The organism is Streptomyces macrosporus, from assembly GCF_039533145.1.
GTDB classification, from domain to species: domain Bacteria; phylum Actinomycetota; class Actinomycetes; order Streptomycetales; family Streptomycetaceae; genus Streptomyces; species Streptomyces macrosporus.
This window is the reverse complement of record NZ_BAAASZ010000028.1, coordinates 751-56087: the sequence shown is the minus strand read 5'-3', so window position 1 is coordinate 56087 and position 55337 is coordinate 751. Positions and strand designations below refer to the sequence as shown.

General features: G+C 71.7%; 38 protein-coding genes, 1 tRNA gene and 1 pseudogene. 20 read left to right on the top strand and 20 right to left on the bottom strand.

Annotated features, from left to right (window positions below; all coding sequences use genetic code 11):
• From ABD335_RS21030 to ABD335_RS20995, 8 genes and pseudogenes are all read left to right on the top strand, one after another.
• Positions 1 to 1144 (top strand): annotated as a pseudogene (locus tag ABD335_RS21030) (AAA family ATPase); the annotation flags it as partial.
• Positions 1144 to 4002: an RNA repair domain-containing protein gene (locus ABD335_RS21025; protein ID WP_344325845.1), complete on the top strand. Its 2859-nt coding sequence runs from the start codon at positions 1144 to 1146 to the stop codon at positions 4000 to 4002. The pseudogene ABD335_RS21030 and the gene ABD335_RS21025, both read left to right, overlap by 1 nt.
• Before the next feature lie 78 nt (positions 4003 to 4080).
• Positions 4081 to 4743 (top strand): hypothetical protein, encoded by a 663-nt coding sequence (locus tag ABD335_RS21020; RefSeq protein WP_344325842.1) that lies wholly within the window; start codon positions 4081 to 4083, stop codon positions 4741 to 4743.
• 398 nt (positions 4744 to 5141) lie between these two features.
• Entirely contained in the window at positions 5142 to 6440 is a 1299-nt protein-coding gene (locus ABD335_RS21015; RefSeq protein ID WP_344325839.1) for a helix-turn-helix domain-containing protein, read from the top strand.
• 19 nt (positions 6441 to 6459) lie between these two features.
• A complete protein-coding gene (locus ABD335_RS21010; RefSeq protein WP_344325836.1) occupies positions 6460 to 7221 on the top strand; it encodes a toll/interleukin-1 receptor domain-containing protein in 762 nt (253 codons plus the stop codon).
• Positions 7222 to 7223: 2 nt separating this feature from the next.
• Positions 7224 to 9218 carry a hypothetical protein gene (locus ABD335_RS21005; RefSeq protein WP_344325833.1) on the top strand — a complete coding sequence of 665 codons (1995 nt, stop codon included), beginning with the start codon at positions 7224 to 7226 and terminating at the stop codon, positions 9216 to 9218.
• Entirely contained in the window at positions 9215 to 10318 is a 1104-nt protein-coding gene (locus tag ABD335_RS21000) for a hypothetical protein (protein ID WP_344325830.1), read from the top strand. The genes ABD335_RS21005 and ABD335_RS21000 overlap by 4 nt, the downstream gene beginning before the upstream one ends.
• Before the next feature lie 44 nt (positions 10319 to 10362).
• Positions 10363 to 10842 (top strand): hypothetical protein, encoded by a 480-nt coding sequence (locus ABD335_RS20995; protein ID WP_344325828.1) that lies wholly within the window; start codon positions 10363 to 10365, stop codon positions 10840 to 10842.
• A gap of 138 nt (positions 10843 to 10980) precedes the next feature.
• Here ABD335_RS20995 and ABD335_RS20990 read toward each other — a convergent pair whose 3' ends face one another.
• Positions 10981 to 13119, bottom strand: a complete 2139-nt coding sequence (locus tag ABD335_RS20990) for a serine/threonine-protein kinase (RefSeq protein WP_344325825.1) — start codon at positions 13117 to 13119, stop codon at positions 10981 to 10983.
• Between the two features lie 565 nt (positions 13120 to 13684).
• On the opposite strand from ABD335_RS20990, the gene pnuC reads away from it, so the two are divergent.
• Together pnuC and ABD335_RS20980 are read left to right on the top strand one after the other, a co-directional pair.
• A complete protein-coding gene (pnuC, locus tag ABD335_RS20985; protein WP_344325822.1) occupies positions 13685 to 14350 on the top strand; it encodes a nicotinamide riboside transporter PnuC in 666 nt (221 codons plus the stop codon).
• Positions 14347 to 15444, top strand: coding sequence for an AAA family ATPase (locus ABD335_RS20980; RefSeq protein WP_344325819.1), 1098 nt, complete (start codon positions 14347 to 14349; stop codon positions 15442 to 15444). Before pnuC ends, ABD335_RS20980 begins: the two co-directional genes overlap by 4 nt.
• Before the next feature lie 100 nt (positions 15445 to 15544).
• Here the strand turns inward: ABD335_RS20980 and ABD335_RS20975 are convergent, their stop codons facing one another.
• Positions 15545 to 16270, bottom strand: a complete 726-nt coding sequence (locus tag ABD335_RS20975) for an excalibur calcium-binding domain-containing protein (protein ID WP_344325816.1) — start codon at positions 16268 to 16270, stop codon at positions 15545 to 15547.
• Positions 16271 to 16839: 569 nt separating this feature from the next.
• On the opposite strand from ABD335_RS20975, the gene ABD335_RS20970 reads away from it, so the two are divergent.
• The 4 genes from ABD335_RS20970 (at position 16840) to ABD335_RS20955 (ending at position 20828) form a co-directional block, all read left to right on the top strand.
• Complete coding sequence (locus tag ABD335_RS20970; RefSeq protein ID WP_344325813.1) at positions 16840 to 17265, top strand: hypothetical protein; 426 nt, start codon at positions 16840 to 16842, stop codon at positions 17263 to 17265.
• Positions 17266 to 17338: 73 nt separating this feature from the next.
• The gene (locus tag ABD335_RS20965; protein WP_344325810.1) at positions 17339 to 17845 is read left to right on the top strand and encodes a DUF2199 domain-containing protein; all 507 of its coding nucleotides are present in this window, start codon (positions 17339 to 17341) and stop codon (positions 17843 to 17845) included.
• 419 nt (positions 17846 to 18264) lie between these two features.
• Positions 18265 to 20289, top strand: a complete 2025-nt coding sequence (locus tag ABD335_RS20960) for an N-6 DNA methylase (RefSeq protein WP_344325807.1) — start codon at positions 18265 to 18267, stop codon at positions 20287 to 20289.
• A gap of 95 nt (positions 20290 to 20384) precedes the next feature.
• Positions 20385 to 20828: an NUDIX hydrolase gene (locus ABD335_RS20955; RefSeq protein WP_344325804.1), complete on the top strand. Its 444-nt coding sequence runs from the start codon at positions 20385 to 20387 to the stop codon at positions 20826 to 20828.
• Positions 20829 to 20875: 47 nt separating this feature from the next.
• On the opposite strand, the gene ABD335_RS20950 is transcribed toward ABD335_RS20955, so the two are convergent.
• From ABD335_RS20950 to ABD335_RS20935, 4 genes are all read right to left on the bottom strand, one after another.
• Positions 20876 to 21526 carry a class I SAM-dependent DNA methyltransferase gene (locus ABD335_RS20950; RefSeq protein WP_344325801.1) on the bottom strand — a complete coding sequence of 217 codons (651 nt, stop codon included), beginning with the start codon at positions 21524 to 21526 and terminating at the stop codon, positions 20876 to 20878.
• 76 nt (positions 21527 to 21602) lie between these two features.
• A complete protein-coding gene (locus tag ABD335_RS20945; RefSeq protein ID WP_344325798.1) occupies positions 21603 to 22430 on the bottom strand; it encodes an AAC(3) family N-acetyltransferase in 828 nt (275 codons plus the stop codon).
• A gap of 206 nt (positions 22431 to 22636) precedes the next feature.
• On the bottom strand, positions 22637 to 23626 hold the full coding sequence (gene mgrA / locus ABD335_RS20940) for an L-glyceraldehyde 3-phosphate reductase (RefSeq protein ID WP_344325795.1): 990 nt from the start codon (positions 23624 to 23626) through the stop codon (positions 22637 to 22639).
• Positions 23627 to 23801: 175 nt separating this feature from the next.
• Positions 23802 to 24830 (bottom strand): S66 family peptidase, encoded by a 1029-nt coding sequence (locus ABD335_RS20935; protein ID WP_344325792.1) that lies wholly within the window; start codon positions 24828 to 24830, stop codon positions 23802 to 23804.
• A gap of 664 nt (positions 24831 to 25494) precedes the next feature.
• On the opposite strand from ABD335_RS20935, the gene ABD335_RS20930 reads away from it, so the two are divergent.
• Entirely contained in the window at positions 25495 to 26652 is a 1158-nt protein-coding gene (locus ABD335_RS20930; protein WP_344325789.1) for a cellulase family glycosylhydrolase, read from the top strand.
• 137 nt (positions 26653 to 26789) lie between these two features.
• On the opposite strand, the gene ABD335_RS20925 is transcribed toward ABD335_RS20930, so the two are convergent.
• The gene (locus ABD335_RS20925; RefSeq protein ID WP_344325786.1) at positions 26790 to 28010 is read right to left on the bottom strand and encodes a right-handed parallel beta-helix repeat-containing protein; all 1221 of its coding nucleotides are present in this window, start codon (positions 28008 to 28010) and stop codon (positions 26790 to 26792) included.
• A 374-nt stretch (positions 28011 to 28384) separates the two neighbouring features.
• Positions 28385 to 29161, bottom strand: coding sequence for a type I 3-dehydroquinate dehydratase (gene aroD, locus ABD335_RS20920; RefSeq protein WP_344325783.1), 777 nt, complete (start codon positions 29159 to 29161; stop codon positions 28385 to 28387).
• 178 nt (positions 29162 to 29339) lie between these two features.
• Between aroD and ABD335_RS20915 the strand changes: the two genes are divergently transcribed.
• Positions 29340 to 30386 carry a glucose 1-dehydrogenase gene (locus ABD335_RS20915; RefSeq protein WP_344325780.1) on the top strand — a complete coding sequence of 349 codons (1047 nt, stop codon included), beginning with the start codon at positions 29340 to 29342 and terminating at the stop codon, positions 30384 to 30386.
• A gap of 129 nt (positions 30387 to 30515) precedes the next feature.
• Here ABD335_RS20915 and htpG read toward each other — a convergent pair whose 3' ends face one another.
• The 6 genes from htpG to ABD335_RS20885 form a co-directional block, all read right to left on the bottom strand.
• Entirely contained in the window at positions 30516 to 32444 is a 1929-nt protein-coding gene (gene htpG, locus ABD335_RS20910) for a molecular chaperone HtpG (protein WP_344325777.1), read from the bottom strand.
• A gap of 247 nt (positions 32445 to 32691) precedes the next feature.
• Entirely contained in the window at positions 32692 to 34527 is a 1836-nt protein-coding gene (locus ABD335_RS20905) for a DUF262 domain-containing protein (protein WP_344325774.1), read from the bottom strand.
• 411 nt (positions 34528 to 34938) lie between these two features.
• A complete protein-coding gene (locus ABD335_RS20900; RefSeq protein WP_344325960.1) occupies positions 34939 to 36057 on the bottom strand; it encodes a methyltransferase domain-containing protein in 1119 nt (372 codons plus the stop codon).
• A 53-nt stretch (positions 36058 to 36110) separates the two neighbouring features.
• Entirely contained in the window at positions 36111 to 36245 is a 135-nt protein-coding gene (locus ABD335_RS20895) for a hypothetical protein (protein WP_344325771.1), read from the bottom strand.
• Between the two features lie 98 nt (positions 36246 to 36343).
• On the bottom strand, positions 36344 to 36538 hold the full coding sequence (locus tag ABD335_RS20890) for a hypothetical protein (protein ID WP_344325768.1): 195 nt from the start codon (positions 36536 to 36538) through the stop codon (positions 36344 to 36346).
• Positions 36535 to 36738, bottom strand: a complete 204-nt coding sequence (locus ABD335_RS20885) for a hypothetical protein (protein ID WP_344325765.1) — start codon at positions 36736 to 36738, stop codon at positions 36535 to 36537. Before ABD335_RS20885 ends, ABD335_RS20890 begins: the two co-directional genes overlap by 4 nt.
• 124 nt (positions 36739 to 36862) lie before the next feature.
• Between ABD335_RS20885 and ABD335_RS20880 the strand changes: the two genes are divergently transcribed.
• Positions 36863 to 37690, top strand: coding sequence for a helix-turn-helix domain-containing protein (locus ABD335_RS20880; RefSeq protein WP_344325957.1), 828 nt, complete (start codon positions 36863 to 36865; stop codon positions 37688 to 37690).
• Positions 37687 to 37884 carry a DUF397 domain-containing protein gene (locus ABD335_RS20875; protein WP_344325762.1) on the top strand — a complete coding sequence of 66 codons (198 nt, stop codon included), beginning with the start codon at positions 37687 to 37689 and terminating at the stop codon, positions 37882 to 37884. Before ABD335_RS20880 ends, ABD335_RS20875 begins: the two co-directional genes overlap by 4 nt.
• Positions 37885 to 37965: 81 nt before the next feature.
• Here ABD335_RS20875 and ABD335_RS20870 read toward each other — a convergent pair whose 3' ends face one another.
• The 3 genes from ABD335_RS20870 to ABD335_RS20860 all read right to left on the bottom strand — a co-directional run bounded on the left by ABD335_RS20870 (position 37966) and on the right by ABD335_RS20860 (position 50423).
• On the bottom strand, positions 37966 to 42111 hold the full coding sequence (locus ABD335_RS20870; RefSeq protein ID WP_344325759.1) for an Eco57I restriction-modification methylase domain-containing protein: 4146 nt from the start codon (positions 42109 to 42111) through the stop codon (positions 37966 to 37968).
• A complete protein-coding gene (locus tag ABD335_RS20865; protein ID WP_344325756.1) occupies positions 42108 to 45056 on the bottom strand; it encodes a helicase-related protein in 2949 nt (982 codons plus the stop codon). The genes ABD335_RS20870 and ABD335_RS20865 overlap by 4 nt, the downstream gene beginning before the upstream one ends.
• 87 nt (positions 45057 to 45143) lie before the next feature.
• Positions 45144 to 50423: a DEAD/DEAH box helicase gene (locus tag ABD335_RS20860; RefSeq protein ID WP_344325753.1), complete on the bottom strand. Its 5280-nt coding sequence runs from the start codon at positions 50421 to 50423 to the stop codon at positions 45144 to 45146.
• A 228-nt stretch (positions 50424 to 50651) separates the two neighbouring features.
• On the opposite strand from ABD335_RS20860, the gene ABD335_RS20855 reads away from it, so the two are divergent.
• Positions 50652 to 51617 carry a serine/threonine-protein kinase gene (locus ABD335_RS20855; protein WP_344325750.1) on the top strand — a complete coding sequence of 322 codons (966 nt, stop codon included), beginning with the start codon at positions 50652 to 50654 and terminating at the stop codon, positions 51615 to 51617.
• 264 nt (positions 51618 to 51881) lie between these two features.
• Here ABD335_RS20855 and ABD335_RS20850 read toward each other — a convergent pair.
• Positions 51882 to 51969, bottom strand: a tRNA-Leu gene (locus ABD335_RS20850).
• A 249-nt stretch (positions 51970 to 52218) separates the two neighbouring features.
• On the opposite strand from ABD335_RS20850, the gene fdhD reads away from it, so the two are divergent.
• The gene (gene fdhD, locus ABD335_RS20845) at positions 52219 to 53097 is read left to right on the top strand and encodes a formate dehydrogenase accessory sulfurtransferase FdhD (protein ID WP_344325747.1); all 879 of its coding nucleotides are present in this window, start codon (positions 52219 to 52221) and stop codon (positions 53095 to 53097) included.
• A 104-nt stretch (positions 53098 to 53201) separates the two neighbouring features.
• Here the strand turns inward: fdhD and ABD335_RS20840 are convergent, their stop codons facing one another.
• Positions 53202 to 54602: a right-handed parallel beta-helix repeat-containing protein gene (locus ABD335_RS20840; protein ID WP_344325744.1), complete on the bottom strand. Its 1401-nt coding sequence runs from the start codon at positions 54600 to 54602 to the stop codon at positions 53202 to 53204.
• A gap of 65 nt (positions 54603 to 54667) precedes the next feature.
• Positions 54668 to 55337: hypothetical protein (locus ABD335_RS20835; protein ID WP_344325741.1), on the bottom strand; the 670-nt coding region annotated here is incomplete at its 5' end.

Genomic DNA, 55337 nt, shown 5'->3' with positions numbered 1-55337 from the left:
GCCGCTCGGGCGCGGCGCGACGGGCACCGTCTGGCGCGCGCGTCAGAGGGAGACGGCGGGCGCCGAGGCGGCCGTGGCCGAGGTGTCCGCCCGACTCGACGTGCCGGCGCGGACGGGGGACGCGCGGCTGGCCGGCGTGCTCGCCGCGCTGCTGCACGGCGAACCGCGGGCGCGGGTGGCGTCCCGGCTGGTCGCGCCGCTGGGGATGCCCCTGGCGCGGCGCGTCGCCGACCTCGTCGGACTGGCTCCGCTCCTGCACCGCCCCCACCCCGACGAGGAGCGCCGGGCCGGGCTGGCGCGGATGTCGTTCGCCGCCGACCCGGCGGTGCTGCACGCGGTCGCCGCCGCGATCCTGGCCGGGCGCGACGACGCGGAGGCGGCCGAGGCGCGCGAGCAGGTCGACTGGTCCGCGCTGTACGCCGAGGACGCCGGGCTGCTGGACGAGGCTCCCCTGCGCCGACTGCGGGCGGACCTGCGGCGGGCGCTCTCCGAGGCGGGGGTGGACGCCGAGGCGGCCGACCGGTGCTGGGCGGAGGCGCGCCAGGCGTACGCGCTGGGTCGGATCGCGGGCGTGACGGAGGCCGTGGCGGCGACCTGGCGCCGGCGGTCCGGGGAGTTCCCGCGGCTGGTCCACCTGGTCGGGCCGTCGGGCAGCGGGAAGAGCACCTTCGCCGAGCGCCTCCCCGGCGTCGCCGCGTACGTCTGCCTGGACGACCTGCGCCAGGCCCGCGGCTCCCGCACCGACCAGCGCGCCAACGACGACGTCCTGCGGGAGGGCCTGGCCCGGCTCGACGCCGCCCTCGCCGCGGACCGGACGGCGACGGTGGTGTGGGACGCCACCTCCCTCACCCCGCAACAGCGCGCCAAGGTGCACGCGGTCGCGCGCCGTCGGGACGCGCTGGTCACGCACGTCGTCGCGCTGGTGGACGAGGACGAGTTGGCGCGGCGCAACACCGTCCGGCCACACCCGGTGCCGTCGTCGGTGCTCGCCGCGCAACTGCGCCGTTTCGTCCCGCCGTACCCGGGTCAGGCGCACCGCACGTGGTACGTCGGGGGCGACGGGACGGTGGCGGACACCGACGGGCATCTGGGCGCCGCCCGGGACGGCATTCCGGGCGGCGCCCACGACGGGGAGGAGTGGTGATGCGCACCAGCGAGGAGATCTACCACCAGGTCCGCTGGGACCCGCGCCTCGACCCGGCCCGGTTCGTGCTGGGCATCCGCCGGCGCGGGGCCGAGCCCCAGCGGATTCCGCTGCCCGCCTTCACGCCCGGCGGCGACATCCCCTGGCACCGGGTGCTGTTCGTGGAGGCGGACGGCGAGGTGGTCTGGGACCGCGCCACCGGCGTGGACCGCGTCGGCTCCTCCGCCGCCGGGCGCGTACGCGACCCGCGCCGCCTGCGCGCGCCGTTCTTCACCGCCCGCACACCCCACGTCTGGGACCCGTCCGCCGGGTGGCGGCCCGCGCGGAACACGTCCACGGAGCCCGCCGCGACCCCGCCCACCGCGTCGAGCGTGCGCGTGCTGACCTGGAACACCCTGTGGGACCGGTACGACGGCGACCGCATCGACACCGCCCGCCGCCGCCCCCTGCTCCTCGCGTCCCTGGCGGAGGCCGACGCGGACGTCATCGCGCTCCAAGAGGTCGAGGCCGGGCTGCTGGCCATGCTGCTGGACGCCCCCTGGGTCCGCGCCGCCTACGCCCTGGGCACCGACCCGCGCGGCGGGGACGTCGACGAGCACGGGCTGCTGCTGCTCAGCCGGCTGCCCGTGCGGGAGGCGGGCCTGCACTCCCTCGGCCCACACAAGGCCGTCGCCGCCGTCACCGTCGAGACCGCCGCCGGGCCGCTCACCGTGGCGACCACCCACCTCACCAGCGACCACTCCGCGAACGGCCCGGCCCGCCGGGAGGCCGAACTGGAGCGGCTCGCCGAGGGGCTGGCCGGGGTGGACGGCGATCTGGCCCTGCTGGGCGACTTCAACGACGGCCGGGACGGCGAGGACGGCCCGGCCGCCGCGCTCGGCCTGCGCGACGCCTGGACGGAGGTCCACGGCGCCGACGACCGCACCCCCACCTTCGACCCGGGCGTCAACCCGCTGGCCGCCGTCTCCTCCCTGACCGGCCGGGCCTCCCGCCTGGACCGGATCCTGCTGCGCGGCGCCCCGCGCGTCACCGGGGCGGCGCTGCGGGGCGACACGCCCGCCGAGCGGGGGCTGTACGTGTCGGACCACTACGGCGTGGAGGCGGAGCTGCGTCTGGACGAGGGCGGCCCCGACGGCTCCCCCGGCGTCCTCGACGCGCGGCCGACGGTCCGCACGGCGCTGGCCTGGCTGCCGCCCGAGGAGCTGTGGCCGCCGATCCAGGAGCTCCGCCGGGAGCACGACCGGCAGATCCGCCGCTGGCCGCCGCACGTCAACGTCCTCTTCGGGTTCGTGCCGGAGTCCGAGTTCGAGCGGGCCGCCCCGCCGCTGGCCGCCGCGGCGGCCGAGGTGGCGCCGTTCACCGCCCGCCTGGAGGGCGTCCACACCTTCGGGCACCGGGAGGACGCGACCGTCTGGCTCGACCCGGCGGCCGACGGCGGCGAGGAGCCGTGGACGGAGCTGTACCGCGCGCTGGTGCGGCGGTTCCCGCGCTGCCGCGGACGCCACAAGGGCTTCACCCCGCACCTGTCGCTGGGCCGCACCACCGACCCCCAGCGGGTCGCGGCCGAGTGCGCGGCCCGGCTGACGGGCGTCTCGGCGCGGGTCGGGGAGTTGGTGCTGCTCTCCCGCCGGGGCCACGAGCCGATGCGGCCCCGGGCCACGGTCGCCCTGGGGACGGGCGAGGTGCGGTGGCTTCCCGAGGACGGCACCGGCACGCCCCCGGCCGAGCCCCGGGACGGCGAGCGGGCCGAGCGGATCGCCCGGCGCGTCGCCGAGGCCCTGCCCGAGGGGGTCGTCCACACCGTCGGATCGCGGCGCATGGGCTGCGCCCTGGACGGCGCGGACCTGGACCTGGTGGCCGCGCTGCCGGGCGGTGTGGACGTCGCCGAGGTCCGGGCGCGGGTGACGGCGGCGCTCCCCGAGGCCGTGTCCGTGCGGCAGGTGACCGGCGCCCGGGTGCCGGGGCTGAAGTTCGCCGTCGGCGGCCTGGGCGTGGACCTGACCGTGGTCGCCACCGGTCCGCTCGACCCCGCCGAGGCCGTGGACCGCCGCGCCGAGTCGGGCGAGGCGGCGGCGATCGCGCTCGGCGCGGTGGCCGACGCGGACGCCGTGCGGAAGACGGTCGGCGACCGGCACGCCGCCTTCGCCCGGCTGGCCCGGGAGGTGAAGGCGTGGGCGAGGGCGCGCGGCCTGGACTCGGCGCCGTTCGGCGGACTGCCGGGCCTGGCCTGGTCCGTGCTGGCGGCGGTGGTGGTGCGCGAGGCCGGGGACCTGCCCGAGGACGACCTCCTCCGGCACTTCCACGGCACCTGGGCCGCCTGGGACTGGCGGCGACCGGTCTCCCTCACCGGTGCCGCCCGGGACTCCGGGGCGGCGGTGACGGTCCTGACGCCCGCCGCACCGGTCCGCTCCTGCACCGCGCAGGTGGGCGCCGGCGGCCGGGACCTGCTGGTCCGGGAGTTCTACCGGGCCTGGGAGATCCTGGAGTCGGCCGCCGGGGCCGGCACCGACCCCCGGCCCGAACTGCTCTCCCCGCCGCCCCTCCACCGCCGCCACGCGGCGTGGGCGGTACTGACCGTGCGCCCGCCCCGGAGCGAGGAGTTCGAGGAGGTCCTGGGCGCCGCCCGGGGCCGGCTGCGGGCGCTGCTCACCGCCCTGGAGGACGCCGGGGCGGTGGACGTCCACGCCTGGCCCCGTCCCTTCGACACCGGCCCGGCCCTGGCCCGGTACGCCATCGGCCTCGGCCGCACCCCGCCCGACCGGGGCACGGTCGCCGGGATCGCCGAGCGGTGGGGCAGGGGCCTGCCGGGGGTCGAGGTCGAGGTGGTGGAGGGCGGCGCGGTGCCGACCCTGCGCTGAGCCGGTACGCGGACGGTTGTCGGTCGACTGCCTGTCGACTGCCGGTCGACTGTCGGTGGCGTGCGCTTGGATGAGCGCGTGACCGTCCACGACATCGCCCGCCGACTGCCCGACATCGGCACCCTCCGCGACCACTGCCGTGCCATGGCCATGGCGGAGGCCGTCCTGAACCCGGAGGCGGCCCACCGCCGTCACCACTTCGACGCCCGCTGGTCCGACACGGAGGAACTCGCCTCGATGGACACCGGCTCCGGGGACGACCACTCGATCGTCTTCTCCGCGGCCGGCGCGTACCTGCGCGGGTTCGACCACGAGTCGCCCATGAGCCCCTACGTGGACGACCGCCCGTGGCCGGGCGTCCTGGACGACGTTCCGGAGGTCTTCCGTCCGTACGTCACCGAGCCGGCGTTCTCGGACGAGGACGGGCTGCCTTGCGTCACCGCGTGCCTGTGGCGGGAGTCGGGGGACGATGCCTGGCGCGCGGGAACGATCGAGTTCCCCGAGGGCACGGACGACCCGGACGGCGCCGGGTACCTGTTCGAGCTGCTGGTGGACCGCTCGCCGGAGGCGTTCCGGGAGTTCGCCCGGGACTACTACGAGACGCCGGTCGACCTGGCGGCCGTCCGCCACGTCCTCGCCCTGCGTCCGCTGACCGACGAGGTGGTCGCCGCGCTGAACCCCGAGGTCACCCTGGCCGAACTCGCCGACGACATCACCGGGATCGGCTACCCACGGGGCTGACGGACACCGGCCGCCCTGTCCCGGCCCCGACCCGCAGGGGTCGGGGCCGTCTGGCTTCCCGGCGTCCGACAGGGCCCGACCTCACCCCGAAGTCGCTCGGGAACCGCGCCTGGTCGGCGGCCGGGACGGCCCTTCGACGGTCGGCCCCGCCACGCCGGAACGTCCCCCCGTACCGCTCCGCCCCGCCCCTGGGCCGGTACACGGCGTGGAAGTCGGCGGCCCGCTGCCGGCACGCGCCGCAGTCGACCGATGCCTTCTCGACAGGCGGTTCCACACCCGGTTGCCTTCGGAACGGGAAACGGGAAACAGCGACATTCGCCTTGTTCGTCCGGCGCGGCCTGCCGCAGTCTGTCGTGCGGCCCCCGCGTCCACCCGGACGGACGGTGACGGAGGTTCATGTGGAAGCGGTCCAGCCATCCGTCCGGTTCGGACAGGAACTCCGGAGGAGACGGCTCGCGGCCGGCCTCACCCTCACGGAACTGGCCGGGGCGGTGCACTACAGCAAGGGCCAGTTGAGCAAGGTCGAGCGCGGGCTCAAGGCACCCAGCCGTGACCTCGCACGCCTCTGTGACGCCGCGCTCGGCGCCGGGGGCGCGCTCATGACCCTGCTCCCCGATCGGCCCGCCGGGGAGCGGGCGCCGGAACCGGAAGGGGGCGACGAGGAGGTGTGGGTGATGCAGTTGTCCGCGGACGGCCCGAGTTGGTTCCAGCCCGTGGGGCGACGGCAGATGGTGGCCGCCGGGGCCGCCTCGGTGGTCCGGCTGGGCACGTCCGGTGTGCCCGGCTCGCCGTCCGGTACCGAGGGCGGGAAGCTTCTGGAGGCATCCCGTTCCCTGTTCGACCACTACCGGCGGCTCGGCCAGACGGTCGGCCCGGAGTTCCTGCTTCCGGTGCTCATCGCGCAGACGCACACGCTGCGGGAGCTGTCCAACCGCGTCGGCTCGCGCACCCGGCGGGAGTTGTTGGCGCTCGGTTCCCGGTACGCCGAGTACGTCGGCTGGCTGGTGCAGGAGACGGGGAACGAACAGGCCTCCCTGTGGTGGACACAGCGCGCCGTCGACCTGGCCGCAGCCGGCGGCGACCGCGACCTGGGCGGGTATGCCCTGGTACGCCGTGCGCTGGTCACACTCTACCGCGAGGACGCCGAGCAAACCGTGATCTTGGCGCAACGCGCCCAGGACGGGAGGCTCCCGCCCCGCATCCGCGGCCTGGCCGCCCAGCGCGAGGCCCAAGGCCACGCGATCGCGGGCGACCACAGTGCCTGCATGCGCAGCCTCGACCGGGCCCGCGCACTGCTGGCACGCCACGTCCCGGACTCCGACGCGCCCGTCATCGGCACCATGCACCTCCCCGACCCGGTCGCCATGATCACCGGTTGGTGCCTGTACGACCTGGGTCGGCCGCGGGAAGCCGCCGCGGCCCTGGACGAGCAGTTGGCGCGGGTTCCCTCCCATGCCCTGCGCACCCGAGTCCGCTACGGAGTGCGCCGCGCGCTCGCCCACGCGGCGGCGGGCGAGATCGACCACGCGTGCGAGCTGGTTGCCCCGCTGCTCGACGGTGCCACGGCCGTCGGCTCCGCGACCATCGCCGCCGACCTTCGCCGCCTCGCCCGCGTCCTGGGCCGCCATCCGCGCAATCCCTCGGTGCGCGCGCTGGCTCCGGAACTCGGCACGGCCTTACAGATCGTGAACCACTGACAGAGAGGAAGCCGTTCCCATGCCCGAGGTGTTCGTCAACTACCGCACCGGAGACGGAGAGATGGCCGCCGCGACGATCGACCAGGAGCTGTCGCGCCGCTTCGGCGAGGAGAGTTCCTTCCGGGCCTCCCGGTCCATCAAACCCGGCGCGGCCTACCCCGAAGAACTGCTTCGCAACGTACGGCGCAGTTCCCTGCTGTTGGCGGTCATGGGCCCGGAGTGGACGCGTTTCCCCGAACTCCACGACGGTGACGACTGGGTCCGCAAGGAGATCCTCGAAGCCCTCGAATGGGGGATTCCGGTCGTCCCCGTCCTCGTGGGACGGGACACGAAGCGGCTTGCCCAAGCCGACCTCCCCGCCGAGCTGGCGCGGCTCGCCGACCTGCAGTCCCTGCGTCTGGACGCCCGGAACGCCCCGGCGGATCTCGCGCGCATCGGCGACCTGGCCGCCGACATGGTGCCGTCCCTGAGGGCGGCCGACCGTGCGGCTCGCCCTTCCCCCGAGACCGACACCGCTCCCGGTTCCGTGCGCAACTCGACGGGCGACGTGCACGGCACCGCGGTCCAGAGCCGGGACATCATCGGGGACGTGGGCACCGTCGTCAAGAACAGCTCGGGGCCCGTCCACACCGGCCAGGGGGACATCTACCACAATTCCCGTCACGTCTCGGGCGGCCGACACTTCCACGGGGACGGGACGACGTACTTCGAGGGGGACAACCAGGGCGGCATCCACCAGCACTTCGGGCAGTCCCGTCGGAGCGGGGACGGCGAACGGTGACCGTGCCGCCCGACACACGGATCTTCGACCCGCACGGTCCGGTCCATGCGGGCGTCGGAGCCCAGATCAACCTCACCGTCATCGGCGGACTGGCGAAGGACACGCGAGACAGAAGCCCCCGGGACGTCGCCGAAGACCAACTGCTCTGGTTATGGCGGCGATTCGTCCACCCCGGCGGGTTCGGCGAGGCACGACGGCTCCTCCGCGCGACCGGCACCGTCCTGCTGGACGGCGCTCCGGGAAGCGGAAGGACCTCCGCGGCCCGCGTCCTCCTGTACGAGTTGCGCCGTGACGCCGATACCTTCCACGAGTTGCTGCCGAACGAGGAGAAGCCCTTCCTGAGCCCCGCTCTGGTCGGGAACGGCGACCGGATGCTGCTGGACCTCTCGGAGGTCGAGGAAGCCCTGTGGGCGGGGGTGCGGGAGGAACTCCCCTCGTTCACCGGGACTGTGCGCAAGAAGCAGGCCCACCTCGTGGTCGTCCTGCCGCACCACAGGGACCAGAGGCCCTTGGAGGACCTCTGGCGGCACCGGGCGGAGATCGAACGGCCGCGAGAACACGAGGTGCTCCTGAGGCACCTGACCCTGGATGACGTTCCCAGGAACGCCTGCTCCCCCTCGCTCCCCGTCCTCTCCGACTTCCTGGGGTCCGGGCGGCCGATGCGCGAGATCGCGGACTTCGCCGCCCGGATCGTTCGGGCACGGAAAGCGGCCCCGCCCGACAAGGGATTCGCCCACTGGTGTGCGCGTGCGCTCGCCGACCTGAGCGGCCCGCGCACGCAGGTGGCGAAACGGCTCGCCGAAGCGGGCACGGGGCCCCAACGGGCTCTGTTGTTGAGCACTGCCATGCTGCACGAGGCCCACTCCGACGTCGTTCATCACGGCGCCGAGTCCCTGCTGCGCATCGCGGGGTCCCCGAAGGACGATCGGCCGCTGCTGGAGCACGAGGACCTGGCCCGGCGGTTCGAGGACATCTCCGCCGTCCGTGACGCGAACGGCCGGGTCCGCTTCGAGGAGTTCGACCACGACGCCGCGGTCCGCGACCACTTCTGGGACCACAGACCCGACCTCCGGGGGCACCTGCGCACCTGGGTGGGCCACACCGTGGGGTTCACGGACCCGTCCTTCTCCCTGGAGGACCGCGACCGGTTGGTGGTACGCCTCGCCGCGCAGTACCTGCGTACGAAGCGCCCGGAGGAGTTGGCGTCCCTCGCGGAGGAGTGGACGGCACCACCCGTGACGGCCGACCGTCTGAGAGCGGCCGCGCAGGTCCTGAAGCACGGCCTGAACGACGAGGAGCACGGCCGCTCGTTCCGGAGGAGGGTCTACGACTGGTCCAGGAGCGGCCAGGTGAGCGAGGGGCTCTCGCACGTCCTGGTCGACCTGTGCGTCGAGGTGATCGCCGTGCACCGCCCGGACGAGGCGGTGGTCCGCCTCCACCACCTGGCCAGGCACGAGCGCCGCACCGACCGGGCGTGCGCGGCCCTGCTGCTGTTGACGGGGGCGGACCACCGTCTGCTGCGGCTCATGCTGTTCCGTCTCGCCCGTGACCTCGGCCGCGGTTCCCACCCCGCCGACCCGGGCCTGTTCCTGCGGATCGCCGATCCCCTGCCGTTGACCTCCCCCGGCACGCGCCCCCGTGCCCTCTTCGCCGAAGCGGCCGTACGGGAGTGGCTGGCCACCGCCTGGACCGCCGTGTTCGAACAGTGCCCACGGCAGACGTGGGAGCCGTACGTACGGCGCTGGCTCCACACGGCCTGTGCGGACGAACGGCACGGCGACCCGCTCCTCGACGTGCTCGTCGCGGGTGCCCGGGAACGCGGCGACCTCCTGGGCGCCCTGTACGCCACCGCCCGGAGCGGGCAGCGCTCGGCGCCCGGCGGGAGGGAACGCGGCGCCCTGCTCACCGATCGCCTGCTGTCGAAGATCTCCATCGCCCAGGGCCTCAGTCCCTCCCCTTCACAGTCACCACAACCGCCCAGGGGGGCAACGTCATGACTTCCGGTGCCAAGACCGTGACGGTCTTCCTCACCGTCATCTGCGGACTGCTGCTCACCGTCGTCGGCGTGTCGGCGCGCTGGCCGGTATGGGCATGGGCCGCCCTGGCCGTACTGCTCGTCGCTCTCCCCGTCTCGGTCGTGAAGGCCGCGACGCGCCGGGGCGGGCCGGTGCCCGTCGAGATGATCCCCCACATCACCGAGGCGCCCGTGGAGCGCAGGGAGGAGCGGGTGACCGGCGTCGCGCTGCCGAGCCTCTGGGAGGACTACGACTTCCTGTTCTCCGCGACCGTCCGCTGGTGTCCGACCGGGGCACCGTCCGAGGAGCCGGTCCTCAACCCGGCCGGCCTGGCGGTCGACGCGATCCTGGACCGCGCCCGTGACATCACCGAGAAACGGGAGCCCGGAAGGGCCTCGCTCGTCCAGCACGAATTGAACGGTGCGCTGGGCCGGATGCGGCCGGACGCGACGGGTTCCCTGCACGTCATGGCCGAGTCGGTCACCCTCGTCCTCCCCGAGCACGATCGGGAACGGTTGGAGAGGCTGGCGGCGGTGCGGAAGGACAAGGCGGTCTGGGAGCACCAGAGGAAGCACGAGCAGAGCAAACGGGAGTACCTCGGCGAGGACGTGCTGAAGGACACCGGGAGCGCCGTGGTCTGGTGGCTGGCCAAGAACGACGAGCAGGTGGACAAGACGGTGCGGGACATCGGCCTCCTCGCCCAGTTGGCGTCCGCGGCCAACGACACCGACGTGCCCGAACGCCTGCGGCACCTCGTACCGCAGCCCCCGCGTGAAACGACGGGCGCGGAGGCGTCCCACCTCGGCGACTTCGCGTCGGCCGCCCCGTCACAGGACCCCGGGGCGTCCACGGCGGACCGCTATGACGCCTTCCTCCGGGCCATGGGCCTTCCCGAGGAGGACGCACGGCGTTATCTGGTCACCCGCCACGTGGCCGAGGCCGTCAAGGCACAGGGGCTGTACGAGACGGCCGAGGAACTGCTGCGCCGATTCGACGCGCCGGAAGGTCCCGAGGCCTCCGCGCCCGACGACTCCGACCTGCCCGACCCGCCGCCCGGCGGAACAGAGGACCCCACCCTCTGACCATCCGCACCGGCCACACCATCCGAGGGTCCTGGAGGAGAGCAGTGGAAGCGGAATGGGCGGCCTTGGCCGCCTCCGGCGCGACAACGCTGGTCGGGCTCGTGATTTCGGACTCCTGGAGTCACGTACGCGACAGGCTCGGGGAGTTCTTCGCCCGGCACCGCGACGGCGGATTGGAGGAAGCCCTAACGGAACTGGACGGGTCACGGCGGGAGTTGGTGACGGCCCACGAGGACGGAGACGGTCTCACCGCGGCCCGTACGGCGGCCGACGTCACGGCCGCGTGGCTCTCCCGGTTGCACCGTCTGGCGCGGACGGATCCCGTGGCGGCCGAGGAGTTCCTGCGCCTGCTCGACTCGCTGAACGGCCGTCCGCAGGAACCACCGACCACCGTGCACAACGTCATCAGTGGTGGGACGCAGCGCGGTCCGGTGATCCAGAGCGGTCGCATCACCGGGCTGGCCTTCCCCTCCCCCGACATCCCTCCTCCGCACGAGGAGCGGTACACCGCCGACGGGCAGTGAGCGCCCGCCGGACGGCGGTCGTCGCGCCCGATCCACCGGCGCGGCGGCTTGGCGCTCCGCCGGTGGATCTCCGGAGGAGGGACCGGAGCCCGGGCATTTCCCCGGCCCGCCGGCTCGGCCCTCGTCCGCGAGCCGCCCTTACCATTGGTCGGGGACGACCGGATCCTCGACCGCTCCCGGCAGGTCGCACCAGGGCCGCAGTTCCTTGTACATCTCGATCCCCCCGTATGCGAGGTCCGCCCCCGGCCCGCTGTAGGCGTGTGCCAGGGCGACGCACGCGGCCTCGGTCCTGGTGTCGACCGTGCCCGGGTCCAGTTGTTCGGCACCGTCCACGGCGGCGGCACGGCAGTTGAGCAGCGTTCCGTGGTCGTCCGAGGCCTCGCCACCGGCCGCCGCCTTGTCCAGGGCCACGATGGCGTCCGCGCAGTCGCGGGGCATCTCCGTGGCCTTGAAGCCGATCCCCTCCAGGAGCCGGTCGACCTTCCTGTCGGACTGCTTGTCGTGCTTTCCGTAGGTGTAGAGGAGGTATTTGCTGTACGGCAGCCACCACATGCGGTGGCTGTTCTTCCGGGAGCCGTCGTAGTCGGGCAGCACATCGGTGTGGACGGTCCAGCTCAGGGCCTTCTTGCCGCCGATGTCGGTCAGTGGACCCTCCTTGGCGGATATCACCGTCTCGTACCGGCCCGTCTGCGCGGGCGCGCTTTCGCCGTCGAGGGCGGGCCACGTCTCGCCGAGCACGCCCTGCTCGCCCTCGGCCATCCCCTGTCGGAGAGCATCGGTGGTCAGGTCCGGGGAGTAGGCGATCCGCAGCCCGTTGGGGTCCTCACCGGGTACGGCGAAGTCCACCTCGGTCGCGGCCGTGCCGGGAGCGGGTTCGTCCGTGAGGCCGCCGAATCCGTCCTCGGCTTCGGTGCCGTCGTGGACCGTTCCGTCGAACGAGGTGGGGACGGTGACCTCCAGTCCGCCGAACACCGTCACCACCTCCGGCTCCGGCTCCGGTTCGGGGGTGGGTTCCTCGTCCGGGGTGGTGCTCGCGGTGGGGGTCGGCGTTCCGGGCTCGGGGGCGGCCGGCCGTGTGGTGTGCTCCGCGGGCGAGGCGGAGGGTTGCGCACGGTCCTCGACCACCCCGCCGGCCCAGGCCCCGGCGACGATCATGCCGATGGCGGCGGCGACGGCGAGCAGCACGTACGGGGCGTGGCGCCGGAAGGACCGCGGAGGTACCGGAATCGGTGGGACGGGCTGCCTCCACGGACCGCCCGACGGAGCCGACTGGGTGGGCAGCACCGCGACGTCCGGCGGGGAGGACGGAGGAGGGGGCGGAACGACCGTCGGCGTCGGCGGGGCCGAGGAGGACGGCGGGGCGGACTCGCCCTCGGGTGGAAGCGGGATGCTCCAGCGTCCGCTGCCGAGCACGGCTATCCCTCCGGTCTCGGGCGCCTCGCCCTGTACTTGGGTGTAGGCGAGGGTGGGGAAGGCGTCGGTGCCGTCGGGACCGTGCAGGGCCGCCGCCCGTTCGGCCAGGTCCGCCGCGCTCGGCCGCCGCTCGGGGGCCTTGTGGAGCGCTTCGGTGACCAGGGGCAGCAATGCCTCGGGGAGCCCTTCCAGGGAGGGTTCGGCGGTGGTGATGCGGTGGGTGATGCCGGTGGGTGTGCCGAAGGGGTGGACGGCGGCGGCCGCGTAGGCGACGAGCACGCCCCAGACGAAGATGTCACAGGCGGGTGTGGTGGTGCCGTGGGAGAACTGCTCGGGCGCCATCCAGCCGGGGGTGCCGGTGGTCACCGAGGTGGCGGTGACGGCGGTGGCGTCCAAGTGGTGGGCGATGCCGAAGTCCAGGACGCGGGGTCCGTCCGCGGCGAGGATGACGTTGGTGGGCTTCAGGTCGCGGTGGGCGACGTCGGCGGCGTGGATGCAGGCCAGTGCGTGGGCGACGGCCGCGGCGAAGGTCAGCAGGTTGTTCCCGGTCAGCGCCCCGTGCTCCCGGACGTGTTCGTGGAGGGTGTTGCCGTGGACGTAGGCCGTGGCGAGCCACGGTACGGGGGCGTCGGGGTCGGCGGCGACGAACGGGACGAGGTACGGGCCGGTGACCTTGCGGAGGGTGTCGACCTCGCGCCGGAAACGCGCCCGGTGGGCGGTGTCGGCGGCGAACTCGCGGTGAAGTGCCTTGACGGCCACCGGTCGACCGCCGGCGGGGTCGGTCGCGTGGTAGACGGTGCCCATGCCGCCGGCGCCGATACGGCGGGTCGGCCGGTAGGGCCCAATGTGGTCGGGCAGAGTCACGGGGTTTCCTGTTCGGCGAGTACGGATGCGTCGCCCCTTACGCGGGTGCGGGGCCCCGGACGCTCGGTGTCCGGTCGCGGGTGCGTGCGGCGCCCCGCCGGACTCGGCGAGGCGCGGACGAGGTCACATCCGTCGTCCCGGCGAAAGGTGGTTCCCGCGGTGGGAAGCAGTGCCCGGCCACTTCGGGTCTCTGTCGTACTTGCTCATGAACCCCCCTCTGGTTCGCAGCCCCCGGCGGTACGCGAACACCACGGGACGGCCCGTCCGGCGGTCAGGCGGGCCATCGGCTCGGGAACGGACCGTGCGGACGGCCGCACGCCGGGCCGCCGTCGCCTCGCCCCTGAGACGTGCGCGACTTCCGCCCCCACACGATGAAGCTGTGAACTTAGCTTATCTGCGGGGATGGTAGCAGCGCCGCCCGCCACAATGAACGAAGGCGACCCATCCCCCGAAATCGCGCACCGCCATCCCCGGCCGAGCCGACATCCGTTCCGCCGCCCCAATTCCCTTGCCGTCGCGCGACGACCCCCGTTATCGTCAGTCTGACATTTAAGGAGGTCGTCGCGTGACCGACATCGCGGACCTGCTCGCTCCGCTCCAGGAGCCCCTGTTCACCCTGCTGGACACCCCCGTGAGTTGGACGGAGGTGCTGGGCTTCGGCAGCGGGGCGCTGTGCGTGTGGCTCGTCGCCCGTCAGCACATCGCCAACTGGCCGATCGGCATCGCCAACAACCTGTTCTTCATCCTGCTGTTCACCGGCGCCGGCCTGTACGCGGACGCCGGGCTCCAGGTCGTCTACATCGCGCTGGCGGCGTACGGCTGGTGGTCGTGGGTCCGCGGCGGGCCGGAGGCGGCCTCCGGGCGTCTGCCGGTCACCCGCACCGACGCCCGCACCTGGTGGGTGCTGGTGCCGGCGACCGCGGCCGTCACCGTGGGCCTGACCCTGCTGCTGGACCGGGCCACCGACTCCACCGTGCCCTTCTGGGACGCCCTGACCACCGCCCTGTCGCTGGCCGCCACCTACGGCCAGTGCCGCAAGAAGGTCGAGTCCTGGTACCTGTGGATCGCCGCCGACGTCGTCTACGTCCCCCTCTACGCCTACAAGGGCCTCTACCTCACCGCGCTGCTCTACCTGGGCTTCATGGCCCTGTGCGTGGTCGGGCTGGTGGGCTGGCGGCGTGAACTGGTCGGCCGCGCGGGTTCCGACGTCCCGGTGGGAGCGCCGGCGTGAGCGGGACCGCCGGGGAGTTCGGGCACGGGCTGGTGCTGGGCAAGTTCTATCCGCCGCACGCCGGCCACCACCATCTGGTCCGCACCGCCGCCGCGCGCTGCCGCCGGCTCACCGTGCTGGTGTGCGCCTCGTCCGTGGAGTCGATCCCGTTGGAGGACCGGGTCGCGTGGATGCGGGAGGCGCACCCCGAGGAGGGCGTCGACGTCGTCGGCGCGGTGGACGACGTCCCCGTCGACTACTCCGACCCCGACGTCTGGGACGCCCACATGGCCGTCTTCCGGGCCGCCGTCCCCGAGCCGGTCGACGCCGTCTTCACCTCCGAGGCGTACGGCGAGGAGCTCGGCCGCCGCTTCGGGGCGGTGTCGGTCGCCGTCGACGTCGACCGCACCGCGTACCCCGTCTCCGGCACCGCCGTCCGCAAGGACCCCGTCGGCTGCTGGGGATACCTGGCGGCTCCGGTGCGGGCGGCCCTGGCCCGCCGGGTGGTCGTGGTGGGCGCGGAGTCCACCGGAACCACCACCCTGGCCCGCGCCCTGGCCGAGCACTACCGTTCCCGCGGGGGCGTGTGGGCCGACACCCGCTGGGTGCCCGAGTACGGGCGGCGGCACAGCGAGGAGAAGTACGCGCGGCTGCGGGCGGAGAAGCCCGACGCGCGGTTGGAGGAACTCGTCTGGGAGTCGGGCGAGTTCGAGCTGATCGCCGAGCGGCAGCTCGCCGACGAGGACGCCGCCGCGCGCGTCGGGTCGCCCGTGCTGTTCTGCGACACCGACGCCCTGGCCACCACCGTCTGGCACGAGCGCTACGTCGGCGGCCGCAGCCGCGCGGTGGAGGCGATCGCCGCCCGCGGCGGCCACCACCTGTGGCTGCTCACCGACCACGAGGGCGTGCCCTTCGAGGACGACGGGCTCCGCGACGGGGAGCACCTGCGCGCCTGGATGACCGACCGCTTCCGCACCGAGCTGTCCCGCCGCGGCCTGCCCCACCTGGTCCTCACCGGCCCCCACGAGGAGCGACTGCGCACCGCCGTGGCGGCCGTCGACGGACTCCTCGCCCGCGGTTGGCACTTCGCCGACCCGCTCCCGGTGAACGGCTGACCGCCCGCCCCCGCCGCCGCATCCGGAGACGGCCGGCCACCGCGCCCCCCTGCGCGGTGGCCGGCCCGTAGGTGGGGAGGACGGTCAGGCGGTCACGCGGTCAGGAGTCGCAGCCGATGCCGTCGCCGTCGCGGTCGAGGTGCCTGCCGTAGCCGGGCTCCCCGATGCGGACGGGGGCCGCGCCGGCCGCTCGGGCCGCGGCGCGGTTCTCGTGGTGGACGCCGCTCGAACCGCCGCTCCCGGTGGAGGAGTCGTCGCCGGTGTCGTCCTCCCGCGCGGGCTCCGGGGTCGGGGTGGGCCCGGGCTCCACGGTGATCGTCACCTCGGCGGTGCCGGTCGATTCGTCGCCGCCGTCCCGCACGGTGAGGGTGTAGACGAAGGCGTCCTCGCCGTCGAAGCCGGCGTCCGGCTCGTAGACGACGGTGCCGTCGCGGACCTCCACGGTGCCGTGCGCCGGATCGGTGTCCACGGCGACCTCGAAGTCGTACGCCGCCAGGTCGCCGACGGGCTTCGGGGAGCCGGCGAGTCCGTCGGTCAGGGTGTCGTTGCCGACGACGTCCACCTCGACCGCCGCACCGGCCCGGGTGGTCCCGCTGTCGTCGAGGACGTCGAGGGAACCCCTCGACTCCCGGGACGCCGTGGACGCCTCGGAGGTCGGGGACTGGCTCACGGGAGCCGGCCCGTCCGCCGCCCCGCCGTCCTCGTCGTGGGAACAGTTTCCGAGCAGCCCCAGCAGCAGGACGGCGATCACCAGGCAGCCGCAGCCCAGCTTCACGTCCTTCCCCTCGACCGGGCCGTTGCCGTTCCCCCTGGCGACCGGTGCCATGGACCCTCCCGGACGGATGACGACGCCCTGGCCACAGGGCGGCGCGGTGGTGATTTCCGAGGCGCGGCGCGTGAGACGGGCGCGGCGCGGCGGAGGGCGATGAACGCCCTCGACGCTCCGTCACTCTATACGAGAAACATTGACAGAGTTCACGAATGACGTTATCGGAATGGCTTGTATGACACTTGCCAACTCGTCCGTTATGTGAGTCGAATTGACGGGCAGGCAGGTAGTCGACGCCCTTTCCCGCGCCGGCGGACACGGCGGAGGCCCCGCGGCGGCGGGCCCGCCACGGCTCGGACCAGGACTCGGGCCAGGACTCGTGGGACGCCGCACGCCAACCCCGCGCCGTCGAGCGGCCGTCGGCGCAGGACGGCACGCGTCACCGCCGAGGGCTCCACGCGAGGACGGCGCTCTGGCCGAGGAGTTCCTGTCCGGAAAGTCCCGGGGCGTGGGCCTCGGCGTCGCCCGGCCCCCACCACGGCCACGCTTTCCCCGACGGGGATACGATCCCGTCCCTCCCCGTCGACGCCTCCGGAAAGGCGCCTCCCGAAAGGCAGGGGCAACGCATGGAACAGGACGCGCCGGAGCACGCCGGCGCCCTCCGCGACGCGGCCTCCCCCTCGTGGTCGGTCCGGGCCTCCGCCGGGCGGCGACTGGCGGCGCACGCCGACGCGCCCACGGCGGCCGAGGCGCTGCACCATCTCCTGCTCGACGCGTACGACACCGCCGTGACCCAGGAGACGGCGGAAGCGCTCCTCGGGCGCGGCGACACGACCGGGCTGCGACTGGTGCTCGCCGCCCTCGGACGGGCGGAGGACGCCGAGACCGGAGACCACCTGTACGCGGCGGTCACCGACGTCTGCTGTCAGTCCGCCGAGGACGTCCGCCGCCTCGCCGCCCTGTGTTCGACCCTGGCGGCCTCGGACCCCGATCCCGTGGTCCGGGCGGAGGCGGAAGGGCTCCTGCGGGACTTCGGGCCGGCCGACCGGTAGCCGAACTCCTCCCGCCCCCGACCCACACGCCCGCGCCGCGGGGGATGTCGCACCCGGCCACTACGCTGCGCCCATGACCGACGCACCCGGTTTCACCTGCTCCTGCTGCGGTGAGCACCACGCGGAGCTTCCAAAGGGCTACTCCACGACGGCCCCCGACGTCTGGAACGAGGACTTCGCGAACGATCCCGACAGCATGCTCTCCTCGGACCGGTGCGTCATCAAGGGCGAGCACTTCTTCGTCAAGGGCTTGATCGAGATACCCGTACTCGACGACGGGAGCGTCTTCTCCTGGGGCGCGTGGGTCTCCCTCTCCCGGGAGAACTTCACCCGCGCCGTGGAGTTGTGGGAGACGCCCGGCCGCGAGGCCGAGAGGCCCTACTTCGGTTGGTTGTGCACCGAGTTGGGGCTCTACTCCCCCAGCACCGTCAACTTGAGGACGAACGCCCACACGCGTCCGGTCGGGCAGCGGCCCTTCATCGAACTGGAGCCCACCGACCACCCCCTCGCCGTCGAGCAGCGCACCGGGATCACCCTGAACCGCGTACGGGAGATCGCCGAGACCGTCCTCCACCCGTGAGGAGACGGCGGGGAGACGGCAGGGACACCGGGGAACCATGCCGGACCGGGCCACCGCGGTGACCCGGTCCGGGGCTGCGCCGGGCAGGCGTTCACCGCCTGCCCCACCCCCCAACGGCGCGGCATCAGCGTAACAGATGATGTGATGAGTGAACAGAGTTCACCAATCAGCCCTGCCGGCCAGGACTCCCGTCCCGCGCGAGACGGGCGGGCGACACGCCGTCCGGCGCACCCCCGCTCGTTCCACTTTTCCTCTTCACCGCGTTTTCGCATGTAAGCGCACATCTTCACCTTGTGAACCCAGTCAATGAGCGTAGTAACCTGCCCAGTAACGCGGGTTGTTCGATTCCAGGCCCGACCGCTGTTCTTCGAATTCGAACAGCCGCCCGCGGTGACCCGTCGACGACCTCGGAGATCTCGATGCCTTCCACACGCGCAGTTCCGGTCACTCTCGCGGAGATCGCGCGGATCGCCGGGGTGGGGCGAGCGGCCGTCAGCAACTGGCGCCGCCGCCACGACTCGTTCCCCGAGCGGATCGGCGGCACCGACGCCAGCCCCCTGTTCTCCCTCGCCCAGGTCGAACAGTGGCTGCGGGAGAACGACAAGCTCAAGGACGTCGGGGACCGCGAACTGCTCTGGCCCGGCTTCGAGGCCCTCGGCAGCCGGGACGAGACGGGCCTGGCCATCGCCGAGGCCGGCCGGCGGATGCGCGGCAATCGCGCCAGGGCGTCGGGCCCGGGGCTGTCGGAGGAGGCCCGCGAACTGGTCGGCGAGGCCGTGGCCCTGGGGCGGCGCGAGGGGGCGCGGGAGACCTTCGAGTTCCTGCTGCAACGCTGGCTGGACGCCCACGTCCGCCAGGTCAGCGCCAGCCCCCGCCCCCTGGCGACCCTGATGACCGAGGTCGCCTTCACCGCCCGGCCGCCGCGGTCCGGCGCCCCGCTGACCGTCCTCGACCCGGCCTGCGGCGCCGGCCATCTGCTGGACGCCGCCGCCCACGCCGCCACGGAGGCCGGCGCGGGTCCGGTCGCGCTGCTGGGCTGCGACAACGACCCGGCCCTGGCCGCGCTGGCCGCCGCACGGCTGGCGTTCGTCGCGGACGAGGCCGACGAGGTGACGGCGGACGTGCGCGAGGGCGACTCGCTGCGCGCCGACCCGCACGCGCGGGTCGCCGCGGACGTCGTCCTGTGCAACCCGCCGTTCAACGAGCGCGACTGGGGCTACGAGGAACTCTCCACCGATCCGCGCTGGGTGCACGGCCTGCCGCCGCGCACCGAGTCCGAACTCGCCTGGGTCCAGCACGTTCTGGCCCGGCTGCGGCCCGGCGGCACCGCCGTCCTGCTGCTGCCGCCCGCCGTCGCCTCCCGCAAGGCCGGGCGCAGGATCCGCGGGGCCCTGCTGCGCGCCGGACTGCTGCGCGCCGTGATCGCCCTGCCCCCCGGCTGCGCCCAGCCGCACAGCGTCTCGCTCCACCTGTGGCTGCTGAGCACCCCCGCCGGCGCCGAACCGGCGCGGTCCCCCGGCGTGCTGCTGGCCGACGCGTCCGACTCCCAGCCGGCGGCGGGCCGTGAGGGCGGCGTGGACTGGGAGGCGCTGGGCGACTTCGTGCGGTCCGCGATCGGGGCGTTCGAGCGGGGCGAGGACGACCTGCCGGACGGCGCCCGGCGCATGGCCGTCATCGACCTGCTGGACGAGGAGGTCGACCTCACTCCGGGCCGGCACGTCACCCCCGCCGCGGTCGGCGAGGACCTCCACCTGGAGGACGCCTGGCGGGAGTTCGCCGAGGCCGTCGGCGGACTGCGGACCACCGGCACGGCACTGGCCGCCCTGGAGCCGACCGGCGCGGACGCGGGCAGGCGCCCGACGACGACCGTGGGAGAGCTGGCCCGCGCCGGGGCGCTCACCCTGCGCGGCGGCCAGCAGCCGCCGGAGGGGACGGTCGTGAACGGCGAGCCCGCCGACGACGGCGTGCCCCTGCTGACCGTCGCGGACCTGGTGCAGGACAGCGGCCCGACCGGCTGGCTGCACCGGACCGACGTGGCGGAGCGCAGGATGCTGGTGGCCGAGCCCGGCGACGTCGTGGTGGCCGGGGTGATCCGCGCCTTCACCGCCTGGGTCCACCAGGGTCCGCCCACCGTGCTCGGCGCCCAGCTGTACTCCCTGCGCGTGGACCCGGAGAAGATGGACGCCTGGTTCCTGGCGGGCTGTCTGCGGGCACCGTCCAACGGCCGGCAGGCGGGCACCCACGCCTCCAGCGCCTCGCGGGTGGACGTGCGCCGGCTCCAGGTCCTCCAGCTCCCCCTGGCCGAGCAACTGCCCTACAGCGAGGCGTTCCGACAGCTCACCGCCTTCGAGGAGTTCCGCGCCCGGCTGGACGACCTCTCCTCCCGGCTGGTGCGCGACCTCAGCGACGGCCTGGCGACGGGACGGCTGTCGACGAAGCGCTGACCCGTCCACGGGAGCCGTCCGCGCCCCCGGCCCGTACGGGCGCCGGCGTCCGCCGTCCGCCCGGCCGTCACACGGCGGCCGGCAGAATCGGACGCATGGCACACCAGGACGGGACGGTCCCCGCGCACGACGCCGGCGGACGGGCGCCCATGGCGGTGGTCACCGCCGTGATCGTCCGGGAGGGCCGCCTGCTGGTGGTGAGCAAGCAGGCGGCCCCGGACGTCTTCTACCTGCCCGGCGGCAAGCCCGATCCGGGCGAGAGCCCGCTGGAGACCCTGGCGCGGGAGCTGGACGAGGAACTCGGCGTGGAGCCGCTGGAGCCGCGCTTCCTGACCGATGTGGAGGCCGTGGCCGCCCTGGAGGGCGTGCCCATGCGCCTGACGGTGTTCGAGGCGCGCGTCGACGGGGAACCCCGTCCCGGGGCCGAGCTGGCGGACCTGCGGTGGATCTCCGGCCACGAGGGCGACCTCCGGTTCTCCCCCGCCCTGCGCGACCACGTGCTGCCGCTGCTGCGGCGGCGCGGCACGCTCGCCGCGTAGGCGCGGGAGCGGGACGGCGCGGGAGCGGGACGGCGCGTCCGGAGCGGCTACGGCCTCTGTCGCTTGCGGGCCAGGAGGAAGGCCTGCGGGGTCCTCTCCTCCTCGGGCTCGCGCAGCACCCGGGCCCGCACCTCGAATCCGGCCGCGTCCAGCAGTCCGGCCACGTGGTCGGGCCGCAGGCGGTGGAAGTCCAGCGAGATCTCGTGGCCGAACACCTCGTCGAGGTGCAGGGGTTCGTCGCCGGTCTGGAAGGCGAGCAGCAGGTGGCCGCCCGGCGCCAGCACCCGGTGGAACTCGCCGAACGCGTCCGGCAGCAGCTTCGGCGGGAGGTGGATGACGGAGTACCAGGCGACGAGGCCGGCGAGCGAGCCGTCCGCCGCGTCCAGTTCCGTCATCGTGCCCTCCGAGAACCGCAGGCCCGGGTGCGTCCGCCGGGCCAGCGCGACCATCGCGGGCGACAGGTCGACGCCGAAGGCGTCCACTCCCAGGGTGTGGAGGAGGGCCGTGATCCGGCCGGGCCCGCAGCCGACGTCGGCGACCCGCCCGCCGCCGGCGGCCCGTACGTACTCGGCGAACGCGACGAGCACCGCCCGGTTCAGCGGCCTGTTCTCCGGGTCGCCGGCGGCGTACTCGGCGTAGTCGGCGGCGATGGCGTCGTAGGAGGCCCGGGTGGCGCTCAACCAGGAGAGTTCGGTCATGGGCCCGGACGGTAGTCGCGTCCGGGCGGCGGAGGGGTCGTTCTCCGCCACCCCGAGGGGCGGCCCGGGGACGGGGTCAGCCCAGGGGGAACGTCCCGAGCGGGCCGCCGGCGACGGCGTCGCGGCAGCGCCGGCAGTCGGGGTCGGCGCAGCGGGTCGCCTCCGGGTCGGCGGCGATGGCGGCCGACGCGGCGGCGAGCGCCCGCGCCATCGGATGGGCGGTCCACCGGGAGGCGCCCACCGAGACCGTGCGCGCGTACGGGCGCAGGACCGGCTCCAGCCGCGGGAAGCCCTCCGAGCAGCCGCCCGCCTCGACCGTGACGACGCGGCCGTCGGCCACGCGGCCCCAGCGGAGGAACAGGCGCCGCCCGGCGAGCTGTTCGGCCAGGTGCAGCGGGGTCATCCGGTTCAGGCCGACCCCGAGCAGCAGGACGGTGCCGTCGCGCTCGGCCAGGGCCCGCAGGGGGCCGTGGACGTCGGCTGGGCTCTGAGGGGCGACCAGTTCGGCGGCCAGGGGCCCGACGGCCGCGAAGGAGCCCGTGGGATGGTCGCCGCGGTGTGCGCCGTCCCGGCCGATCAACGTGGCCGGAAACGTTCCCATGTCCGGGTCGATCGGGCCGTGGTCGGTGGTGTACGGCACGCCGACCGGGCCGGGCCCGTCCGCGTAGAGGACGCCGTTGCGCTCGGGACGCACCCCCTCGGGGGCCCATGTCCCGCAGTGGGAGTGGCTGAAGGACGGCACCAGCACCGTGCGCCCGCGCGAGAGCAGGGCGTCCAGCACCGCGTCCGCGCCGCCCTCGACGGGTTCGCCGAACGACCGCAGCGACGCGTGCACCAGGACCGGACCGCCGACCGGCACCAGGGCGTCCACGGCTTCGACGAGTTGCCGGCTGGTGATCGTCACGGCGTCTCCTTCGGTGGGCGGGCTCCCGACGGGCCGGTTCGGCACGTTACCCGGTGGACCGGGAGCGGCCCACCGGACAACCGGCCGTCGACCGCGCGGATCGAGCCGACCGCCGACGGCGCCGCGCCGTCCGGATCCGCTGTGGCCGGACGGCGCGGCGCCGGTCGTGCCGCGCCCTTCTCCGCTCCGCTCGCGTCCGTCCGGGGCTACCGGGCGTGGCGGTCGATCTCGGCGAGTTCCTCGTCGGTGAAGTCGAGGTTGCCGATGGCCGCGACGTTGTCCTCCAACTGCTTGACACTGCTGGCCCCGATGAGCGCGGAGGTCACCCGTCCACCGCGCAGCACCCAGGCGAGGGCCATCTGCGCCAGGGTCTGGCCGCGCCGCCGGGCGATCTCGTCGAGCGCGCGGACCTTGCCCAGGGTCTCCTCGGTGATGCCCTCGGCGGTCAGGAACGGGCTGGCGCTCGCGGCCCGGGAGTCGGCGGGGATGCCGGACAGGTAGCGGTCGGTCAGCAGGCCCTGGGCGAGCGGGGAGTAGGCGATCGAGCCCGCGCCCGCCTCCTCCAGGGCGTCCAGCAGACCGTCCTCCACCCAGCGGTTGAACATCGAGTACGACGGCTGGTGGATCAGCAGCGGGGTGCCGAGGTCGGCCAGGATGCGGGCCGCCTCGCGGGTCTGCTCCGGGTCGTAGTTGGAGATGCCGACGTACAGCGCCTTGCCCTGCCGGACGGCGGTGTGGAGGGCGCCCATGGTCTCTTCCAGGGGCGTGTCGGGGTCGGGGCGGTGGGAGTAGAAGATGTCCACGTACTCCAGGCCCATGCGGCTCAGGCTCTGGTCCAGGCTGGCCAGGAGGTACTTGCGCGAGCCCCATTCGCCGTACGGGCCGGACCACATGTGGTAGCCGGCCTTGGTGGAGATGACGATCTCGTCGCGGTAGGGGCGGAGGTCGCGGGCGAGGTGCCGGCCGAAGTTGGCCTCGGCCGCGCCGGGCGGCGGGCCGTAGTTGTTGGCCAGGTCGAAGTGGGTGACGCCCAGGTCGAACGCCCGGCGCAGGATCGCCTGCTGGGTCTCCAGCGGCCTGTCGTCACCGAAGTTGTGCCACAGCCCCAGCGAGATCGCCGGCAGCTTCAGTCCACTGCGGCCGACACGACGGTAGGGCATGGTGTCGTATCGGGTTTCCGCGGCGGTGTAGGTCATGGTGCTCCTCGACGGTGGGAAAGAGCGTGGGCGTTGGGCCGAGCGGTTCGGCCGTCGCAACGCTACCCCGACACGGGCGGGCGTCGCGATCATGATTCCGCGGTGTGACCGCCCGGTCGGCGGGGCGCCGGCCGGCGGGTCCGCGGAGTGCGGATCCGGTGCGTGGCGCCGGGCGTCAGTCCAGCGTCTGCACCAGTTCGTGCCGGGTCGCGGTGTGGACCACGCGACCGCGCGCCCCGTTGACGAGGGGCAGGTACGGCGGGACGTGGCCGCACTCGACGTCGGCGATGATCGGCACGCCCAGGAGCCCGAGCGCGTCCAGCACGGCCTCGTGCTGGGTGAGCGTGTCCGCGTCGGGTGCCGCGGTCCGGCCGACCAGGATCGCGTTGGCGGCGTCGAAGAACCCGGCCAGTCTCATGCCGTGGAGGGTGCGGCAGATCGTGAAGGCGTTGTCCTCCGCCGCCTCCACGTACACCAGCAGCCCCTCCGGGGCGTGGGCACGGGCGAAGGCCGCGACGTCGCCGTAGGGCGTCCCCGCCAGGTTGCACAGCATCTCGACGCAGCCGCCGACGAGGCGCCCCTCGACCTCCACGTCGCCGTCGCCGTCCAGCCTGGTCCACGTGCCGACGGCGTCCAGGGCGTACTCGCGCACCCGCGGGTGGGTGCGGTAGTCGTCCCAACCCCCGGCTCGGTACCGGCCCGGCGAGGTCTGCGCGAACCGGCTTCCCTCCGGCAGGGCGACGATGTCCGGCCAGGAGAGCAGCCCGTCGGGCGTCCGGTAGGGGGTGTCCATGAGGTTGTTGCCGTGGAGGGTGGCGGTTCCGGTGAGGAGCGTCAGCGGGGTGAGGACGGTCGAGACGTCCGAGAAGCCGACGAGCCAGGTGGGTTCGGCCTCGCGCAACCGGTCCCAGTCGAGCAGGGGCAGCAGGTCGATGGCGGTCTCCCCGCCCCACGGCGGGACCACGGCCCTGATGTCGGGGTCCGTCAGCATCGCCGTCAGTTCCTCCGCGCGGTCCGCGGCCGGGGCGCTGACGTGTCCGGTGCCGTCCATGCAGCGGCCGACGACCACCTCGTAGCCGCGCGCCTCCACCGCGCGGATCGCCACGTCGAGACGCTCCCGCAACTCCTTCGCGACGCCGCTCGACGGCGAGGTGACGGCGACCCGGTCACCGGGGCGCAGGGGGCGGGGGTATCGGATCGGCATGGTCGGCAGTCTGGCACGGGGGCTTCCCCGGGCTCCTCCGATTTTCGTCGCCGTACCCGGCGCGGCGCTCCGAATTCCGGTGAGCGATTTCCGTGTATCGGGGAAACGGCCGATCGAAAGCGGTTTCTCTCGTCGAGGAACACGCCGCGATCACGTCATGGCGCGGGTGGCGGTTTTCTTTTCCGGGACGCTCGCGGGCGAACGACGGACGCATCACGAGCGTCACCGGTATTGACAGGGCAAGAACAATCGGGCCTCATATGGAGGCGGCATTCGCGCCGCGCTCGCAACGGTGTCACCACCGGACGGCCCGGGGGGCGTGGACCCACGCGCCCACCTCCCGAGCGTCTCCGTCCTTCCCCCACCCCGACGAAGCACCGGTGACAGCGGCACGACCAGGGACGGTCCGACGCCCACAGGCGCACGGTACGCCTCGGCACGATCGGACAACGTTGTCACCCATGACAACCCCATGACAACGATGTCTTTCCAGGCCGTACACACCCGGCCCCGGACGGGACACCGTCTCCCGGAACCACTCACCCCCGTCCCACGGCCCGCCGCCCGTCCGGGCGTTCCCAGGGACCCACCCCCCACGGGGCCCCTGGGAACGCCCCCGGGGAACGGCGGCCTCCACGGGACACGGCACGTCTCAGGAGAGAACATGGCACAACGATCGAGAAAGCCCCTGGCGGCCCTGGCCGCGGCGCTGGCCGGTGTGGTCGGCCTGCTGCTGCCGGTGTTCGGCCCGACCGACGAGGCGGAGGCGGCCACCGGCATCCGCGTCGCCAACGGCCGCGTGTACGAGGCCAACGGCAACGAGTTCGTGATGCGCGGCGTCAACCACGCCCACGCCTGGTACCCCGGCCGGACCTCCGCCTCCCTCGCCGGCATCAAGGCCAAGGGCGCCAACACCGTCCGCGTGGTGCTCGCCAGTGGCCAACGCTGGACCAGGACGAGCGCCTCCGAGGTCTCGTCCATCGTCGCCCAGTGCAAGCAGAACAAGCTGATCTGCGTCCTGGAGGTGCACGACACCACCGGGTACGGCGAGCAGAGCGGCGCCGCCACCCTCTCCCATGCCGCCGACTACTGGATCGGCGTCAAGAGCGCGCTGGTCGGCCAGGAGAACCACGTCGTCGTCAACATCGGCAACGAGCCGCACGGCAACACCGGTTACGACCGGTGGACGGCCGACACCACCGCCGCCGTCCGGAAGCTGCGCGACGCGGGCTTCGAGCACGCGCTGATGGTCGACGCCCCCAACTGGGGCCAGGACTGGTCGGGCACCATGCGCGCCAACGCCTCCACCGTCTTCAACGCGGACCCCAAGCGCAACACGATCTTCTCGATCCACATGTACGGGGTCTACGACACCGCGTCCAAGGTCCAGGACTACCTGAACCACTTCGTCGGCAACCGACTGCCCATCGTGGTCGGCGAGTTCGGGCACCACCACTCCGACGGCGACGTCGCCGAGGACGCGATCATGTCGACCGCGCAGTCGCTGCGCCTGGGCTACCTGGGCTGGTCCTGGAGCGGCAACGGCGGCGGGGTCGAGTACCTCGACATGGTCAACGGCTTCGACCCCGACTCCCTGACCGGTTGGGGACAGCGCATCGTCAACGGCGCCAACGGCATCGCCTCCACCTCCCGGCAGGCCACCGTCTACGGCGGCTCCGGCGGCGGCAGCGGCTCCGGCGGCACGGCGCCGAACGGCTACCCGTACTGCGTGAACGGCGGCGCCTCCGACCCCGACGGCGACGGCTGGGGCTGGGAGAACAGCCGGTCCTGCGTCGTGCGGGGCGGCGCGGCCGACCGCTGAGGCACCCCGCCTGCCTCCGCGCCTCCGCCGGTCGGGGTGGTCGCGACGGCGGACGGACGGGGCTCCTTCCCGCCCGGTCTCCCGGACGGGAAGGGGCCCGCCGTCTCTCCGTGTCCGCTCTCCCGTCCCGGCCGCGCTCAGCAGGTGCTGCGGCTGGTGTTCTCCAGCGTCAGGTTCCGGTAGGTGATGTTGGTGCCGCAGGGGCTCTCCCGCAGCGAGGTGTTGGTCAGCCTCAGGTTCTGCAGGGTGATGTCGCGGTTGCCCGGGAACTCGCTGCGGGCCGCCAGCCTGACCTCGCCACCGCCGCTGACCGTGCCGCTCTGGCCGGCGATGGTGACGTTGTAGCAGTTCTCGATCAGGATGGCGTTGTTGCCCGTGTTGGTGAGCGTCACCCGGTCGATGACGGCGCCGCCGCTCTCGGAGACGCAGAACACCCCGCGTCCGCCGCCGCGCGCGATCACCTCGCCGACGCGGATGTTGGTCGGGTAGGCGTCGCCGATCCGGCCGTTGCGGTTGGCCATGCGGAACGCCGCGTAGCCGGTGCCGGTGCCGGTGTTCTCGGCGTCGACCCTGCCCACGGTGGCGTTGACGGTGTCGTTCAGCAGCAGGCCCGAGTAGGCGACGTTGCGGGTGGTGACGGTGCCGATGGTCAGCCCGTCCACCCCGTAGGTCTCCACGCCCTGGTTGCCGGCCCCGGAGATGTAGACGTTGTCGATCCGGATGTTGCGCGAGCGCACCGAGCGGTCGCCGTGGTTGTCGATCCGGACGCCCAGGCCGCCCGAGAGCCGCATGTCGATCTGTCCGAGCACCACGTTGTTCACGTTGCGCATGAAGATGCCGTACAGCGGGCTGCCGGTGAGGGTCAGGTGCCCCACCTCGACGTTCGAGGTCCCGCGGGAGTAGATCGGTGCCTGGTCGCCGGAGCCGGAGCCGGTCACGTTGATGGTGCCGCACACGTCGATCGCGGTGTTGCTCGGCAGCGACACCCGGGTGCCGGCGCTGATCGAGCCCGAACCGCGCACCACCACGCGCTCCTTGGAGGTGCGGTTCGGCGTCAGGCTGTTCACCGCCGCCTGCATCGCGTCGCGCATGCTGGAGCCGGTGTAGACGGTGCTGCCGCCCCGGCGGGCGGTCCAGGTGCTGCCGCTCAGCACCGCTTCGGCCTGATAGGAGCCGTCGCCGCAGGCGGCCGCCGCCGCGACGGCGGACGACTGCCCGGACCGCTCCGGGCGTGCCGGGGACTCCACGGCCTCGACCGAGGTCGTCGCCAGCGTTCCCAGCGCGGTCACCGACAGCAGACCGGCCGTGACGGCGGCGAGCGTGCGCTTCCTGATGGGTCTCGCGGCTCCGCTTCCCATCCTTCAACTCCTTTGTGGGGGGTGCGTGTGGGGGTGCGCGCCTGCCGCGGACGGTCCCGGGCCGTGCGATCCGGCCGGGTGGGTCCGCCCCGCCGCGGCCGTCCCCGACCGGTTCGGGAGAGAAGCGGGAAAGAACGGGGAACGGCGCGGAACACAGAAGGTGCGGTAAGCGCTTTCGCAGCGCCGTCGAGTATTGCAACGTTTCATTCAGAGGGTCAAGAAGGCGAACGGAAGGGGAAATCCCCGCCGCGACGGTCGACTTCCCCCACGTCCGGCCTCTCTCCGCCCCCGCGCTTTCGCGACCAGCGCTTTCCCTCTTCCCGCGCTTCGCCCTGCCCGGGGAACCCTCCCGGACGTCCCCGGACGGCCGGGCGTCAGACCGCCCGGTCCAGCACCTCCAGCACCGAGCGCAGCTCCGCCACGTCGATCTGCCCCGGCGCGGAGGCCGTGCCGACCATGCCGAACGTCGCCGCGGACCCGAAGACCCGGCCCGCCAGGCGCGAGACCAGCCCCAGCCCGCCCATCGCCATCGTGATCAGGGGCCGGTCGGCGTACTCCTCGCGCATGGTGCGCGTGGCGTCCAGCAGGGTCAGCACGTCGGCGGCCGAGTGGGGCATCACGGCGATCTTGCAGATGTCGGCCCCCACGTCCTGCATCTCCCGCAGCCGCGCGACGATCTCGTCCCTGCTCGGGGTCCCGGAGAAGTCGTGGTTCGAGGCGACCACGGGCACCCCCTGCTCGTGCGCGGCCTCGACGATCCGCCGCACCACCTCGGACGCGCGCCGGTACTCCACGTCCACCAGGTCCACGTGCCCGGAGCGGACGACGGCGGTGGTGAGCTCGCCGTACGCCTCGTCGTCGAGGTCGGCCCGCCCGCCCTCGGCCCGGGTCCGGCAGGTGAACAGCAGGGGGAGGCCCGCCAGTCGGTCGGTCAGCTCCCGCGCGGTGGCCGTGACGGCGGCGGTGTCGGTGAGGGGGGCGAAGTGGTCGACGCGCCACTCGGCCGCGTCGGGACGCACGTCGAGGAGGGCGTCCACCTGGCTCCGGAGCTGCTCCGGAGAGCCACCGGTGAGCGGCGCGATGACCTTGGGGGTGCCCTCCCCGAACGTCACCCCGCGCACCGTGACGGTCCTGATCGCCCTGCCGGCCATGCCTCTCCTCCGTCTCACGCGTCCCACGGGTCCCGGTGGCCCCGGTGATTCCCGGGGGTACATCATCGCGCTCCGGGCCGCACGCCGCCGCCGCGCCCTGTTTCCCCCGTTTCCCCCACCTCCGGGTCGGGGAACCCGGCCCCACGTACCGCGCCGGACGAGGCAGGAAGGCCAGGGGATGAAAGCGATCACGGTGGTGCCCGGCGAACCGGACCGGGTCCGAGTGGAGGAGGTGCCCGAACCCCCGGTGGAGGAGGGCTCGCTGCTCGTCGAGGGACGCCTGCTGGGGGTCTGCGGAACCGACCGCGACATCGTGGAGGAGGGCTACGGCGAGCCGCCGTCGGGCCGGGACCGGCTGATCGTGGGACACGAGTCGCTCGGGGTGGTGCTGGAGGCGCCGGACGGGTCCGGCTTCTCCCCCGGCGACCACGTGGCGGGGATCGTGCGGCGGCCCGACCCGGTGCCGTGCGAGCCGTGCTCGCGCGGCGAGTGGGACTTCTGCCGCAACGGACGGTTCACCGAACGCGGCATCAAGGGCCGGAGCGGCTACGGGTCCGAGCGCTGGCGCGTCGAACCGGAGTACGCGGTCCGGGTCGACCCCGCCCTCGGGGACCTGGGCGTGCTGCTGGAGCCCACGTCGGTGCTGGCCAAGGCGTGGGAGCAGACCGACCGGATCTTCGAGCGCTCCACGTGGCGGCCCAGGACGGCGCTGATCACCGGGGCCGGCCCGATCGGCCTGCTGGCCGCGCTGATGAGCGTCCAGCGCGGGCTGGAGACGCACGTCCTGGACCTGAAGGACACCGGACCGAAACCGGACCTCGTCGCCGACCTGGGCGCCACCTTCCACGCCGGAAGCCCGAAGGACGTCGGTGTGGAGCCCGACGTCGTCGTCGAGTGCACCGGCCACGGCCCCCTGGTCTTCGAACTCACCCGGACGGTCTCGCCCAACTCGGTCGTCTGCCTCACCGGCATCTCCTCGGGTTCGCGCAGGGTGCCCGTCGGCCTGGACGAGGTCAACAAGGAGATGGTGCTGGAGAACATCGTACTGTTCGGCTCGGTCAACGCCGCCCGGCGCAACTACGAGCAGGCCGCCGAGGCGCTGGCCCGCGCCGACCGGAAGTGGCTGGAGCGGATCGTCACCCGTCGGGTGCCGATGGACGACTTCGCCGACGCCCTCCACAAGGGCCCGGACGACGTCAAGGTCGTCGTCGACCTGCGCGCCTGACCCGCGTGCCGGCGGCACACCGGCACCGACCACGACGGACCGCCCCGGCCCGGTGCCGGGGCGGGCGCCGCGGCCGGACCGTACCGTCCGCCCGGCCGCGGCGCTCGGGCCGTCACGACGCTCGGGCCGTCACAGGGCGCGCTCCAGACGCTCCGCGAGGAGCCTGGTGAAGCGGGCCGGGTCGTCGGGGCGACCGCCCTCCGCGAGGAGCGCCATCCCGTGGACGATCTCGGCCATGGCGGCCAGGTCCGGGTCGGACGCGCGGTCGGCGTGGGCCTTCCGCAGGCCGATGATCAGAGGGTGGTCGGGGTTGAGTTCGAGGATGCGCTTGCTCTCGGGCATCTCCTGGCCCATGGCGCGGAGCATGTTCCGCAGGCCGGGCGTGACGTCGTCGGTGTCCGAGACGACGCAGGCCGGCGAGGTGGTGAGACGGGAGGACAACCGCACCTCCTTCACCTCGTCGCCGAGCCGCTCGCCCAGCCACGCCAGCAGGTCGGCGTACTCCTGCCGCTGCTGCTCCCGCTCCGCCTTGGCCTGCTCCTTCTCCTCCGCGGTGCCGAGTTCGGCCTCCCCCTTGGCGATGGACCGCAGCTTCCTGCCCTGGAACTCGGGCACCGCGTCGACCCACAGCTCGTCCACCGGGTCGGTCAGGACGAGCACCTCCAGGCCCTTCTCCCGGAAGGCCTCCATGTGCGGCGAGTTCTCGACGGCGGCGCGGGACGGGCCCGTCAGGTAGAAGATGTGCTCCTGCCCCTCCTTCATCCGCTCGACGTACTCCTGGAGGGTCGCCGGCTTCTCCGCGTCGTGGGTGGTGACGAACGAGCAGGCCGCGAGGATCGCGTCGCGGTTCTCGAAGTCGTTGAGCAGCCCCTCCTTGACGACCGGGCCGAACTCCCGCCAGAACGTCGTGTACTTCTCGGGCTGCCTGGTCCTCATCTCCTTGATGGTGGACAGCACCTTCTTCGCCAGCCGCCGGCGCATCATCTGGATGTGGCGGTCCTGCTGGAGGATCTCGCGGGAGATGTTGAGCGACAGGTCCTGGGCGTCGACGACGCCCTTGACGAAGCGCAGGTACGGCGGGACCAGCTCCTCGCAGTCCTCCATGATCAGCACGCGCTTCACGTAGAGCTGCACGCCCCGCTTGCCCGACGAGAACAGGTCGCGGGGCGGCTGCGCGGGGAGGAAGAGCAGCGCCTGGTACTCGAAGGTGCCCTCCGCGTGGATGCGGATGGTCTCCAGCGGGTCGGTCCAGTCGTGGCTGATGTGCTTGTACAGCTCGTGGTACTCCTCGTCGGAGACCTCGTTCCTGGGCCGCGCCCACAGGGCCTGCCGGGAGTTGATCGTCTCCGGCTCGGACTTCTCGCCGTCCTTCCCGTCCTCGTCCTTCTTCTCACCGGACGCCGTGATCAGCCTGATCGGCCAGGTGATGAAGTCCGAGTAGCGCTTGACGATCTCCTTGATCTTCCAGGGGGACGTGTAGTCGAAGAGCCGGTTGTCGTTGTCCACCGGCTTGAGCCGCAGGGTGACCGCCGTGCCCTGGGGCACGTCGTCCACCGTCTCGACGGTGTACGTGCCCTCGCCGGTCGACGACCACCGGGTGCCCGTGGTCTCCCCGGCACGGCGGGTCAGCAGCGTGACCTCGTCGGCCACCATGAACGCGGAGTAGAAGCCGACGCCGAACTGCCCGATGAGCCCCTCCGCGGCGGCGGTGTTCCCGGCCTCCCGGGCCTCCGTCAGCTTCTGGAGGAACTCCGCGGTGCCGGACTTGGCGATCGTCCCGATGAGCCCCACGACGTCGTCGCGCGACATCCCGATGCCGTTGTCGCGCACCGTCAGCGTGCGGGCGTCCTTGTCCGTCTCGATGTCGATGTGCAGGTCGGAGACATCGGCGTCCAGCGTGTCGTCGCGCAACGCCTCGATGCGGAGCTTGTCGAGCGCGTCGGAGGCGTTGGAGATCAGTTCCCGCAGGAACACGTCCTTGTTCGAGTAGATCGAGTGGACCATCATCTGGAGGAGCCGGCGCGCCTCCACCTGGAACTCGAACGTCTCGGCCGTCATGGTCGTGGATTCCCCACCAGGTTCTTCCGTCGCCGGAGGGCCGGGGCGCCGCCGGGCGGCGCGGGCCTTCCGAACGTGCCTTTTACGCTGATGGTATGCGGTACGGGCGTTCGATCCGCGCGCGCCCGGTGGGGCCGGAGCGGCCCGGCGCCCGCGCCGGGCGGACGCCGGGTTCAAGACCGGCCGCGTTCTCTGCGTCCCGCACCGGGTCCGTGGGAGCCCGGGCGGGGTGCAGGGCTGCGGCTGGTCATTCGTCGCCGATATCCTCGGCGAGGAGCTCGCCGGCGGACGGCCAGATCCGCAGCGCGAGGTTGGCGAGGTAGGTCCCCCACCGGATGATGCGGGTCTCATCCCAGGTGCGCCCCCAGTCCTCCAGCTCGGCGCCAGGCGGAGGATTGAGCAGAGTGCCGTGGGTGAGACGGAGCAGACTGTGCTCACCAAGCCACTGCCGCTTCTCGTGCCATCCCATATTGCCGATGGCCGGGTTGAGTTTCGCGGTCGCCAGAGTGAGGTTGCCGAGCGTGTGGACGATCTCGTCCCGGGCGGCGGCCGCGTCAGGGGCGTCACTGCTGATCGGCCAGTTCTCCTGCCAGCTCTGCGGCATGACGTGCTCGATGGTGAGCTTGGACCCGATGTTCTCCCCGACGGGAACGGTGAGCTGCTCGGTCAGCGGCGTGCGCAGGGCATCCTCCAGCGCCTCGAGGAGGATGCGCACCCGGTGACGGTAGAGACGCTGGTAGATCGGATCGGTGACGAGCGCGTTCCGGAACTCTTCATCGGTTGGCCACTGACGGTGCTGCCCCTGCATGGCCGCCAGTGTCTTGAGAATCGCCTCGTCAGCCTGGTCAGGCTGCTTGATCGCGGCGCCGACGAGATCCCGGAAGACGTGGTTGTAATCCCTGTTGCTGAGGTTGAGGATGGAACGTCGTACGAGATAGCTGTCGATACCCCGGATCGCCCGTACGCGCCGCTGCTCGGACAGCCGTTCCCCCATCCCGTACAGGCACAGGAGTAGAGGCATCGGCGTGGACAGCTGCATGACCTTCATCCGGTACAGGAAACGGCCTTCCGCTCCGTCCGGCGCACGGTTCTCCAGACCGTCGTAGATCTCCGCGTAGCGGGAGAGTTCCGTGAAGATCTCTTCGACGGAAACCTGCTGTCCGCGCTGCCAGCGATCGAACTCCTTGAACAGAGCGGGGAAGGTGAAGTCCCGCTGGGTTCGCATGGTGAGCCAGTGGGTCAGGAAGACATCGAGCCGACTGCGCGTGATACGCCCGGTGGTCTGGTCGACTCGCCATTCGTCCTGGTCGAAGGGCTCCCAGTAGGTGCTGTACAGACGGCCGGTGTCCATTCCGGCGTGCTCGGCTTCACGGAACAGCAGGTTTTTCACCAAGTCCGCGTGTTCGAGCGGGGTGCCGCGGCTGTTGAGGGTTTCGAAGACCATCTGGGCGTCATCGTGTTCCTCCAGATCGATGATGACCAGCCTCAAATGCTCTCGGAGGGTCTGGACCAGGCTGCCGAGCCTCTGCTTGGGGTCCTCGCTGTCCTCCAACCAGTCGTTGACAACGCGTTGAAAGTAGGTGACCGCCTCGGACAGACGTCCCTTGCCGTCCTCTCCGCTCATCACGGAGCGGAACTCGTCCCGGTCGGCGTTGGTCGGCCAGACCTTGAAGCGGTGATCCGGGTTGCGCGCGGTGTCGTACAGGTCCGGGTCGTTCTCCAGGAACCTGCTGAGCAAGCGCACGGAGCGGTCATCCCCGGCTTTCTGGGCGGACTGGCGTGCGGCGAACAGGAACAGTTGCAGGGTGGTGAGCCGCTGCTGGCCGTCGATGACCTGCCGGGCCTCCAGGTCCGAAGAGGCGTAACGCGCCTCGTCGAAGACCACTGCACCCAGGAAGTGCGGAAAGACGGTGTCACCGGTCTCCGCCGCTCTCTCGGCCTGCTCGGCGGTGCGGCGAATGTCCTCCCAGAAAGCGGTCCAGTTGTCGTCTCTGTTCCACACGTACGGCCTCTGGAAGAGGGGCACCATGTATCGGATATCCCTGCCGAAGATCCGCTTCAGGTCGACCGTGTCGGCACGCACTCAGGCTCCTTCCATTGGTATGACCTGGATCACGGTACCGACCTTCGCGCGGCATTGTAGGGGGATCGTCCCGATCAAGCCGGGGAGTGAACCTGCGTTGTCGGCCGGTGGTTCAACGAGGAAGGCTGCGTGTCGACGGGCAGGGGAACCCCGTCGAGGCAGTGGTCCGCGGGGGTGCTGAGGGGCTGTGGCTTGCCGACCGTGCCGTTGGGAGCATAAGCGAGCGGTTGGAGGGTTACTCCGAGTCGCTCGCTTACGGGACCGCTCCCGGTGACACCGCGGGCTGGGTGGTCGTCACCACCACGGCGGTGATGCTGCTCCGACCGCCGCTACGTCCTCCTTCAGAGGAATTCGGCCCGTCACCATGGCGCCGCCCCGCCATCCGCCGGGAAGCGGACGGGCGGGGCGGCGTCACACGGGCCAGGAGTCGGCCGGGTCGTCCAGCCACACCCGCTGCCCCTCCGGCGTGACGGTGAGCCCGAACCGCTCGTGTCCCGGTCTGCCCCGCTCCTCCCACCACCGGTGGGCGGCCGCCACCTCGTCCCACAGGCGGCGGGGCCCGGCCTGCCAGACGCGCGCCGTGTCCCCGTCGCGGAACATCACGCAGGCCCAGGACCGGTCGGTGAGCCCGTACCACCACACCGGCCGGGCCCCGTCTCGCTTCTCGGCCACGACGCACAGGCAGTCCGGGACGCGGAGCCCGACCGCGAACCGCCGCACACCGAACCGCTCCCCGGTGATCTCCTCCTCCGGCAGCGAGGTGGCGGACTCCTCGCCGTCGGCGACGCTGCCCGTGACGTACGCGGAGTGCACCACGGGCGGCAGGCGCTGGGCCCGCAGCTTCATGAACTCCACCGGCCCCGTGAAGGCCCCCGACGCGCTCCGTCCGTCGCGGGAGACGACCAGCCGGGCCACGGCGTCGCCGTTGCCGTAGTGCGTCCCCCACGGGACCACGATCCGGCCGCCGGGACGGCACTGCTCCACCCAGGCGTACGGGACGGAGCGCAGACCGCACGTGGCGATGACCCGATCGTAGGGCGCGCCGCCGGGAAACCCCCGCGCACCGTCGCCGTGGACGACCCGGACGGGCAGGCCGAAGGCGTCCAGCGCCCTGCGCGCGGCGTCGGCCACCGCCCCGTCCACCTCCACCGTCACCACGTTCGCGGCGCCGAGGCGGTGGGCCAGGAGCGCCGCGTTCCACCCCGTCCCGGTGCCGATCTCCAGCACCCGGTCGCCCGGCCGCACGTCCAGGTCCCGGAGCATCCGGAACACCACGGACGGCATGGACGCCGAGGAGGTGGGGACCTGCCCCGGCTCGGTGCCGGTGTGCCGGCCGTCGTCCCACTGGGTGACGACCGGCACGTCGGCGTCGGCGTACCGGGCCCAGGCGTCCGGGTCTTTCCTCAGCGACACGGCGACGCTGCGTCCCGCGTCCATGTCGTACGGCCAGATCAGCTCCGGCAGGAACGCCGACCTCGGCACGGCCGCGAAGGCGGGCGCCCAGTCCCGGGAGAGGACTCCCGCCGCCATGAGGGCGCGCCCCAGCCCGGTGCGGCCGGGGCGCTCCTCGTGTGCTTCGGTGCTCACCGGCCGTCGTCCGCCTTGGGCGGGTTGGGGACGCCGGGTCCGCCGTCCGGGGTGGGCGGCTGGTGCGGGCCGGGGTAGGGCTGCCCGGGGAGCTTGTCGCCGCCGTCGTTCTGCCGCGTTTGGTTCGTCATGCTCTCTCCCTCTGTTCTGTCTGCTCTGTGGTTCCGTGCGCCGTCCGCCGCCGGAGGCGGGACGGGTTCCTCGGCCCGGCCCCGGTGGGGCCGGGGGTCTACCGGGCAGGGGCGTGGTACCGCTGCCAAATCGCCTCCCGCACCAGCCCGTTGAGGGTCCGGATGCAGCCCTCGCAGGCGTACAGGTCGGCGTGCTGCCCCTCGACCTGCACCGGCCCGATCCACGTCACCGGGATCCCCGGGCGGAGGCAGTAGAGCCAGCACCGCCCGGTGACCCAGGTGCGGGGCCTCACCGACACCGCTCCTGGCTGTACCGGTTCGCCACCCGCACCCCCGCGCTCAACTGCTCCTCGGGAGTGAGCAGACGGGTGTTCTCGGGCAGGCACTCCCACTCCCGGCCGCCTCCGGGCGGGCGGAGGAAGTACCGTCCGCCGCTCTTGCCCATCAGCTCACCGATCCGGTTGCGCGTGGTGTCCATGAGGTACGTCGCCATGCTCACTCCCGTGCTGCGCGTGGTGGCTTTCCGTATCCACTCACTCACAGATTGCTGCCGCGACGGTACGCTCACCAGGGCTTCCGGCTCTCCATGTGGGGCTGGAGAGAGGGGCGTTGGACACATGCGTCGTGGTGGCGGAATCGACCAGCCTTACTCGCCACAGGAGTTCTACGGGGCGGAGCTCCAGCGGAAACGTGAGAACAAGGGCCTCACGCAGGCCCAACTCGGTGAGATGGTCGTCATCTCACCGCAGATGATCGCCCACTTCGAGGCCGGGCGGCGGAAACCCCGGCCGGAGGACGCCCGCCGGATCGACCAGGCGCTGGGCACGGACGGCTTCTTCGAGCGCATGCGCCGCTCGTTGGACGAGGGCCGCTTCGCCGATCACTTCGCGGCTGCCGCCGAGATGGAGAAGCTGGCCAGTGTGATCAAGACCTACGGGGCGTTCCTCGTTCCCGGCATCCTCCAGACCGAGGCATACGCGCGGGCGGTCTTCCGTGCGGGCACCCCGGTCTATACACACAAGGATGTAGAGCGGCGGGTGGCCAACCGCATAGAGCGTGCCCGCATCCTTGAGGACCCCAACTCACCTGTCTTGTGGGCCCTGTTGGACGAGTCGATTCTCCGGCGTCCCATCGGTGGACGCGACGCGATCGCGGAGCAGTTGGAGCACATCGCCGAGCTGGGACGTAGCGGGCGGGTGAGGGTCCACGTGCTCCCCTTCTCCGCAGGTGCACACGCGTTGCTGGAGAGCATGGTCACCCTCATGCGGTTCACCGATGCCCCTCCGGTGGCCTACGTTGAAGGCCTGCGCACCGGACGTGTCATGGACGACCCGGACATCGTCGAAGCCTGCCAGTCGTCCTACGACCTCGCCCTGGGCGATGCCTTGCCGTCGGAGGAGTCACTGGCCCTACTAGAGGCCGTGTCGGAGGAGTACAAGCGATGATCAACGACCACAGCCTGATGTGGCGCAAGTCCAGCTACAGCGGGGCGAGCAACGGCGACTGCATCGAGGTCGCCGACGGTCTCCCCAACGCGGTCCCCGTCCGGGACAGCAAGAATCCGGGCGGCCCGGCCCTGGTCTTCCCCGAGCGGGCGTGGAGCGCGTTCGTGGAGGGGATAAAAGGATCTCGTCCTTGACTTCTGACCGGTCAAGAGGACAGGCAAGCACCTCGGCCGGGGCGGACGGGTTCGATTCCCGTCTGCCCCGGCCGTCGGCGTTCAGGCGTTGTGACGCGGTCCCTGCCCCGGTGGCGGGTTCAACACGGTCCGGTACTCGCGGCCGGTGGCTCGCGCCTCGGCCATGCGGTCGTAGATGTCGAGAATGAGTTCCTTGGTGCGGTAGGTGCCGTCGTGAGCGGCCTCATCCTCGCGCTTGACCACGAGGAAAGTGTCCATGACGTATTCCACGTCATCGCGGTCCAACCCATAGAGGTGGAAGAAGGCCGCGTCCAGTTCGGCGCGCAGCAGCTCACGGCGGGACTCGTCCCACCGGAATGGGGCGCCCTCATGGCCGAGATCCATGGCGAAGTTGGCCATGTCCCGGCTGGTATAGGTGAGTTCCACCACGCGATCGGTGAACCATCCCACCTCACGGAACGCTTCATGGAACTGGGTGAGCAGTGGAATCGGCAACTGATAGAGGTAGCCGTACGTCAGGTGTGTACCGGCGATCTTCTGGCGAATCACATAGTCGAAGACAAACGACGACATGCATGCCTGAAGGAGAGCGGCCGACTCCGCGCTCCTCGGGAACATGAGCGGGTTGGTGTGCCCGACACCGTACGGCGGAAGCACTGTAGCCATGGTCGTCCGGGTATCCGTGGAACGGGCGATGTCCCGCCATCCCATCAACCAGCCGTTCCACCACTCCCGGTCTGCCAGTCGGGTCGCCACTCCCGCCCACATGATCCGGTTCCCCTTCTTGTCCCGCTTGCCCGAATCCACGTCGAACTCCGGCACCCAATAACGGGGCAACGGAGCGAAGTCGGGGTCGTCGTGCTGTTCAGGGGTGACGCGCGGGAGAGTGCCCATGTTGGCCTGGGCCTTGGTCTGGCCCTCGTAGGTGCCGTAGCGGTGATCGAAGTGGTGAAGCATTTTCGCCTCGTACAGCGGCAGGTAACGGCGTTTGTCTCCCACCTCGGGTCGGACGAAGACGTTGCCGTCCAGCTTCCAGCCCTCTTCCTCCAACTCATCCTTGTTCCGGAACAGATGGGCATCATTAGCCATGTCGAACATGCGCATGAACGACAGGCCCCACGGGTTCGTGCCGCCCCTGCCGGTTTCGTCCGGCTCCTTCATCAGGACGGGGACGCGCCGGTAGATGGTGAGGGTGATCTCGGCGTCGCGGCGGGTCCGGAACACCGGCAGGGTGCCGGTGTTGGGGTTCACCAGCAGGATCTCTTCCGGGGGCATGGCGAACCGGCGGCTGTCCAGGTCCTCCATGTGGCGGACGCCGAACGCGAACGATGCCTCCTCGACACGTGCGCCCGTACCGGTGGCAGTGAGCAGAGAGAAACGCACCCGGTGGTCGACATCCCGGCTGAGGATGAACGCCTCGTTCTCGAAGTCCAGGAACGACGCGAGCCGTGCGGTGCGCACCAGATCGGAGAAGAACGCGGCGGTGGTGGCGTCCGTGGCGATGCCGGTCGGCAGGACCAGGCCAAAGCGCCCAGCGGGGGCAATGCCCAGCGAGGCGGCCTCGGCGAAGACGGCGTAGGTGTTGACGTCACCGCGCCCGGCAAGGGGGAAGCGACCTGAGTTGCGCAGCAGGTGACTGACGCCCTCGGAGAAGCGACGGGCGGCGATGAACTCGGCGTGCAGCTTGCGGTCCGCCTCGTCCTCGCTCTCGGCGAGCTTGACGATCTCGCGTTCGCGAGCCGCCTTGTTCGCGGCCTTCGCGATCTTCTCGTCGCGAGTGGCGAAGAACTCCTGCTCCTGAAGCTTGACCCGCTCCCACGGCGGGTTTCCCAGCACGCAGCTGAACCCGCCCTTCCAGCCGGTGCGTTCGTCCACGCCCGGCGCCGCCGGGTCCGCCGGGACCTGGAAGACCTCCGGGAACTCCAGATGCCAGTGGAAGAAGCGGTATTCATCCCGCAGCTTGTCCACCGCCTTCAAGGTGCCCTCCGGCAGGTTCTCGCCACCGTCCTCGGCCTGGAGGGCCAGCAGGGATTTGGTGGTGAGCGCGGGCGGGGACGCCTCCTTGGTCTTCTTCCAGACGAAGGCCGCGCACCAGGCGTCGGCCAACCGTCGGGCGCGGAGGTAGTCCCTGGACGTGGTCAGCTCACGGTAGGCACGGGCCTGGTCCTGGACATCCTCCATGTCCAGGGCGTCCTTGCCGAGGATCTTCGAGACTTCCTCACCGACCTCAACGTTGGAGAGGGCGAGGGCGTACTCCTCGGAGAACAGGGCGTTCTGGCTCGCGCCCCGGCGCAGTGCCGTCTGCCAAGCCTGCCGCTCATCCTTGTTGCGTTTCTTCAACCCCTTGACCCACTCGGGATCGTCGCCCTCCAGCGCCTTGAACGCGTCGTCGGGCAGGCCGCCGGCCAGCAGCTTCGGTGTGGTGCCCAGCAGGCCGTTGCCGTGCTTGATGTGCGCGTCGAGGAAGGTGAGCGGCTTGCCCGGCTCCATCGCCTCGATCCACAGGGAGACCTTGGCGAGTTCGACGGCCGTCGGGTTGAGGTCCACGCCGTACACGCACCGGGAGACGACGTCGCGCAGCGCGTGCCGCACGTCGTCGGCGCCGGGTTCGGGGTCGTCGGTGCGGACCTCGGCGAGACGACGGGCGATGCGGCGGGCGGCGGCGACCAGGAAGTGGCCGGAGCCGCAGGCGGGGTCGCAGACGGTGAGGGCGAGCAGCGCCTTCTCGCGCTCCTCCTTCGTCGTGCCGGAGCGGACGGCCTCGTCGATCACCGGGTCGAGGGCGGAGTCCAGCAGGCAGTCGATGAGGGGGGACGGGGTGTAGTACGAGCCGGAGGTCTTGCGGTCGTTGCCGTCGAGCTTCTTCAGGACGTAGACGTCGCCCTGGTCCAGGCGGGGCTCCAGCTCCAGCAGAGATTCGTAGACCGAGCCGAGTTCGTCCGCGCCCAGGTGGCGGTAGTCGACCGGGCGGGGACGGCCCAGCTTGGCGTCGAAGACGACGGACAGCTCGCGCACGGCCTCATAGAGGGCCTGGTTGGACAGGCTCAGGCCGTCCAGGACGCGGTCCTTGTCCGTGGGCTCGAACAGGCCGCCCAGGGCGGGCAGTCCGAGTTCGGGTCGGCCGCCGGGTGTGCCGAGGCCGTCGATCACCAGGCGCAGGGCCTGCCATTGGTCGCCGTGGAGGGTTCCGGTGCGGCGGGCGAGGCGGCGCAGGCGGGCGGTGGAGAAGTACTTCCGGTACGTCTCCCGGGCCCGTTCGGGAGCCTCGGGGTCCAGCAGGAGGTCACGGTCCTCGGCGACGAAGAGGAACAGCAGGCGGTAGACGAGGCGGAGCAGGGCCGGGTGGAGGTCGCGGACCGAAAGCTTACGGGCATGCAGCGCCTCGCGCAGGGCCGCGTTGTCGGGGTGGGCGATCAGTCCCGTGCCGATGGCGGTGATCGCCTTCTCGACGCCCTTGCGGAGTTCCTTCAGGGCACGAGTGCCGGAGTCGATGGCCTCGGTGCGCCACTTCTCCAGCGGGCAGGTCGCCGCCGGGCCGCCCTCGGTGCGGGGCTCGAAGCGGGTGCGGTGCAGCAGCCGCCACAGCAGCACGAAGTCGTCGGAGCGGCTGCCCTCGAAGATGGCCTGGAGGTCGAACTCCAGGTACGCGGCGCCGGTGAGGGAGGCCGACTCGCGCAGCAGCCGCAGCTGGCGGCCGTTGGAGAGCACACCCCACAGGACGGAGTCCCCGGAGCGGTTGAGGTACTCCTGGAGCAGCGACTGCGGGGCCTGCGGGGCGATGTCCGGCATCCTGCGGTCCAGGGGCACGTTCCAGCCGGTGAGGTGGACGGGGACGTGCTCCCAGTGGTGGCTGATCGCGAAGTGCTTCTCGCCGTCGCGGGAGGCCAGGCCCGGCGCAGGTACGGCGACGAGGCCGCCGAAGCCGAGCTGCTCGAACAGGGGCAGCAGCCAGCGCTCGCGGGTCAGGCCGACCGCGGGCACGCCGGGGTCGTCGTCGGCGCCGTCGCGGGCGAGCGCGTCCCGGTAGGCGGCCCACACGCCGCGCAGGTAGCCCCAGGAGCGTTCGGCGGCGTCCCGTACCGTCTCGCCCTTGGCGTAGAGGCGGTAGTCGGTGGGCTTCGACCCGGTCTGCTCCTTGCCTTCCTTGATCCGTACGAGGAGGTCGTACGGGAGGAGGCCGCCGACGGTGGCGACGGTGTCGGTGACGAGGGTTCTGGCGAGGCTCATGCGCCCACTCCCTGGTGGATCGACGGGGCCGGGAGGTAGTGGTAGACGCCGAGGACGTCCGGATCGCCCTGCGGGATGACCTTCAGTCCCTGGAGGCGGGCCCGGGACGCGGTGCGGACGCGGCGGTGCGAGGCCTCCAGTGTCCTGCCCAGCTCCTCCGAGCGGCGGCGCAGCTCGGGCATGAGCACCCCGGGGAGGGCGGCGAGGATCTCGGTGATCCGCTCGGTGGCGAACTTGGGGTCGGTGTTCTGTGCGGCGCGGGCTTCCAGGAGGGCCAGGGCCTCGTCCTCGGGGAGCCACTCGGGTGCGTCGGCGGTGCCGCGGAAGGCGACGACGCGGGCGTCCTCGGCGAGCTGCCGGCGCGGCTCCGATCCGGTCCGGGTGGGCAGGCTCAGCTGGAAGCGGTGGCGGACCAGCAGGAGCGTGGTGCGGCGCTCGACGGCCTTGGTGCGGATGACTCCGCAGCGGCGGGCCGGGCGCTGCCAGGCCGGGATCTTGCCGCCGTCGTCCAGCGCCGCGTCCAGGACGAAGCGGGCGACGGCGGCGACCACCGGGTCCGTGCGGGTCAGAGCGGCCTCGCCGCGCGGGGCGCTGGGCGCGTCGTGGAAGACGACCGGGCGGGGGTGGCGGGGGCCGAGCGCGGCCGAGACGGTGTCACGCAGGCCGGCGGGGAGAGCGTCGGTGTGGACGGTGAAGCCGCCTCCCTGCCCGGTCGGGGCGGGCATGCCGCGCAGGGCGGCCAGGGCCCGGCGGGTGAAGTCCTTCACCTCCTCGCCGGTGCCGAGCGAGGCGCGGATTTCGGCGACCTCGGCGGCCACCTCGTCCTTCTTGATGGTGTGCTGGGCGTAGCGGGAACGGGAGGCCTTCTCGCGCTCGGCGGAGGACTGCCAGGCGATCTCCAGTTGCTCGGCCGCCGCCTCCTGCGGGAACAGTTCCTCCTGCTCGTAAGCAGGTTTCTTCTCGTGCAGGATCACTCCCTCGAAGAGGGCCTGCATGGCGCTCTCGGACTCCTGCGGCACGGGCACCGAGATGCCGGTGACGCGGCGGATGCGTTCGTGCTTGCGCAGCAGCACCTTCAGCACGATCTCGTCGATGGGGTTGTCGGCGCCGTAGAGGGTGAGGGCCTTGACCGTGTCGGTGCGCTGGCCGAAGCGGTCCACGCGGCCTTCGCGCTGCTCGTGCCGGGTCGGGTTCCACGCCAGGTCGTAGTGGACGACGGCGTCGAAGGACTCCTGGAGGTTGACGCCTTCGGAGAGGCAGTCGGTGGCGACGAGAACGCGGCGCTCGGCGGGCGGGTTGCCCTCCTCGTCGGCCCCGGTCAGCTCGGCGATGCGGTGTACGCGCTGGTCGGGCGAGAGTTCTCCGGTGACGGAGGCCACGGCGACCGGGTGCTCGGTTCCCCGCTTGTTGAGCGCCTTCCTGAGCTGGGTGGCCACGTAGTCGGCCGTCGCGATGTAGCGGCAGAAGACGATCGGCCGGTAGCCCTCGTCGAGGAGGTCGGAGACGGTCGCGATCAGCTTCTTCAGCTTGGCGTCGCGGGTGGGGCCGGCGAGCTTCTTCGCGGCCTCGGCCATGGCGACCAGGCGGGCTTTCTCCTCGTCGTCCGGGCTGTCGGTGGGGTCCGCCGACAGGTCGGCGCCGGGCACGGCGTCCGCCGACTCGGCGGTCTCGCTGTCGGCCGGGTCGGAGACCGTCTGCTTACCTGTGCGGTCCGCCTCGTCCGGGGTGTCCGCCTCCTGGACGCCGGCCCGGGTGTGCAGGGACTGCACGGCGGCGGCCGGTGAGGAGGAGAGGGTACGCAGCAGGGCGAGGGTGGACCACCAGCGTTGGCGCTGGCGGAGCGCTCCGTCCGCCGCGCGCACGGTCTCGCGGGCGTAGGACAGAACCTCGTCGAGGAGTCTGCGGTAGTCGCGGTGCAGGGTGTAGGGGACCTCGGCGGTGAAGCGGGAGGACGGGAAGTGCGCGTCTTCGCTGAAGTCGTCGCGGATGTCGGCACGGCGGCGCTGCACGAAGAACTGCGCCAGGAGCCTGCGGCCCGCCTCGCTGTCGAGGTCCGCGGTGGCCAGCCGCGGGTCGAGCAGTCCGATCAGACGGCGGAAGGGCTCCTCCTTGCCGCTGTGCGGGGTGGCGGTGACCAGGATGAGGTGGCGCTCCGGGTCATCGGCGAGGGACCGCAGCAGGGCGTACCGCTGCTGGGACTTCCGCGCGGGGGTGCCGGGCCCGGAGTCCGCGACGCAGGTGTGCGCCTCGTCGACGATCACCAAGCCGGGGCAGTCGCGCAGGAACTCCTCACGGTGCCGGGGGGACTTGATGAAGTCGGTGGAGACGACGTACGCACCCTTGCGGTCGAACAGAGAGTGACCGTAGGGGATCTCGCGCCTCAGCCGGCCGATCGTGGAGGGCAGCACCAGCCGGGCGTCGATGCCGAACTTGCCGTGCAGCTCGGCCCGCCACTGCTCGGCCAGCGCGGGTGAGCACAGCACCACCAGTCCTTCGGCGTCGCCTTGCGCGCGCAGCTCGGCGGCGATCAATCCGGCTTCGACCGTCTTGCCGATGCCAACGTCGTCGGCGATCAGCAGCCGGACCGTCTCCTGACGCAGCGCCATCAGCAGCGGCACCAACTGGTACGGGCGCGGGTCCACGGCGATGGAGGCGAGCGAGCGGAAGGGGCCCGCGCCCGCGCGGAAGCCAATGCGCAAGGCGGTGCGCAGCAGTCCGGCAGCCTGCTGGTCGCCGAGGTCGGAGGGGGTGGGCGGGGCGAAGGTAGCGGGGACGACGGTCTCCAGGGCGGGCAGGACGCCGGCGATGTCGTCGTCCGTGCCACCGAGTGGACGCAGCACCAGCAGGTCGGGCGTGGAGTCGGGCAGCACGACCCACTCACGGCCCCGGGCATGGACGAGGGAGCCGACCGCGTAGGGCTGGGTCGGCTGGACTGCGGTGGTCATGCGGGCCTTCCATGCGGGTGTCGGAACGGGACGGGCAGGGGCGGCGGACGGTGGGGGCGGCGCCCGTCGGCCCGCCCCCACCGCAGGTCAGCGGCGTGCCTCGCCGAACACCGAAGGGTACTCGGCGACCACCTTGGACCAGTCGTCGTCGTAGCGGATGCGGACGACCTCCCAGCCGATCTCCTTCAGTCGCTCGGCGGCCTCCTCGTCGCGCAGCGCCGTCTCGGCATGGTCGTGGTGCGGGCCGTCGACGAATACCGCGACGGGACCGAAGGACGTCTCGTACACGAAGTCCGGCTTGGACAGGGCCGAGGTGACCTTCATCTGCTGGCGGTCGGGCAGGCGGTGGCCGTGGGACCTGAGGTAGGTGATGAACCGCTCCTCAAGGGAGGAGTCCGCGCCCTCGATGAGGGCTTCGGCGTGCTCGTCGCGACTGCGGCCGGCGTGGGCCGTGCCGACCGTGCCTCCGGCGAACTCCATCAGCAGGTCCCGGACGAGACGGCGGTCGATCAGGCGGTGGTGGCGCTGGTTGCCGAAGGAGAGCAGGCAGTCGTAGCAGCCCTTCTCACAGGGATCGCCGGTACGCTTCTCGGCGCCTCTGTCACGGCCTTCTTGGTCGAAATGGGCGATTTCCAGAGCGCGGCGTGCCGCTCTGGCCAGGGCATCCTTCTCGGCCTGGAGGCGGCGCAGGACACCCGCGCCGCCTTCGGCGCTCTCGATGAACAGCAGCCGCTCACGGGGGCCGTCATGGGGCGGCAACTCCTCGGTGTCCAGCTCGGAGTCCTCCAGCTGGAACTCGGCCTCGATGCCCCGCTCCAGCGCGTACTGGAGGGTGATCGCGGTGTCCCGGTCCACCGGAGCCGCGAGCTTCAGCACGAGGATGTTCCGGGTGTCCTGCACGTACGGGATGACGGGAACCCTGCGCAGCGCCTTGTCGGCGTCGGCGAGTCCTTCCTGTTCCTCGGGGACCTCCCGGCCGGGCGCGTCCTGCTTCTTGCCGGGGGCGGCCAGCCACTCGCCGGTCACCGGGTCGAGCCAGAAACCGATGTCGCCCTTGGCGACCGAGCGGCGGTAGCCGAGGTTGGTGAGCCGGACCGTCGCGCTGTCGCCGTAGGCCAGCTCGGCCAGGAGCCGGCCCGCCGCGGACCTCGCCTCGGCGCGCAGCGAGCCGTCCCGGCCGTCGTCGCGCTTCTTGAAGCGGTAGGAGATCTCCACGCTGTAACCGGTGCGCTGGCGCTCCTCCTCATCCGAGGAGATCCGGTCCCGGCGGCGGGTGAACACGGTGTGCAGGTGCAGCAGGCCGGTGCGGGCATCACCGAAGGTGCTTCCGCAGTTCGTGCAGGTGTCCTCGCGCTGCTCCTCGGGGGACAGGTATCCGCAGGCCTGGCACACCTTGGCGCTCTCTGTGGTCAGCTCGCCGGAGGTGTCCGGCGGAAGCTGGACACGATCGACCTTGAAGCGGCTTCCCTCGTGGTAGATCAGCGCTCCGGGTCCGAACTCGCGGATCGCGATGAAACGGGACCGCTGGAGGTAGTCGCCGTCGTAGCCGCGAGTGGTGCGCCCGGTGCCGGGGATGTACGCGGCGAGCGGCAGCCGGGGGAAGGAGTAGCCGGGCAGGAAGCCCTCGGAGGCGAAGTAGCGGTAGGGATAGAAGTCGGACAGCACTGTGCGCTCGCCGCCCTGCCTGTTCTCCAGGAGCGCGATCTGGTTCTCCGCCTGGGCGCGGCGGCGAACGGCCTGGGCCTGCGAGCGGCCGGTGGCGGTGCGGTTGCGGATGTTGTCGTGCTGGATCTCCCGCTCCTCCAGAGCCTTCTGGTAGAGGCTCCGCCAGCGGCCGCACGCCCGGTCGAAGGCGCCCGGTGCCTTGGAGACGGTCTCCTCCAGCCAGCTCTCGTGCCACCAGGATGTTTCGTCGCGCAGGGTGTCGATGCAGCCGGCGAGGACGGTGCGGGCTCGAGCGAGGGCGCGCTGCTGGGCGGCCTTCGAGTTGATCTGCTCCTGGACTTCGGGCAGCAGCTTCAAGGAGGGCGTCTTGCCGTCCGCGTCGATGATCTTCGTCATGGAACGGCCCAGCTCCAGTCCGGTCTCGGCCAGCCAGATCGCGTGTACGTGGGAGGCGAGCAGGTCCTCGTTGGCCAGATCGAGACGTGGCGGGGTGACGGTTCCGGAAACCATCTGGTCGGAGCGGGTGAAGTAGTACTGATCGTGGCTGTTGCCGGTCGCGCAGTACGTGGTGACCAGCGCGGGCTGGCCGGAACGGCCCGCCCGGCCGGACCGCTGGGCGTAGTTGGCGGGAGTGGGCGGGACGTTGCGCAGGTTGACGGCGTTGAGGCTGGCGATGTCGACGCCGAGTTCCATCGTCGGGGAGCAGTACAACAGGGGTAGCGGTACGCCCTTGCCGAACAGGCGCTCGCGCTCCTGACGGACTTCGGGGTGCACCTGCGCGGTGTGCTCGGCTGCGTGCAGGCCGGCGAAGGTGGCCGCGACCTCCTGGTAGAGGCGCTTGAAGAAGGCGTTGACGCGGGGGCCGCGGTCGGCACCGTAGGTGCGGCGCAACCGGTCCACCGCCCCGTACTCGTCGTCACGGGCGTGCCAGCGGATGACCGTGTGGTTGATCTGGTAGCCGGGGTCGTCGGTGCGCCCCTGAGTGACCTTGGTCAGAACACCGCCCTTGGCGAGGACTTCAAGCAGATCGCGGATCACGGCCTGCGCGTCGTCGAGGGAGATCTCCCCACCCCAGTCCGGGAAGGTGTCCCCCCGGCGGACATAGCGGCCGAAGGCTCCGCGTCCGGTGAGGTTCAGCTCGCTGCGGGTGCGTCCCGATCGGCCGGGGCGACCGGGACGCGGCACCGCGATGCCGGGAGCCGGAGGCGCGGACTCGGTGTCGGAGATCGCCCAGGCATCGTTGAGCTTCGCCGACTCCTTGCGCAGCTCGTTGAACTTGGCCTCGGTGAAGTAGGGGGTGTCCACGGCGCGCTGGCGGCGCAGTTCGTCCATCAGGACACGGGCGAGGTCGAGCCGGGTGGCCGGGGAGGCGGTCCGCAACGGTCCCGCGGCGTCCTTCCACCTGTCCTCGTCACCGGCGATCTCCTCGAGGCCGGCGTACTCCAGGCCGAGCAGGCCGGTCTGTTCCAGATTGGGCATGGTGACCCGCCAGCCGCGCTCCAGGTCGAGGAAGAGGCGGTACTCGGCGACCGCGGCCAGCGCCTCCAAAGTGGTCTCGGCCAGCGAGGACACCTCGGTCGAGTTGGCCGCGTACTCGTGCTTCGACAGCCCCATGGCGGCCACGACCTCCTCGCCGAGCCGCTTCCACCGCAGACCGGCGTCCCCCGCCTTCAGCATCGCGCGGTAGAGGGCGCCACGCAGCTGGGTGACGAGGACGAAGTCGTTGAAGTGCCCCGACTGGAGGCTGGCGTCCTGCCGATTGTCGACGAAGGTGAGCAGCTTCCGCGCGTCCTCGTCGAGTTCGTTCTCCGGCAGGCTCTTGAGGTGGCGGACGATCGAGGCGCTGATGACGGAGGTGGCAGTCGAACGCCCCTCCTGGTCGAGGGTCATCAACTTCGCGAAGTCGCGTTCCTTGACCTGCTCGTAGCTGACTCCGCACTCCAGGCAGAACAGGAAGGGGGCGGGCAGGTACGCCGCGTACAGACCGCCCTGGTCCCTGTCCACCGCCTCGCCGTCGGGGCGCACCCACACCGGCTGCGGCGCGCGCTTCCGGCGGCTCGCGGTCAGGACGGGCGCGCCCTTCTTCGGGTCGATGGTGAGCCAGCTGTCGGGGAAGCGGCGCCGTTCGACGGCTTCGCCGATGTGCTCGGGCCAGGGGTTGGCCGCGGAGATGAAGAGGTAGCCCTGCTCCTCGTCCTCGTCCTCGCGGATGCGGAAGGCGATCGTGCCGTTTTCGCGCCTCTCACGGGCCACGGTCAGGTACTCCTGACCGCATTCGCGGCAGAACGACAGAGGAAGCAGCAACTTGTCCGGATCGCCGGGTACGCGCTGCTGGTAGGTACGGGTGATGTACCGGTCCTGCTCCGGCTCCAGCGATACGTACACCGAACCGCCTTTGGACAGGAACTGGTGCAGGCGGAAAGCGAACAGCGGGCGGTCGTTCTCGGGGTGGCGAGCACGTGAGCCGGCCTGGAGTGTGGTTCGGATGGCTTCCACGCACGCGGTGTGCGACTCGTCCTCGGGAGCGTCCTTCGGTATGTCGAACGCGGTGGCGCGCAGGGAGCGGGCGGCACGCTCCACCGTGGTGGGCGCTGCTCGGACCAGCAGGCGGGTACCGTCCTCGTCGACGACCTCGGTGAGGCCGAAAGTGGTCTCGATCCAGCAGGCCAGTGGATCGGCGGCGAGAGTCTTGTACTCGCGCGGGGGGTTGTTCTCCCGCACCCGCTCGGCGAGTTGCGCACCGGTGGGAATCTCGGCGCTGGTCGCTCGGATCAGGGTTTCGGTGATCACCCGCTCCGGGACGATCTCGGTGTCGAAGAGGGTGGAAGCCACCCGGGCGACCTCCCGCCGGCGGGAAGCGGGCGTGCCGCCCGTCGCCATGGTGGCGGAGGTGCCCACGCACTGCAGGGCGGGCGACTGGCACGCCTCGCGCACACGCCGCACCAGCATGGCGACGTCCGCGCCCTGCCGACCGCGGTAGGTGTGCAGTTCGTCCAGGACGAGGAAGCGCAGGCCCTTCGCCCGTCCGATGAGGTGCTTCCGCTCCTCGGGACGAGTGAGCATCAGCTCCAGCATCACGTAGTTGGTCAGCAGGATGTCCGGCGGAGTGTCGAGGACGTCGTCCTTCTCGGACTGCTTCTCCTGACCGGTGTAGCGCGCGTACGTGACCGGTTCGTTGCCCTTGCCGTACCCGGCAGTGAGGAACTTCTCCAACTCCCCCATCTGGCTGTTGGCCAGGGCGTTCATCGGGTAGACGATGATCGCCTTGATGCCGGGGGCGGCACCGGCGTCCTTGTCGCGCAGGACCCGGTCGACGATGGGGACGATGTACCCGAGACTCTTGCCGGAACCGGTGCCGGTGGTCAGGACGTACGAGCCACCGGAGCGAGCCGCCTCGATGGCATCGCGCTGGTGGCGGTGGAAGGCTATGGGGCGGACCACGGCGTCCGGCTTCTCCTTGCCGGTGCGGAAGATCCGCTTGCACTCGGGATGCAGGAGACCCAGGTCGTCGGCGAGGTCGTCGACGGTACCGCCGGGGGCGAAGCTCGGGTTGAGGGAGAGCCAGGGGTCGGGCCACTGGTCCCCGTCGGCGAGGGATTTGGACACCTTTTCCTCGATGCGCTGGTCGCCGATCACCACCGAACCGGACGTGTACTCCTTGTAGTCTTTGATGAGCCGACGGTGCACCTCGAAGACGTCCACGTAACCCCCACTCGCTCCCGACGCAACCCGCTCGCCACCGTAGTGGGCGGCGAGCACGACCGCGCCTCACTTCTTGCACTACACCATTACATCTTGATTTGTGAACTCAGTCAACACGCGAGTTGTCGCTCCGTCAGGTACCATCTTCGCGTTGTGTCCATGCCACGTCTCCCCGGCCGCCAACGGCCGGGGAGACGGGAGGCAGACGGAGGTAGGGCCGCACTGCGGATGAACGTCACATCACTGATCGCCAAGCGCTACCGGATCAAGAACCTCATAGGCAGAGGCGGCATGGGCGTGGTCTGGCTGGCTCATGACGAGAACCTCGGCCGCGACGTGGCTCTGAAGACCATGGCCGTTGCCCCGGGGATCACCGAGGAGCAACGCGCCCGTGACGCCGAGCGGTTCCGCCGGGAGGCGCAGGCCGTCGCACGGCTCGACCACCCGGGGCTCGCCACGGTCTACGACCTCGGTGAGGAGAACGACACCCGCTTCCTCGTCATGCAGTACGTGATCGGGACGACTCTCGCCGACCGGATCGCCGAAGAAGGTCCGTTGCCCATCGAGGAGACTGCCGCAATCGGTGTTCAAATCGCCTCGGTGCTCGGTTCCGTACACGCCCGCAACGTCGTTCACCGCGACCTGAAGGGCAGCAATGTCGTGATCCGTACGGACGGCGTCGTCAAGGTGCTCGACTTCGGCGTCGCCGCTTTCCTCGACCCGGACATCACCAGGCTCACCACCACCGGCGAACGGCCCGGGAGCCTGGAGTGCATGGCACCTGAGCAGACGCTGGGCAAACCGATCGACCACCGCGTTGACCTGTACGCGCTTGGCTGCCTGCTATACAACATGCTCACCGGCGACCCGGTGTTCGCCCACGACTCCGAATTGATGCTCTTGCGCATGATCATGGAGCAGCCACCTGTACCACCCAAGAGCCTCCGCAACGACATCCCTGACGAACTGGAGGAACTCGTACTTCAGCTGCTCGCCAAGAACCCCGACCACCGCCCCGATCACGCCGGTGAGGTATGGCAACGACTCGCGGCTTGGCTCCCGGAAAGAGGAGCCCCTGAAGCAGCGCTGACACCATGGGTGGAGGTGGACCCGCTTCGGCCCTTCACGCATCCGATGGCGCCGGAGGCTCGGCCAGTACGGGAGTGGGCGCAGCGGACCACGCGGAGACACTGATCACAAACTGGTCACAGGCTGGTTTTCAAACCAAGATGAGAAGAACGCGCTCCGCCTTCACGGCCGCCCGGTTCTGTGAAACCGGACTCCTCAGCTTTGGCCACCCTCCGTCGACGGGCGACCGCACCCGGTGCGGTGCGGCACGGTCCGTCCAACCACCGCTCCCAGCACGCCGATTCCCGGCGCGGTCCGCGACAGTCCCTGCCGTCCGCGCCCGCCGAACGCAAGAACCCCACGGTCTCGACGAGACCGTGGGGAACGGGTTGGTGTCCGAGGGGGGACTTGAACCCCCACGCCCGATAAAGGGCACTAGCACCTCAAGCTAGCGCGTCTGCCATTCCGCCACCCGGACCGGTGTGCGTCTCGCGGCCTTCCGGCCGCGGCGACGGGGTACACCATACCAAGCTTTCGGGGTGCCTCTCACCCGCATAACCCGTGGTCCGGTGGGGTGCGGGAGGGGGAACGGGGTCCTTCACGCCACGTGAGCGAACGTGTACGGTGGCGCGGTCGTCCGGCGGCGCGCGGGGGCGCACAATGGGACCGGTCGCGCACCGGGAAGCCGCGGCCGTACGGCACCGACCCGAGGCAGGACGGATCACCCATGGGCCGAGTCACCGAGCGCCGCCGTGTCGTCCGCGTACGCGACGGCGCGGTGAGCGAACGCCCCGACACCCTCGTGGCCGAGGAGCCGCTGGAGATCCGTCTGAACGGCAGGCCGCTGGCCGTCACCATGCGCACCCCCGGCGACGACTTCGCGCTGGCGGCGGGCTTCCTGGTGAGCGAGGGCGTCCTGGGCGCCCCGGAGGAGCCGGCGAACATCGTCTACTGCGCGGGCGCCGTCGAGCAGGCCGACGGCACCACCCGCAACAGCTACAACGTCGTCGACGTCCGCCTCGCCCCGGGCGTCCCCGTCCCCGAGGCCACCCTGGGGCGGCTGGAGAGGAGCGTCTACACCAGCTCCTCCTGCGGCCTGTGCGGCAAGACCAGCCTGGACGCGGTCCGCACCACGGCCCGCTGGTCGCTCGCCGACGGCGCCCCGGTGCGCGTCGACCCGGCCGTCCTGTCCGGCCTCCCCGACCGGCTGCGGGCCGCCCAGAAGGTGTTCGACCGGACCGGGGGCCTCCACGCGGCCGGGCTGTTCACCCCCGACGGGGAGCTGCTGGACCTGCGGGAGGACGTCGGCCGCCACAACGCCGTCGACAAACTGGTCGGACGCGCCCTGACCGACGGACGTCTGCCCCTGTCGGAGACGGTGCTGCTGGTCTCGGGGCGGGCCTCGTTCGAATTGGCGCAGAAGGCGGTGATGGCGGGCGTCCCGGTGCTGGCCGCCGTCTCGGCCCCCTCCTCCCTCGCCGTCGACCTGGCCGTCGAGGCGGGGCTGACCCTGGTGGGCTTCCTGCGCGGCGCGTCGATGAACGTCTACGCCGGCGAGCACCGCATCGCCCTGCCCACCCGCGCGGGACGGCCGTCCTCGGCGTAGCGCGTAGCCGCGTAGCGTCGGAGACAGACCCCGAGGGCCCGGCAGGTGTGCCCGCCGTGGTCCTCTCCGGCGGGCACACTCGCGGGCGGCCGTGGACTTCCCGGTCAGACGCCCTGGTTGGCGCTCACGACACAGTCCGCGCTGTCCGCCTCGTTCAGGCTCAACGCCGTGCCCGTGCCCAGCAGGCTGTTCCCGTTGACCAGCGAGTCGGGCGACCCCGTCAGTGCCACACCGGTCGGGCAGTCGCGCACCACGTTGCCGGTGATGACGGTGCCCGCAGAGTACTCCGCCAGGATCCCCCTGCCGGTGCTGCCGGAGACGGTGTTGCCGTCGATCACGGCATCGGGTGCGTACCGCACCCGGATGCCGGCGGCAGCCGCGCCGTTCACCACGTTGCCGGTGATGGTGACCCGGGCGGCGGTCGTACCGCTGGTGGCGTTCCCGCCCATGACGTCGATTCCCCGGTCCTCGGGCCCCGACGGTTTCCGGATGATGTTGTTGCCGACCACGAGGTCCTCGAATCCCATGACGGTTCCCTGGTCGTTGGCGTAGGAGGCCCGGATCCCACCGAAACAGTTGTTGATGCTGTTGTTGGTGACCACGGCCTGGTTGGTGCCGTACGGATGGATGGCGAACCAGGCGGAGTCGTGAACGGTGTTGCCCGAGATCTCCACGCGCTGGTGAGGCCACTGGAAGCCGCCGCCGTGCGAGCCGGCCAGGGTGGGGAAGCCGCCGTAGGCGACGCCGTTCACCGTCGTACCGGCACCGCAGTGGTTGTCGCGGATGGTGATGTCGCAGCAGGGGGTGCCGTCGGCCGCGCCCATGACCGTGCCGCCCTGTCTCGCCCAGTCCAGCTGGATCGCCTCGACCCCCCAGCTCACCCGGTTGCTCGTACCGGTCCAGCCGTTGAACCGGCAGTTCTCTACGGTGCCGTTGCGGACGGCCCCGAACTCCACGGCGTGCCAGTTGGACACGTTGAGGACCTGGAGATCTCGGACGACGACGTCGGCCGCGTGCCAGATGGATATCCCCATCCATCCTTCGCCGTCGTCGGAGGGTTGTGGCCCCGCCACGTCCCACCGCCCTCCCTCGATGACGATGTTGCCCGGACCCGAGTAGCCCGAGCCTCCGGACGAGTCCCCCCAAGTACCGTTGACCAGCATGAACCTGGCGCTGCCGGTCCGCCGGAACACGGTTGCCGGTGTCAGCGTCAGACGGGTGTTGGCACCGATCCTCAGGTAGGTGGAGAGGTTCCACGTTCCCGGACCGACGACGACATGCCCACCCCCGCCGGCCTTCGCGGCGTCCAGCGCCGCCTGGATCGGTGCCTGGGTGTTCCCGGAGGCGATGTCCACGTAGTGGACGTTCCACGGTTCCATGCCGGAGGCGGCCTCGGCCGGCCGGGACCCCAGCACGGTGGCCGCCGCGAGTCCGGCGCCCCCGACCGCGACCCGGTCGAGCAGATTCCGGCGGCTCAGCCTGGTCGATGACCGGGCGTCACTCATGGATGACTCTCTTTCGTTCAGGGAGCGGACGGGGGACAGCGCCGAGAGCTGTACGGGCAGCGGGGTCACGGCGCGATGGTGCCGACGTGGAGGGTGCCGTTGGGCAGGGCGGCGGCGTAGGTGTCGAAGATCCCACCGTTGTCGTCGATCTTGGTCGCGCTGCTCCACGCACCGGAAGCAGACCGGGTCCGGTCCCACACATCGCCGTTGACGACGGCCTGCACGTGCAGCGTGCCGTCCGGCAGACCGGCCGAGGAGATCGACTTGATCCCACCGTTGTCGTCGATCTTCACCGCGCTGCTCCACGCACCGGAAGCAGACCGCGTCCGGTCCCACACGTCCCCGTTCACCAGCGATTGGACGTGCAGCGTGCCGTCCGGCAGACCGGCGGCGGACACGCCCGTGATCCCACCGTTGTCGTCGATCTTGGTCGCGCTCGTCCAGGAACCGTCCGCCCTGCGCGTGCGGTCCCACACGTCCCCGTTCACCAGCGTCTGCACGTGCAGCGTGCCGTCCGGCAGACCGGCCGAGGAGATCGACTTGATCCCACCGTTGTCGTCGATCTTGGTCGCGCTGCTCCACGCACCGGAAGCAGACCGGGTCCGGTCCCACACGTCCCCGTTGACCAGCGTCTGGACGTGCAGCGTGCCGTCCGGCAGAGCGGCGGCGGAGATGGCGTCGATGTCGCCGTTGTCGTCGATCTTGGTCGCGCTCGTCCAGGAACCGTCCGCCCTG

What these genes read in the sequence shown, in the direction of transcription:
- ABD335_RS20865 (WP_344325756.1), bottom strand. Translation starts at nt 45,056, where the DNA reads ATGACCACCGCAGTCCAGCCGACCCAGCCCTACGCGGTCGGCTCCCTC.
- ABD335_RS20970 (WP_344325813.1), top strand. Translation starts at nt 16,840, where the DNA reads ATGGAACAGGACGCGCCGGAGCACGCCGGCGCCCTCCGCGACGCGGCC.
- ABD335_RS21010 (WP_344325836.1), top strand. Translation starts at nt 6,460, where the DNA reads ATGCCCGAGGTGTTCGTCAACTACCGCACCGGAGACGGAGAGATGGCC.
- ABD335_RS20855 (WP_344325750.1), top strand. Translation starts at nt 50,652, where the DNA reads ATGAACGTCACATCACTGATCGCCAAGCGCTACCGGATCAAGAACCTC.
- ABD335_RS20965 (WP_344325810.1), top strand. Translation starts at nt 17,339, where the DNA reads ATGACCGACGCACCCGGTTTCACCTGCTCCTGCTGCGGTGAGCACCAC.
- ABD335_RS20885 (WP_344325765.1), bottom strand. Translation starts at nt 36,738, where the DNA reads ATGGCGACGTACCTCATGGACACCACGCGCAACCGGATCGGTGAGCTG.
- ABD335_RS20950 (WP_344325801.1), bottom strand. Translation starts at nt 21,526, where the DNA reads ATGACCGAACTCTCCTGGTTGAGCGCCACCCGGGCCTCCTACGACGCC.
- ABD335_RS20960 (WP_344325807.1), top strand. Translation starts at nt 18,265, where the DNA reads ATGCCTTCCACACGCGCAGTTCCGGTCACTCTCGCGGAGATCGCGCGG.
- ABD335_RS20935 (WP_344325792.1), bottom strand. Translation starts at nt 24,830, where the DNA reads ATGCCGATCCGATACCCCCGCCCCCTGCGCCCCGGTGACCGGGTCGCC.
- ABD335_RS21000 (WP_344325830.1), top strand. Translation starts at nt 9,215, where the DNA reads ATGACTTCCGGTGCCAAGACCGTGACGGTCTTCCTCACCGTCATCTGC.
- ABD335_RS20895 (WP_344325771.1), bottom strand. Translation starts at nt 36,245, where the DNA reads ATGACGAACCAAACGCGGCAGAACGACGGCGGCGACAAGCTCCCCGGG.
- mgrA (WP_344325795.1), bottom strand. Translation starts at nt 23,626, where the DNA reads ATGACCTACACCGCCGCGGAAACCCGATACGACACCATGCCCTACCGT.
- ABD335_RS20870 (WP_344325759.1), bottom strand. Translation starts at nt 42,111, where the DNA reads ATGAGCCTCGCCAGAACCCTCGTCACCGACACCGTCGCCACCGTCGGC.
- ABD335_RS20925 (WP_344325786.1), bottom strand. Translation starts at nt 28,010, where the DNA reads ATGGGAAGCGGAGCCGCGAGACCCATCAGGAAGCGCACGCTCGCCGCC.
- ABD335_RS20915 (WP_344325780.1), top strand. Translation starts at nt 29,340, where the DNA reads ATGAAAGCGATCACGGTGGTGCCCGGCGAACCGGACCGGGTCCGAGTG.
- ABD335_RS20955 (WP_344325804.1), top strand. Translation starts at nt 20,385, where the DNA reads ATGGCACACCAGGACGGGACGGTCCCCGCGCACGACGCCGGCGGACGG.
- htpG (WP_344325777.1), bottom strand. Translation starts at nt 32,444, where the DNA reads ATGACGGCCGAGACGTTCGAGTTCCAGGTGGAGGCGCGCCGGCTCCTC.
- ABD335_RS21025 (WP_344325845.1), top strand. Translation starts at nt 1,144, where the DNA reads ATGCGCACCAGCGAGGAGATCTACCACCAGGTCCGCTGGGACCCGCGC.
- aroD (WP_344325783.1), bottom strand. Translation starts at nt 29,161, where the DNA reads ATGGCCGGCAGGGCGATCAGGACCGTCACGGTGCGCGGGGTGACGTTC.
- ABD335_RS20880 (WP_344325957.1), top strand. Translation starts at nt 36,863, where the DNA reads ATGCGTCGTGGTGGCGGAATCGACCAGCCTTACTCGCCACAGGAGTTC.
- ABD335_RS20875 (WP_344325762.1), top strand. Translation starts at nt 37,687, where the DNA reads ATGATCAACGACCACAGCCTGATGTGGCGCAAGTCCAGCTACAGCGGG.
- fdhD (WP_344325747.1), top strand. Translation starts at nt 52,219, where the DNA reads ATGGGCCGAGTCACCGAGCGCCGCCGTGTCGTCCGCGTACGCGACGGC.
- ABD335_RS20840 (WP_344325744.1), bottom strand. Translation starts at nt 54,602, where the DNA reads ATGAGTGACGCCCGGTCATCGACCAGGCTGAGCCGCCGGAATCTGCTC.
- ABD335_RS20900 (WP_344325960.1), bottom strand. Translation starts at nt 36,057, where the DNA reads ATGGCGGCGGGAGTCCTCTCCCGGGACTGGGCGCCCGCCTTCGCGGCC.
- ABD335_RS20930 (WP_344325789.1), top strand. Translation starts at nt 25,495, where the DNA reads ATGGCACAACGATCGAGAAAGCCCCTGGCGGCCCTGGCCGCGGCGCTG.
- ABD335_RS20975 (WP_344325816.1), bottom strand. Translation starts at nt 16,270, where the DNA reads ATGGCACCGGTCGCCAGGGGGAACGGCAACGGCCCGGTCGAGGGGAAG.